Source organism: uncultured Eubacterium sp., from assembly GCF_934525195.1.
In the GTDB taxonomy this organism is placed as follows: Bacteria; Bacillota; Clostridia; order Oscillospirales; family Acutalibacteraceae; genus Eubacterium_R.
Map to the genome: position 1 here is coordinate 1 of NZ_CAKSZA010000006.1, position 57,671 is coordinate 57,671.

The window sequence follows — 57,671 nt, forward strand, 5'->3', positions numbered from 1 at the left end:
GGAATTAAAAACGGCTATAAAATTTCTTGGAAAAAGTCATCGGGTCAATTTGACGGATATAGAATTACAATTTATGACGGCAATTACAAAGACAAAAATTCGCCTTTGAACAGAACAAAAACCGTCAAAATCAAAAACAAAAAGCAAACTTCTGCAACTGTCAAAGGCTTGAAGCGTAATCACAAATATTATGTTTTTGTTGAGACCTACAAAAAAGCACCGCTTGATTACAGAAAGAGAAATAGTGATACATTTTCTTCGGGCGGATATGATTTGTTCAAAACATTACCTATCAAGCAGTATAAAACAAAATAATTCTATAATGACCGTAGGGGCGAACTGTGTTCGCCTTAGACTGTTGATAAAGCTCCTGAACCACGCCAAAAAATAATCAACCGAATTATGCCTCCCTTTGACGCAAGGGGTGCGGGTCTCCGGTGGAGACCTCTGCATTTCAATGCAGAAGCACCGACCGAACCGGTAGGTGAGACGGTGGCAACACGAAGTGATGGCGGAGGGGTTAAAAAAATGCTGTAAGTATCAAACTTACAGCATTTTTGACGTTTTTCGTTTTTGCTCGGTCGGAAAGAGGAAAAACATCTTCCTTCGCAAGAAAACGAAAATCAGAAACTTTTTGACAGTATAAAAGCCACAAAAGTAAAGTTTGTGGCTTTTGCTATGTGTTGTTTTTTATTTGATGATTGTGCCCATTGTGTTTGGCTTCATACCTGCAGCGTTTGCTTCGTCTGTGTCGATGTGCATAGCAAGTGCATAGCTGTCGCTTACTCTGACAACAACATCACCGAAAGTGAGGTTTCTGCCGTTTGCCGATGGAATTTCAACCGAAACGATTTCGCCGTTTGTAAGACCGAATTCCTCTGCGTCCTTTGTTGTTGCGTGGATGTGGCGCTTTGCTGCGATAACACCGCAAGCGATTTCAACTTCACCGCACGGACCAACGAGTTTGCAAGTGCCTGAACCCTCGATGTCGCCTGATTCTCTTACAGGAGCAACAACGCCGATTGAACGAGCGTCTGTGAGAGAAAGCTCAACCTGTGTTGCTTTTCTGCACGGACCGAGAATTGAAACTGCAGGGAACTCACCCTTTGTGCCGACAACTCTAACTCTTTCTTCACAAGCGAATTGACCAGGCTGTGAAAGCTCTTTCTTAACTGTGAGCTGATAGTCCTTGCCGAAAAGTGTTTCCAAATCTTCCTTTGATACATGAACATGACGAGCAGAAATTTCTACTACTACTTGATTAGCCATAATTAATCCTCCAAAATTAATTTCTTTTTTAACAGCTATATTTTATACCATTTCATATTGTTTTTCAACACTTAATTTGTTATTATTTAAGAAGTATAAATTTATTTGAAAGAACGGTTGGTTTTATGTATAAAAATTGGAGCAAAAAGACGGCAAAAAGATTTTTAGCAGGCACTTTGATAACCTTTTTTGCATTTTTCGGATTGACTTTGATTTTGGTTGTTGCGATTTCGAGCAGAGATGATATAAACATTGCAATGTCGTTTGGCGAAAAGGTGCTTTTGTCGATTATTTGTGCGCTTGTTCCTGTATCGTCGCTTACAGGTTTTTGCGTGGGATTTATCAGAATTGATGAACTGACAACAAAACAAATCGTGCTTATGGTTGTTTTTTGCATACCTATGGTTGTGCTGTCCGTACCGTTTGGTTTTGCAATGCTTGCTCCGACCGTTGCAAAATGCCTGAAAATGCAACAAAAGGCTTGACAAAAATAAATTATAATATATAATAGAGATAATCGAATGTAAATCAAAATGAGGTGAACCCAACGGGTTCGCTTCTTTTTATTGTAGGGAGGATTGTGAATTGGCAAAGCCTACGACAGTGCAAAGGGTTGAGGAAATAATCAAGCCTATTGCTGACGAAATGGGATATGACCTTTGGAACATTCAGTTTGCAAAGGAAGGCTCGGATTGGTATCTGCGTATCTTTCTTGACAAAGACGGCGGGGTGGATATGAATGATTGCGTTGATTTTACTCATGCTATATCAAAACCGCTTGACGAGGCAGACCCTATCAGCCAAAGCTATATGATGGAGGTCAGCTCACCGGGAGTTGAAAGAGAACTTGTCAAGGATGAGCATTTTGAAAAATATATCGGCTCACCTGTTATGATGAGAACTATCAGAGCGATTGACGGAGTTCGTGATTTTAACGGAAAACTTGCAAACTATGAAAACAAGGAAATCACCGTTGAACTTCAGGACGGTCAAACTGTTACGGTTAACAAAAAAGACACCTCTTATGTAAAACTTGATGATTTTGACATCAATGATTTTTCAAAAGGACTTTAATTAATTTTGAATTTTATACCGAAAGGATGAATAGGAAAAAATGATGAACAAAGAATTTTTTGAAGCAGTAAAAATGCTTACAGCTGAAAAAGGAATTCCGGAAGATTATCTTTACGAAAAGATTGCTGCCGCAATTATTGTTGCCGCAAAGCACGATTATAACGGCAAGGACATTGTACATTGCGACATTGACCCGGAAAAAATGAGCATTAAGGTTTATGTAACCAAGAATGTTGTTGAAGAAATCGAAGACCCTGATACAGACCTCACTCTTGAGCAGGCACAGCTTATCCGCAAGAGTGCAAAGGTCGGCAAGACAATCGATATTCCGCTTAAAACAAAGAACTTTGGCAGAATCGTTGCTCAAACCGCAAAGCATGTTATCCGTCAGGGTATCCGTGAAGCGGAAAGAGGAAAGATGCTTGAAGAGTTCCAAAGCAAGAATCAAGAGCTTCTCTCTGCAAAGGTTAACAAGGTTGACCCTGTAACAGGCAATGTTTATCTCGAAATCGGTCACAGTGAGGCTGTTCTTCCAAAGGCAGAGCAAGTTCCGGGCGAAACATTTGTTGAGGGTCAAATCACAAAGATTTTCGTTGTTGATGTTAAGGATATGGGCAAAGGTCCAAAGGTTATGATTTCAAGAACTCATCCGGGTCTTGTAAGACGTCTTTTTGAAACAGAAGTTCCTGAAATTTTTGACGGCACAATCGAGATTATGAGCGTTTCCCGTGAGGCAGGCTCTCGCACAAAGATTGCCGTATATTCAAAGGACGAAAACGTTGATGCTGTCGGTTCATGTATCGGACCAAAGGGTCAGAGAGTTTCAAATGTTGTTGACGCTCTCGGCGGTGAAAAGATTGATATTGTAAAATACAGCACCGACCCTGTTGAATTTGTTTCTGCCGCACTTGCACCGTCAGATGTAATTTCTGTTGAAATTCTTGACGAGGAAGCAAAGTCTTGCAGAGCAACAGTTCCCGATGACCAGCTTTCACTCGCAATCGGCAACAAGGGACAGAATGTTCGTCTTGCCGCAAAGCTCACTTCTTGGAAGATTGACATCAAACCTGAATCGGGCTTCTACGAGGGTGCAAGCGAGGACACGGTTGAAGAATAATTATTTTTTGCAAAGGTGATAGCTTATGAAAACAAAAAAAGTGCCTATGAGAATGTGCACAGGCTGTGGAGAAATGTTTGACAAACGAACTCTTGTGAGAGTTGTCAAAAGTCCAGAGGGAGAGGTCAGCCTTGACCTCACAGGCAAAAAAGCCGGCAGAGGTGCTTATGTTTGCAAAAGCGCAGACTGCTTGAAGCAAGCAAGAAAAAAGCGTGCCTTTGAAAGAGCGTTTTCTATGAAAATAGAGGACAGCGTATACGATAAAATGGAAGAAGAAATTTCAAATGCCGAATAAAAAATATCTCTCAATGCTGGGAATGGCAAGAAGAGCGGGCAAACTTTCTATGGGTCACGATATGGCACTCAAAGCCGTGATGGAACATAAAACCGAGCTTGTGATTTTTGCGTCGGATGTGTCACAGCGACTTGTTGGCGAATTTGATGTTGCCATAGAAAAGTCAAAGCACGATGTAACCGTGAGCATTATTCCCGAAACGATTAACGACATCCACAGGGCCTTGGGCTACAAGGCGGGGGTTATTACGGTTGATGACAAAAACTTTTCCGGCAGAATAAAAGAATTGATTAATCAGGAGGAAAACGAGTATGGTAATAAAGATTAAGGTTTCCGATGTTGCAAAGGACTTTGGAAAGCAAAACAAAGAAATTATCGAAGTACTTGACCAATACTGCGAAGGTCCTGCAAAAAAAGCTGCAACTGCACTCAGCGAGGATGAACTCAACATCCTTTTTGATAAGCTTACACAAGCAAACAGCGTAAGCAATTTTGATGATTACTTTGCACAGAAAAAGGCTGCCCCAAAGAAGAAGTCGGCTCCTAAAAAGGATGCAAAGAAAGACAGCACCGACCCTAAGGACGAGGCTAAGAACAAGAAGCGTCAGAGTCAGGCTGCTATTCTTCAAATGGCAGAGCAGGCTGCAAAGAGAGCAGAAGAAAAAGCAAAGAAAAAGGCAGAGCAAGCACCTCAGGCAAGAACCAAGGGCGAGGCTCGCCATATAGACACAAGAGTTAACAATGTTGACCTTGAAAAGTACAATCAGAAGTATGAGGATATTTCACCTGCAAATACAGTAGGCGATTATCAAAAGAAGCAGAAGCTTAACCAAAAGTCGAAGCAATACAGAAAGAAAAAACCTCAGGGTATGCACGCTCGCTCAAAGAAAGAAACAGAAGCACAGCGTCTTGCCCGTATTGCAGAGCAGAGAAAGAAGCAACAAATCAAGATTACAGTCGGTGACGAAATCACTGTCGGTGAACTTGCTTCCCGCCTTCGTCTTGCTGCAAATGAGGTTATCAAGGCACTTATGAAGCTTGGTATGATGGTATCTGTAAATGAAGTTATCGACTACGATACAGCAGAAATCGTTGCAACAGAGCTTGGCGCAAAGGTAGAAAAAGAAGTTGTTGTTACAATCGAGGAACAGATTATCGAGGCAGAGGTTGAAAACGATGAAAACGCCGTTACTCGTCCTCCTGTTGTATGTGTTATGGGTCACGTTGACCACGGTAAGACATCCATCCTTGACGCTATTCGTAACACATCCGTTACTTCAACCGAGGCAGGCGGTATCACACAGGCTATCGGTGCTTATCAGGTAGTAACTCCTGATAAACAGGTTATTACTTTCCTTGACACACCGGGTCACGCCGCATTTACCGCAATGCGTGCAAGAGGTGCAATGAGCACGGATATTGCCGTTCTTGTTGTTGCCGCAGATGACGGTATTATGCCGCAGACTATTGAGGCTATCAATCACGCAAAAGCAGCAGGTGTAGAAATTATTGTTGCCATCAACAAGATGGATAAAGAGGGTGCAAATCCTGACAGAGTTATGCAACAACTCACAGAGCACGAGCTTGTTCCGGAAGAATGGGGCGGCGATGTTATCTGCGTTCCTGTTTCTGCAAAGACAAAAATGGGCATCGACAAACTTCTTGAAACAATCAACCTTGTTGCAGAAATGTGCGAACTCAAGGCTAACCCTGACAGAAGTGCAAGCGGTGTTGTTATCGAAGCTAAGCTTGACAAGGGCAGAGGTCCTATTGCAACCCTCCTTGTACAAAACGGTACTCTCAACGCAGGCGATGTTATCGTTGCAGGCACAGCAGTCGGCAAGGTTAGAGCAATGGTTGACTGCCAGGGCAAGAAGATAAACAGCGCAGGTCCGTCGGTTCCTGTTGAAATTATGGGTCTTGACCAAGTTCCTATGAGCGGTGACCTATTTAATGCCGTTTCTGATGAAAAACTTGCTCGTCAGCTTGTTGAACAGCGTAAGGCAGAAGCTAAGGAAGAAGAATTCAAGGCATTCCAGAAAGTTACACTCGACACCTTGTTCGACACTCTCCACGAGGGCGAACTCAAGGACCTCAACATCATCGTTAAGGCTGATGTTCAAGGTTCTGTTGAGGCTGTTAAGCAGTCACTTCTCAAGATTGAAAATGACGAAGTCAGAGTTAAGATTATCCACGGCGGTGTCGGCACAATCAATGAAAGTGATGTTATGCTTGCAAACGCTTCAAACGCAATCATCGTCGGCTTTGCAGTCGGTGTTGACCCAATCGCACAGGAAAGTGCAAACCGTGACGGTATCGAAATTAAGACTTACGATATCATCTACGACGCTATTGAAGATATTGAAAATGCAATGCGTGGTATGAGAGCACCTAAGTATCGTAATGTTGACACAGGTGCTGCGGAAGTTCGTGAGGTTTACAAAATTTCATCTGCCGGCACAATCGCTGGCTGTGTTGTTACATCGGGCAACATCAAGCGTGACGGTAAGGTTAGAGTTATGCGAAACGGCAAGGAACTTGCAGATGTTGACATTGCTAACCTCAAGAGATTTAAGGATGAAGTTAAGGAAGTATCTTCGGGTTATGAATGTGGTATAAGCCTTGCAGGTTTTGACGACATTCAGGCAGGAGATGTTTTCGAGGCTTATATTGTTGAAGAATACAGAGATTAATCAGTAGACTGCCGATAAAGCAAATTCAAATGCTTTCTCAACAGTCTGTGTAGGAGATTTTATGGCAGGATACAGAATAGACAGAATTACAGAAGATATAAAAAGAGAGCTTATCGCAATTCTCCGTGAGGTCAAAGACCCAAGAGTAAGCGGTATGCTCACAGTTGTTAAGGTAGATGTCAGCAACGATTTGAGCTATGCAAAGGTGTACATCAGCGCTCTTGAGGGCGTTGACAAGGCAAAGGAAGCAGTAAAAGGCTTAAAGGCGGCACAGGGATTTATCCGTGGTCGCCTCGGCTCGTCGCTTCACCTTCGCAAAACACCGGAGCTTCGCTTTGTTGCGGATGACTCTATCGAAAAGGGAATGGAGCTTTTTGATAAGCTAAAGGGTATAGAAGCTAAAGATGAAGATTAATGTTGAAAAGTGTGCAGGTTTGCTCAAAAAAGAGGATTGTTTTTCAATTCTCTGCCACGCTCATCCCGATGGTGACACCTTGGGAAGCGGATACGCACTGCTTCGTGCTTTGCAAAAACTTGGCAAAAAGGCAAAACTTGTTTGTGATGATCCTATTCCGACAAAATATGAATATCTTTATGATGATATAGAAGTTCAGGAGTTTGACGAGAAGTATGTTATCGCCGTTGATGTTGCAACGGAAAATCTTCTCGGCGGACTTCAGGACACCTATTGCGGAAAAATTGATTTGTGTATTGACCACCACGGCACAAACACAAATTACGCAAAGTATTTGCTTCTTAATGCAGATGCTGCCGCAAACTGTGAAATTATACTTAAAGTTATCAAGGCGCTTGGCGTTGACATCGACAAAAAGATGGCTGACTGCCTTTACACAGGCATAACAACCGACACGGGTTGCTTTAAGTATTCGTCTGCAACATCAAATACATATCGTTCTGCTGCGGAGCTTATCGACCTCGGCGCAGACAACGGCTACATCAACCGTGTTATGTTTGAAACAAAGACGAAAAAGTTTGCCGCTTTGGAGCGTCTTGCCATTGAGGGTATGCAGTTTTTCCTTGATGACAGAGTGTGCATCCTCACTGTAACAAACGAAATGTACAGGAAAACAGGCACAACCGAGCTTGACACCGAGCCGTTGCCTCCGCTCACCCGCCAAATTGAGGGTGTGGAAATCGGACTTACTATCCGTGAAAAGGCAGACGGCACTTGCAAATGCTCAATCAGAACATTTGAGAGCGTAAATGCGGCTGATATTGCTGCGGCGTTCGGCGGCGGAGGTCACAAGCAGGCGGCGGCTTGCAGATTTGATTGTGATGTAAAAACCGCAACAAAAATGCTTGTTGAAAAATCAAAGGAATTATTGCACATATGACGGGAATAATCTGTGTAAATAAGGATAAGGACATAACCTCATTCGGCGTGGTTGCAAAGCTTCGAGGCATAACAAAGGAGCGAAAAGCCGGTCATACAGGCACTCTTGACCCGATGGCAACAGGTGTTTTGCCTGTTATGTTTGGCGGAGCAACAAGGTTTTTGAACTTTTTGCCCGACAGCGACAAGGGCTACCGTGCAACCTTTAAACTCGGAATGACAACGGACACCTTGGACATTACGGGCGAGGTGACTTCGCAAAGCGAGGTTGCGGTCACGGTTGATGATGTCAAAAGGGTGATGCGTGATTTTGTTGGGGTTATCGACCAAATTCCGCCTATGTACAGTGCGAAAAGTGTGGACGGAGTTCGTCTTTACGATTTGGCTCGTGAGGGCAAAACCGTGGAGCGTGAAGCGTGCAAGGTTGAAATCAAGGAGCTTGAATTGGTTGCTTTTGACGAAACCGAGCACACATATCAAATTGATGTTCTTTGCAGCAAGGGCACATATATCCGTTCGTTGATTGACGACATCGGCTCTGCACTCGGTTGCGGAGCGGTTATGACAGAACTTTGTCGCACAAAGGCGATGGGCTTTGATTTGTCGGATTGTGTCAGCCTTGCGGAACTTCAGGAAATGAAAGACAGCGGTAAGGGTTTTGACGGCGTGCTTATCGACATTGAAAGAATGTTTGATTGTTACAAAAAGGTGAGGGTTTCGCCTGCGCAGTCAACAAGATTTTTCAACGGCGGAGCACTTGATATGAGCCGTGTTCGTGCAAGCGTTGAGCAAAACGAGATTTGCACAGTGTACAGCGATAAAAACGAATTTTTAGGATTGGGACAAAGACAGGGGGACGAACTAAAGGTTCTTCGCATTTTGTCCATTAGAGAATAATGAATACAGACAATAACGAAAAGCAGAGAATTGCGGTTGCACTCGGCGATTTTGACGGTATGCACCGTGCACATCAAACCGTCACCACGGGTGCGCAAAAGGTTATTATTTTCTGCGTAAATAACAAATTTTCGCTTCTTCAAAAGAGTATTTTTGAAAAGCGATTTCCAAATGCCGTTTTTGCGTCTTTTGACGAAATAAAGAACTTGAGCGGTGAGGAATTTATTGACGACATCTTGATAGGCAGATTTCACGCAGGAATTGTTTTGTGCGGATTTAATTTTAAATTCGGCAAAAATGCTTCTTGGTCGGCTCTTGATATGAGAAAATATCTTGAACAAAAAGATGTTTGGGTGCGTATTTTGGAGCACCTTGACTTCAAGGATTTGCCGATTAGTTCGACGAGAATCAGAGAATGCGTCAAAAACGGAGAAATCAAAGACGCCAACGAGATGCTTGGCTATAATTTTACATTTGAAAATGAGGTTATCGGCGGTGACAGGCGAGGCAGAACAATCGGCTTCCCGACTATCAACCAGCATTTGCCTGAGGGACTTATTGTGCCGAAGTACGGCGTGTACGAAAGCAGGACTTTTGTTGACGGCAAGGAGTACAAGTCGTTTACAAATATTGGTATTCGCCCGACTTGGAGAGTTGATAAGCCACTTTGCGAAACTCATATTTTTGATTTTAACGGTGACCTTTACGGCAAAACCGTGAGGGTTGAGCTTATTGATTATAAACGAGAGGAAAAAATCTTCAAAAATGTTGAAGAACTCAAAGAGCAACTTGATTATGACAAAAGCAGTATTGTTTGATTTTGACGAAACTTTGCAGGACAGAACCAAGGCTTTTGAAAAATATGCCTATGCGTTTTTGGATGAATTTTTGCCTGATTTGACGGCGGAGGAACGGGAAAAACGCAAGAAAGATATGGAGGACACAGGCAACGGCGGTTATGTCAACCGTGTTGAATGGTGCACCGAACTTGTGAAAATGTGGGGATGGGAAAACGCTCCCGACTCAACTGTTCTTGCAAATCACTATGATGTCAATTTCGGTGATTACAATGTTATATTTGAAAATTCCGTTCCGCTCCTCAAGGAACTTCGTGCAAGGGGTTACCTTACGGGAGTGATTACAAACGGACCGTCAATCCTCCAAAATCACAAAATGGACAGAAGCGGACTTCGACCGCTCTGCGATATTGTGGTTGTCAGCGGTGACGAGGGTGTGCACAAGCCCAATCCGCGACTTTTTGAGATTACGGCTGAACGACTCGGCGTGAAACCGAGCGAATGTGTCTATGTCGGCGACCACCCGATAAACGATATTCAGGGTGCACTCTCGGCAGGTATGAGGGCAATCCGTATGAATTTCGGTTGGTTCAAGGATAAGGATTTGCGTCCCGATGTGCCTGTGATTACCGATATTATCGATGTTTTAAAATATGTATAAAACCGATTAAGGCTCCCCTTTTAATGTTATAAAGGGGAGCTGTCGTACTTTATGTGCGACTGAGGGGATAAAAGGAATATGCAGGCATAGTATTTGAAACTTCCTGTGATTTTATATATTTTTAAAATAAATAAGCTGTCACTTCGTAACAGTCAATTAATATTCTTTTTACAGTAGATTTAAAATTTGTTCTTTGCCAATTCGTATTTTGTGGGTATTATTAAGTCAAAGGTTAGGAACGAACCTTATAAAACAAGCAAAATGCAGAAAGGAAAATGAATATGTTAGATTACATTTCAGGACAAAAAGGAACAGGAAAAACAAGAATGTTGACCGAAACCGCAATTTACACAGCTCAGCAAAGTAAGGGCAATGTTGTGTTTGCCGAATACGGAAGCAAGATTTCAAGAATTCTTCCGGTGTCTGTCAGACATATTGATATGAAACAATATGGCATAACCTCCGCTTGGCAGTTGTACGGTTTCTTCGCAGGAATTTGTGCCGGAAATTATGACATAACAGATATTTTTGTGGATGCGACAAATTGTGAGAATTTTTGCGAAAACTCCGATATTGACGACTTCATTGAAATATTGAAAAACCTTTCGAACGACATCGGCGTTAATATTCATCTTGCGTTGAGCGATGAGTACAGCGTGGAAGTATCGTATACCGATGTTGCATAAATAATTTGAATTTTTCATTTTTCTCCATACAAATAAAAAGAACTGTCTTGCCGTAAAAGGTAAGACAGCTCTTTTTTTGTGGGAATGATTATTCAAGTATGCTCATTGCATATGCATTTTCAATCGTTGTGCCAAAGATGATGTTTTCAATATCCTGTGCGGTTTCGTAGTCGGCACTCATTTTGTGGGTTACAAAATGATATGGGATGTTGAGCGACTTTGCAAATTCCTTTGCGCTGTCGGGCACGGTTGCCGAGTGATACATTTCAATGAGCACTTCGTCAACATTTTCAAGGTTGTATGTGCCAAAGTCCATAGAGATGTACGGTCTGATAATCAGAACATTTCTGTTGCTGATTTTTTTCTTGTTTGTCGGTTCGGGGAAGTGAGAAATTGCTCTGAACTCGTCATTGATGTCGGCACTTGTGATGCAGTTTGCCTGTTTTATTCCGTTGTATGATGCGTAAACTCCGTTGTTGCCTGCAAGAATGTGTGCAACCGCCGTATCAAAATTCGTTTTTGCATTGCTCAACGGATTTTCAACAGGCTTGTCGGAGGCAACAAGAACAATGTTTTTGTCGGCAAACGTATTGGCAATAATCGCCGAAGTGAACGCAAGTGTGTCGCTTCCGTGGAGAATAATTACGCCTTTGTATTTTGAAAAATCAACTTCGTCAAGGCAGTCGATTAGTTTCTGCCAAAGTTCCTTTGTCATATTTTCGCTCAGCACCTTGAACGGAGAAACGGTGTCAAATTGCACATTGGTGTGCTCTGTGACATCCAGAATTTTCAGGCAGTTGTTGTCAAGCGAAATGCTTTCGCCCGCAACACTTCCGATTGTTCCGCCTAAGCCGATAACGAGAATTTTATTCATATATTTCTCCATTGTTGAATTTGATGTCAATTTCTGTGCCGTCCTTACGCTTGATGCCCTTTGCGTAGCCCGACCATTCCTTTGGAATTGCACCTCTCACAAGCATTTCCGCAATACCTGCCGAAACACCGAAGTTGCCGTCAATTTGGAACGGTGGGTGAGCGTCAAACATATTGGGATAGCTTCCGCCGCCCGGACGCTTCAAGCCTCTTGGATTGATTGGTCTAAGCTGATTTTTGATGAGTTTCAAAGCGTTTTCGGCTTCGTCAAGTCTTGCCCAAAGGCAAACTTTCCAGCCGAGTGCCCAGCCTGTGCCGTCAAAACCACGCTTCAAAAGTGACTTCTTTGCAGCCTCTCTGACTTCGTTTGGCTGTTCAACAGCCGATGGATAAACGCAGTAAAGGTGGCTCACATGGCGGTGAGTAACCTCGGTTTCTTCGTATTCCTTTGCCCATTCGTTGATTCTGCCGTCAGAACCGATAGGTATGCTTGGAATTTCAGGAGTGTCAAAGCCGAGTTCGTTGCAGTTTTGGAAAAATTCCTGAAGAATTCCGATGTCCATTGTCGGCATATAGGTGAGGCAACCACGCTGACCATTGTCGTTGAAAGTGTTTTCGGGTGAACTTGACGGACAGGTAACCAAATTGCCCTCGAATTCAAAGAGATAATCTTTGTAGAAATTGAGCACTTTTTCAAAATAAGGCTTCATTTCTTCAAACAAAAGTTCATCTTTTGTGTAGCGATAGTGCTCAAAAACTTCGTTGAGCATCCACGGAAGTGAACTTTGCCAATAAGCATAGCTTTCGGCGTCTGTTTTGCCAATTGGGTCGCCCGCAGGATAGCTTGCACCCCAGATGTCGCTGTTGTGGTGAGCAACCGAACCTGTGCAGTTATAGTAATCTTTTGCGGTAACTTCGCCGTTTATGCACATCTTTTTAACCTGTTCAAAGAACGGGTCAAAACATTCCGAAAGGTTGCAAATATCTGTGCACCAATAGTTCATTTCGGTGTTGATGTTGGTGGTGTAGCTTGATGACCACGGCGCACGCAAGTGAGGGTTGAATATGCCCTGAAGCGTCATTGCCTGTGTGCCTGAACGAGAACAGCAAATAGTGAGGTATCTGCCGTATTGGAAAAGGAGCGCAATGAGATTGTTGTCGTCTGCGCCTTTTTTGAATTGTTTTAATCTCTTGTCGGTCGGAACATCTGCTCTTTCGCTGCCAAAATCAACATCAACTCTGTTGAACAGCGCAGAAAAATCGTCTGTGTGCTCACGCAAAAGTTCATTGTACGGTCTGATGTTTACAAAATGTTCCTTTGCTTTTTCAAGTGCGTCACCCTCAGGCATTGACTTAAAATCAACAAAATTTGTTGCAAGCGACACCAAAAGAGTAAATTCGGTTTGGTTTGTAATCACGATGGTATCGTCGTCAAATGTTGCCGTGCCAAGCACCTTGACAGCACCCGCAAAACTCATTGCGCCTTCACCCAAAAGTGCAACAGATACGGCTGTTCCTGACTTGACACCGCCTGCAAAACTCATTCCGCCTTCACCGTAGTCAAACACATTGCCGGTGTTGTAGTAAGGCGGCATACAAATCTCCGGAGCTTTGCCCTCGATAACAAGCATATCCTCATCCGTATAACACTTATGGTGAAGCTTGCTGAAAAGCTGAACCCTTGCACTTATCGGTTCGTTTGCCTGAACATTAACCACCAAAAGCTGTGACGGACAACTTACAAAAACTGTTTGAGTGAGCAAGTCGCTTTTTGTGATTGACAATCCTTTTTCAAGGTCGAGTGTACGCTCGTATCCTTTTTTTGTTGATTTTGAATATTCGATGTTAAGGTCGCCGAACGGAAGATAAGCCTCGCTCCAGTGACCGTGAAAATTTCTGTTTGCAATTTCTTTTGCGGTTTTGTGGTCGCCCGATAAAATTGCTTTTCTCAACGGTTCAAGATATTTTCCGGCATCCTTTTTGTTCAAATCCTTTGGATAACCCGACCACAGGCTGTCCTCGTTGAGAGCGATTCTCTCTGTTTTTAGGTTGCCGAAAATCATTGCACCGATTCTGCCGTTGCCGACAGGAAGTGCCTCTTCCCAAGCCTTTGCTTTTTTCTTATAAAATAAAATATTTTTCATAGCGGTTACCTCATATATTATTAATATTATTTTATTATATATATCATTATATTTCAAGAGTTTATTGACAAATTGATAATTAGGTGTATAATCAAGTAGAAATGGCTTAATTCAAACGGAATCGGGTGAGAATCCCGAGCAACCGCCATTACCGTATTTGACGAAGATTTTGCAACGCCATCGGTAACACGAGAAGGCGCAAAATCAAGCTCTGCTATATCATAAGTCGGGAGACGAGTTTTAAGTTTTATTTTCGCTTTTGGGCAATGGGAAAGCAAGGAAATACAGTATAGTATGGGATTACTATACCCTTTTGCATTCTCTGTCTACAAACAGAGTTTTTTTATTTATAGGAGGTAAAAGTAATGAAAAAACTATTATCAGTTTTGCTGTCGGCAGTTATGATTTTTTCGGCAGTAGTTCCGTTTTCGGCTTTGGCTGAAACAAAACCGCTAAGCATCAAAGATGTTGTGACAGCACAGGTTGAAGCAAAGGCAGATATGGTCGGCGCAATGAAATATCTCAAGACTAAAACACCGCAGACGATTGCAAATTCATATGAGGTGCACAAGTTTGCACAGGCAGGCGGAGATGTGTCGGAATATCTCACCGCACTCGAAAGAAATCTTAAGGCAAACAATGGCAAGATTATGGCAAGACAGGCTAAAGAAACTGAAGATTCTGAAAATCTTGTTTACTATGCTGTTGCTATTGATGTTTTGACAATTCTCGGCAAGGATGTAACAAACTTTGGCGGTTACGACATCAAGCAGGCGTTTGAAATTTTTGCACAGAAAAACAAGACTGTTTCAAATCCGTATTTTTACAGATGTATTGTTGAGGCTTGCAAGGCAATCGGCAATGACGAATTGGCAAAGACTTTGATTGACCAAATGTCAAAGAAATATACAGTCGGTTCGGGACTTGATAATTGGGGCTATTCTTGTGACAACACTTCGGTATATGCAGCAACTGTTGCACCGTATAAGGCATATTATCAAACTAATTATAATGATGCTCTCAAATTGATTGCAAAGTATAAAAAAGATAAGGGCTATTATTCTGATGAGCAATGGGTTAAAAGCGAAAATGCAGACTCGACTGCAATGGCTCTTATGGCTTATTCCGCAGCAGGCGATTTCGACAAGGCTTACGAGGCTTATCAGCTTCTCAAAAATTTTGAAAGCAAGAACAACAACGGTGTATTTATGGCTGCCGATTGGAATACAGGCGCTATGACTGAAAATCAGCTTGCAACTGAAGATGCACTCCGTGCACTTTCATATTTTGACAATGCTTGCGAGCAAAAAATCAAGGATATTACTTATTCCGAGCCAACAAAACCGACAAAACCTGCACCGACCACAAAACCTGAAACCGCAAAGCCACAGTCGGCAACACCTGCAAAGACAAAGGTTCAAAAGATTTCGGCAGGTAAAAAGTCAATCACGGCACAGTGGAAAAAAGTTGCCGGCGTTTCTGCTTATCAGGTTCAAATCGCAACAAACAAGAAGTTCTCAAAGAACAAAAAGACCTTCAAGGTAAGCAAAAAATCAACAAAGGTTAAGATTAAAAAGCTCAAAGCTAAAAAGGTATACTATGTTCGTGTTCGTTCATACAAAACCGTAAACGGCAAAAAGACATACTCAAAGTGGTCAACCGTTAGAAAAGTAAAAACAAAATAATTAAATCCAATTAAGGCTCCTCTTGTTATGTAATCAAGGGGAGCTGTCGCACTTTATGTGCGACTGAGGGGTTAAAAGGACATAACATATGAATACTGCACGACTGAGGGGTTAATTCCAAATGCTCATTTTTTTGACCGAATGAATAAAATCGGTCAAAAGTGGGCATTTTTATTTTTGTATTAGTGTAATTTGAACAACAAAAAGAGCAGAATTGCGCAAATATGCCGAAAGTTATTGACTACTATTGACCGAATTTGATTGAATTGCTATAATTTAGGTAGAAAGTGAAACCTGGGGGTGATTGAAAATGCTTACACAGGAAAGACGACAAAGAATTTTAGATTTAGTGCTTCACAAAGGTTCGGCAAGCGTAACGGAGCTCAGCCGAGAATTTGACACCTCGGAAAGTACAATCAGGCGAGATTTGGTGGCGCTCTCAAATTTGGGAAAGCTAAACAAGGTGCACGGCGGTGCAACGGTTTTGTCACAGGAATTTGTAAACAACGAGGATAACAATGAAGAAAAGTTTTTGAAAAACATTGATGAAAAAACCTTGATTGCAAAATATGCGTCAGAGCAGATATCCGATGACGACTTCGTTTTTTTGGACGCAGGCACTACAACCTATCTTATGATAGATTATCTTGAGGGTTCAAAGGCGACCTTTGTCACAAACGGAATTTCGCATTGCAAAAAACTTGCACAGGTTGGTTGCAAAGCGTTCATTGTGGGTGGCGAGGTTAAGGCGACTACGGATGCAATCATAGGACTTGCGGCGGCAAAGAATTTGCAAAAGTACAACTTCTCAAAGGCGTTCATCGGCACAAACGGAGTCAGCGAAAAGCAAGGATGCACAACTCCCGACACCGATGAGGCGATGTTGAAAGCGGTGGCTGTTGAAAAAAGCTTTGTCACCTATGTTTTGGCAGACAGTTCAAAATTCGGCAAGGTTTCGGCGGTGACATTTGCGCCGATTGATGCGGTTTGTATTGTTTGCGACAAATGCGAGGACGATGCAATCAAGGAACGAACGGTTATCAAGGAGGTAGTGTGATATGGTTTATACGATTACATTGAATCCGGCACTTGATTATGTTATGAAGGTCGGGAAACTCAGGTATGACGACATAAATCGTTCTTCGAGTGAGGAAATTTATTACGGCGGAAAAGGCATAAATGTGTCGGTGATTTTGACGAGGCTCGGCGTTCACAACAGGGCGCTCGGATTTGTGGCAGGCTTTACGGGCAGAAAACTTGAACAGATGCTTGTCGAAGAAGGTATTGATTGTGATTTCAACAGGCTCAAAGAGGGTCAAACCCGAATCAATGTCAAGATAAAGGCAGACACGGAACTTGATGTCAACGCACAGGGTCCCGACATAAATGAGCTTGAAATCAACGAGCTTATGGAAAAACTTGACGACATCAAAGAGGGCGACTTTTTGGTGCTTGCAGGCTCAATTCCAAGCACTTTGCCGGATGATATTTATGAGAGAATTTTGGCAAGATTGCAAAAGCGAAAGGTCAATTTTGTGGTTGACGCAACAGGTGATTTGCTTAAAAATGTTTTGCCGTACAAACCGTTTTTGGTTAAACCCAATCACCACGAACTCGGCGATTTGTTCGGAGTTGAAACAAAGACCGAGGAAGATATAGTTAAGTATGCAAAAAAAGTTCAGGAAATGGGCGCAAGGAATGTGCTTGTTTCAAGGGCAAAGGACGGTGCAACGCTGATTGACGAAAACGGCAATGTAACAACAATCGGCAATGTTGACGGCAAGGTGGTCCATTCGGTTGGCTGCGGCGACAGTATGGTGGCAGGTTTTGTGGCAGGATACATCAACAAAAAAGATTATGCCTATGCCTTGAAACTCGGTGCTTCTTGCGGAAACGCAACTGCATTTTCAGAGGAACTTGCAACGATTGACGAAATAAAAAATGTGTTTGAGAGTATGTAACAAAAGCATTTGGGAAGATGCTTTGATATAAAATATAATCAGGAGGGAAAATTATGAGAATAATTGATTTGCTAAAATCCGGTGCAATCGAATTGAATACATCGGCAGCAACAAAAGAAGAAGCAATTGACAAACTTGTGGCACTTCACGACGCAGTCGGCAATTTGGCAGACCGTCAGGCGTACAAGCAGGCAATCTTGCTTCGTGAAGAACAGGGCACAACAGCCATCGGAGAGGGTATTGCCGTGCCTCACGCAAAGAGCAACAGCGTAAAAACACCCGGCTTGGCGGCTATAACGGTTAAGGGCGGTGTTGATTATGAAGCACCTGACGGAAAACCGTCCGACATCTTGTTTATGATTGCAGCACCTATAGACGGCGACTTGCACCTTGAAATTCTTTCAAGACTTATGGTTATGCTTATGGAACCTGAATTTTGCAACGCACTTCGCAACGCAAAGACAGCAGACGAGTTCTTGCAAATAATCGACAAGAAAGAAAGCGAAAAATATCCTGACGAGGTGAAAGAACCTGTTAAAAAAGACGGATACAGAATTCTTGCGGTAACAGCGTGCCCGACAGGCATTGCTCACACCTATATGGCAGCCGAGGCTTTGGAAAAGGCAGGCGAAAAGATGGGCTATCCGCTCAAGGCTGAAACAAACGGTTCGGGCGGCGCAAAAAATGTGCTCACAAAGGCAGAAATCGCAGATTGTGACGGTATTATTATTGCCGCAGACAAGAATGTTGAAATGGCAAGATTTGACGGCAAGCCTGTTGTAAAAACTTCTGTTTCAAACGGTATCAACAAGCCTGAAGAACTTATCCAAAGAATTGTTGACGGCAAAGCTCCCGTTTATCACGAAGAGGGCGGAGCAACCGCTTCTGCCGATGATGATTTGGAAAAGGAAAGCTTCGGTCACAAGATTTATAAGCACCTTATGAACGGCGTTTCACATATGCTTCCGTTCGTTGTCGGCGGCGGTGTTCTCATCGCACTCGGCTTCCTTATTGATACAATTATGGGCAATGCAACAATGCCTGACGGCTCGGCAAACGGTTCGTTCGGCTTCACAAGCTTTGCGGCTTCCGTTCCGTTTTGGATTGGTAAGGTTGCATTCGGCTTTATGCTTCCTGTTCTTGCAGGTTATATTTCACAGTCAATTGCAGACCGACCGGGTTTGCTTCCGGGTATGATCGGCGGAATGATTGCCGCACAGGGCTACACCTTTAATTCAATGTTCGAAAATCAAAATATGGTCGGCGATTCAACGGCTGTTTCGGGTTTCCTCGGTGCACTTTTTGCCGGCTTTGCAGCAGGTCTTATCGTAAATCTTCTTAAAAAAGTATTTGCTTGGCTTCCAAAAGCAATGGACGGTATCAAGCCTGTATTCCTTTATCCGTTGTTCGGCACTTTCCTTGTAGGTGCGTTGATGTGCCTCATCAATCCTGCTATCGGTTTTCTCAACACAGCGGTTTCAAACGGACTTTCATCACTCGGCGAAACAAGCCAAATTCTTCTTTCAATCGTTCTTGCCGCAATGATGGCAACCGATATGGGCGGTCCTTTCAACAAGGCAGCTTATGTATTCGGCACAGCAGCTATTGCAGACGGCAACACTTGGATTATGGCGGCTGTTATGATTGGCGGTATGGTTCCTCCTATCGCAATCGCTCTTTCAACAACATTTGCAAAGAAGCTCTGGACTGAAGAAGAAATCAAGAGCGGTCCTGTTAACTATCTTATGGGTCTTTGCTTCATCACAGAGGGTGCAATCCCTTACGCTGCGGCTGACCCACTCAGAGTTATCCCGTCTTGTATGATCGGCTCTGCTCTCGCAGGTGCACTTACTGCAGTGTTCCATGTAACCTGTCCTGCACCTCACGGCGGTATCTTCACATTCGCAGTTTGCGACCATCCGCTTCTTTATATCGTTGCTCTTGTAGCAGGTTCGCTTCTCGGCGGAGTCATTCTCACATTGCTCAAGGCACTCACAACAAAGAAAAAGGCATAAAAATCACAAAACAAAATATTAATCGGGAGGGTTTATCCCTCCCGTTATGGAGAAATAAGAGGTAACTATTATGGTATCAAAGAGTTTTACAATCAAGAATAAAATGGGATTTCATATGCGTCCGGCAAATGTTTTTGTAACAGAAATGACAAAGTTTGCGTCTGATGTTGAAATCGAGATGGACGGTAAAAAGATTAACGGCAAAAGCATTATGAACATTATGGCGGCTTGCATCAAGTGCGGAAGCGAAATCACCGTTGAATGTTCGGGCGCAGATGAAGAAGCGGCTCTTGCAGAGGCAACACAGCTTATTGAAAGCGGTTTTGGCGAAGAATAATTAATGATTAAAATCAACACAGAAAGAGGGGAAATGTTATGCTAAAGGGTATCGGTGCTTCCCGTGGATACGGAATAGGCAAGGCTGTTGTCATAAAGGACTGCAACCTTGATTACAAGCAGGTGAAATATGCAGGCGCAGAGGAGGAAAAGCAAAAACTTCACGCCGCAGTTGACACCTTTGTTGAAGAAACCAAGGCGCTTGCCGAAAATTTGAAGCAGAGTGCCGGCGAAAAGGAAGCGGAGATATTGGAAGGTCATTTGGTGATGCTTCAAGACCCGTTTATGCTTGCACAAATGGAAGAAAACATTGACGGCGGAATGACTGCCGAGGCAGGCGTTGACACGGTTTGCTCAATGTTTATCGATATGTTCTCCGGTGTTGATGACGAACTTACCCGTCAACGAGCTTCGGACATTAAGGACATCAAGGACAGCTTGCTGAGAATTTTGCTTGGCGAGGAGGCTGTTGATATTTCGGCGGTGCCGAAAAATTCGGTGCTTATCGCAAAGGATTTCACCCCGTCTATGACTTCGCAAATCAACAAGGACAATGTTTCTGCGATTGTTACGGAAGTCGGCGGTGTAACAAGCCACAGCGCAATTCTTGCAAGGGCAATGGGTATTCCGGCGGTGTTGTCGGTTGTAGGTGCTGTTGACAGCATTGCCGACGGTGAACAGCTTATAGTTGACGGATTTAAGGGCAAGGTATTTATTTCTCCAAGCGATGCGGAGCTTGAAGAATATTCCGCAAAGCAACAGACTTATCTTGAAGAAAGAGAAAGCCTCAACGAATATTTCGGCAAACCGACTGTGACAAAAAGCGGTATTGTCAAAAAGGTTTACGGAAATATCGGCAAAGCCGAGGATGCACAGAATGTTGTGCAAAACGGCGGTGAGGGAATCGGACTTTTCCGCACGGAATTTCTCTTTATGGACAGGGAGCATCAGCCAACCGAGGATGAGCAGTTTGAAGCTTATTCAACCGTGGCAAAGGCTATGGATAACAAAGAGGTCATCATCCGTACCCTTGACATCGGCGGTGACAAGGCTATTGATTATCTTTCTATCGAAAAAGAGGATAATCCGTTCTTGGGCTACCGTGCAATCAGATATTGCCTCGGCAACAAGGAGTTGTACAAAACACAGCTTCGTGCAATTTTGCGTGCGGCACAATTCGGCAATATCAAAATTATGCTTCCTTTGGTTACAACCGTTGACGAGGTGAAGCAGGCAAAGGCTTTGATTAAGGAATGTTGCGACGAACTCGAAAACGAGGGACTTCGCTACAGAGATGTGCCTGTCGGTGTTATGATTGAAACTCCGTCGGCAGCCTTGATTTCCGATTTGCTTGCCAAGGAGGCAGAGTTCTTCTCTATCGGAACAAACGATTTGACAGGTTACACAATGGCGGTTGACCGTGGCAATGCAAATGTCAGCTATCTTTATGATGTTTTTCAGCCTGCGGTGCTCCGTGCAATAGAAATGACAATTAAGAATGCCAAAGCGGCCGGCATTCAGGTTGGTATGTGTGGCGAAGCGGCGGCAGACGAACGCTTGATTCCTATGCTTATCGACTGGGGACTTGACGAATTCAGCGTCACACCGTCCTCAATCCTCCAAACAAGAAAAAGCATATGTTTGAATGATTAATCAAAAAGCAACGATTTTCCACGACGGAGAATCGTTGCTTTTTACTTGACAATACTATTTATAAAATATACAATATTGTTTGTATTAATATGAAAGGCAACTTTGCTATGAGTGAATTTAAAGTAATAGAAATTAAAAGGTCGGTTTTTGAAAATAACGACAGAGAGGCAGACAAAGTTCGTGAACAACTCAAAAAGGACAGAACCTTTTTGCTCAATCTTATGTCCTCACCGGGTTCGGGCAAAACAACAACCCTGAAAGCAACAATCAAGGCTCTCAAGGATGAATATAAAATGGGCGTTATGGAGGCAGATATTGACTCCGATGTTGACGCAAGAGCAATTGAAGAAGCAGGCGCAAAGTCGATTCAGCTCCACACAGGCGGAATGTGCCACCTCGATGCGGGTATGACAAAGCAAGGTCTTGACAGCTTTGACGCAAGTGATTTTGAATTTGTTGTGCTTGAAAATGTCGGCAACCTTGTTTGCCCGGCTGAATTTGACACAGGTGCAAGCAAAAACGCAATGATTTTGTCAGTTCCTGAGGGTGACGACAAGCCACTCAAATATCCGCTTATGTTCTCAATTTGCGACTGTGTTCTCATCAACAAAATTGACACAAAGAGCGTGTTTGATTTTGATGACGAAGCTGTTGTTGAGAGAATTAAGAAACTCAACCCAAAGGCAGAGATTTTCTTTGTCAGCGCAAAAACAGGCGAGGGAATGGACAAGTGGTTTGATTGGCTCAGAGGTCAAATCAACGCTTGGAACAACGACTGATGCACGAACTGGGACTTGTGTGTCAGGTGGTCAAAACCGTTGACGAAGTGATGGCGGAAAACAATTTGATTGAACTTGATGAGATTGTTTTGCAGGTGGGCGAAATGAGCGATGTTGTGCCGAAATTTCTTGAAGAAGCGTGGCAGGCAACAGCACCAACAACGGAGTATCCCGATGCAAAAATGACGGTAGAGGTTATGCCGGCTTTGGCAAAATGCCTCGATTGTGGCTACGAGGGGCATGTCAAAACCTTTGTGCCCGATTGCCCGATTTGTTCTTCAGACAATCTCAAAATCGTTTCAGGCAGGCAGTTTGACATAAAAGAAATAGTAGCAAAATAAAAAAATAGACTGTCGATAAAGCATCTGAAACACGCCAAAATATAATCAACCGAATTATGCCTCCCATTTAGGAAAGGGGAGGTGGCAACACGAAGTGTTGACGGTGGGGTTTTAAAAATGCCGTAGGTATCGAACCTACGGCATTTTTGGCGTTTTTCGTTTTTTGCTCGGGGGCGGTACCCATGTACAGCTCCCACTCCCAAGAAAACGAAATTCAGAAACTTTCTCAACAGTCTATGGTTTGTCGAAATTTTTTGTTTAGTATTCGTATTTGCCGTGTGGTGTTGATTTGAATTTGTCAATCACAACTTGGTATCTTTCGTATGCCTTGGCAATGCTTTCGTCCCAGCTGATGTAAATTTCATCACGAGCGTTCAAACCGACACGGTTGAGCAAATCTTTGTTGTCAATGATTTTGTCGATTGTTCTTGCAACGCTGTGTGCCGATTCAAGACAAATAAATCCTGTTTCGCAGTCTTTGATGCCCTCGCTTGCGCAGCTGTCGTGCACAACAATCGTCGGTGTGGCGCTTGCCGCAGCCTCACGCACAACAAGTCCGTTTGTGTCAAAAATAGACGGGAACACTTGCAAATCCGCTGTGCCGTAGTACATTTGAAGCTCGGTTCTGTCAAGAATTTGACCTGTGAAAATCACCTTGTCGTTGAGTCCGAGTTTTGCGCAATATCTTTTGATTTGGTTTTCTTCGGGTCCCATACCGACCATAATCATCCTGAAATCTCTGTCTTCGTCTTTGAGGAGCTTGCAGGCGTCAAGAGTGATTCGGATATTCTTGTACCACATCATTCTGCCGACAAAGAGCAAAATCGGCACATCATTTGGAATGTTGTGCTTGCGCCTCATCATAGCTTTCATATCGTCCGTGGTGTCAAATTTCGGCAAGTCACAGCCGTTTGGCATAACGACATAGTCGCCTTCATAGCCGATTTTTCGCAGGCTGTCAACTGTGCCGTGGCTTGTAACCCACACTTCGTCCGCCGATTTGATGTTGTTGAGCAAAAAGCCGTATGCTCTGTGGCGAATTGCCCAAATAGGAACTCTGTCCTCAATGTCGTATTCGTATTTTGTGTGATAAGTCAAAATCTGCGGAATACGGAAAATTCTGTTTATTCTCCTGTAAAAATAGCTTGTGGCTATCGGGCAATGAGAATGCAGAATGTCAACATTTTTTGCAATGATGTCGGTTGCAAATTTTTCCTTGAACGGCCAGCCGACAGGATAGCCCTCGCCAAAGGTGAAAAGACTTTGGTATCTGTAAATCTCATAAGGATATTTGTAGTCCTCTTGGTTCGGATTTTTAGGGGTAACTATGATGGCTTCGCCGTATTTTTCGTTGATTATATCCGCATAGCATTTGGCAACCGTGCTGATGCCGTCAATCGTCGGCGGAAAAGCCTCTGTGCCTATTGCGATTTTTAGTTTGTTCATAAGATATCTCCTTATTCTTCGCTCTCCAATTATAGCATAGTGTGGTTGTGGAGTCTACATCAAAATATTTAATTAATTTATTTTTAATCTTTTCTTGATTAATGCTAAAATATACTATATAATATAATTTGATTAAGCTTTTAATGAGGTGTGAAGCAATGGCTGAGCAGTATTATATTACCTTGAAAAAGATAATTGAAGATTTTGAGCTGGAAATAATCCATCTTTCAAAGCCTGCCGAGGATGTGCACATCGTCACAAACGAGGTCAACAGACCGGGCATTGTGTTGACAGGATACACGGATTATTTTGACCCGCTTCGTATTCAAATCTTGGGTTGGACAGAACTCGGGTTTTTGCAGAATATGTCTGACAAGGAGCAGGAGGAAGCACTCGGCAAATGGTTGTCGCTTCATCCGGCGGCTGCGGTTGTTACAAGAGGACTCGAAATTCCGCAGTGTATGATTGACGCTTGCAAAAAACATGATGTTCCGCTTCTCAAAACTCATCAGGAAACATCACCGTTTTTGGCAGCTCTTATTGCGGAGCTTAACCGTGAGCTTGCTCCGAGAATTACCCGTCACGGCGTTCTTGTTGAGGTTTACGGTGAGGGTGTTTTGATTGTGGGCGAAAGCGGTGCGGGCAAGAGCGAAACGGCTATCGAGCTTATCAAGCGTGGTCACCGACTTATTGCAGATGATGCGGTCGAAATCAGAAAGGTCAGCTATAATACCTTGGAGGGCTCTTCGCCAAGCAACATTCGTCACTTTATCGAACTTCGTGGTATCGGAATCATCAACGCACGCCGTATTTTCGGTATGGGTGCGGTTAAGCCGAAAGAAAAGATTGATATGGTTGTTCAGCTTGAGGAATGGGATGCAACAAAGGCATACGACCGTCTGGGACTTGACAACGAGTACACAAGACTTTTGGGTGTCAAAGTTCCTGTTATCACTGTTCCGATTACCCCTGGCAGAAACCTTGCGGTAATTGTTGAAACGGCAGCGATGAACAACCGTCAAAAGAAGATGGGCTACAACGGTGCAAAAGAACTTATGCACAATCTCGGCATTGATGACATCGAGCCTACCGATAAGGAACTCGAACTTTGGGCAAACTCATAAAAGCAAAGGAATTTTTTTGAAATATAAGGGGATAAGTTATGTACAGAATTGGTATTGATTTAGGTGGAACAAATATTGTTGCGGCAGTTGTTGATGATGATTACAAGATGGTCGCAAAGGCAAAAACTCCTACTGCAATTCCTCGCACACCGGATGAGATTTTTGATGATATTGCAAGGGTGTCAAAGGAAGCAATGGCAGAAGCGGGAATTACTATTGCCGACATCAAGTCGGTAGGTATCGGTACTCCGGGTACGGTTAATGCAGAGGGTATTATCGAATATGCAAACAACCTCGGATTTGACCATGTTCCTGCAAAGCAAATGCTTATTGACAGACTCGGTTGTCCGAATGTTTATGTTGAAAATGATGCAAACTGTGCCGCTCTCGGCGAGGCTGTTGCAGGTTGTGGACACGGTGCAAAGGATTTTGTTGCCGTAACTCTCGGCACAGGCGTTGGCTCGGGTATTATTATTGACGGCAAAATTGTTTCAGGCGCAAACAATGCAGGCGGTGAGTGCGGCCATACAGTTATCGTTGTTGACGGTGAACCTTGCACTTGTGGCAGAAAGGGTTGTTGGGAGGCTTATGCTTCAGCTACTGCTCTTATCAATCAAACAAAGAGAGCTATGGAAGAATATCCTGATTCTGTTATGCACGAGCTTGCAAAGGAAGAAGGCAAGGTTTCGGGCAGAACAGCGTTTGACGCAATGCGCAGAGGCGACATTGCAGGTATCAAGGTTGTTGACAAGTATTGCAAGTATGTGGCTTGCGGTCTTATCAATCTTGTAAATATCTTCCAGCCTGAAATTATTTGTATCGGCGGTGGTATCTGCAACGAGGGCGAAACACTTTTGCGTCCGATCCGCAGATATGTTGAAAGCGAAAGATACAGCGTTTATTCAAAGATTCAGTCAAAAATCTGCAAGGCAGAGCTTGGCAATGATGCAGGCATTATCGGTGCCGCAATCTTGGGCGACTGATAAAAATTAGGGTGAAGCTAATTGAATACAATTTTTGAAAATTTGAAAAGCAAGGGTATTTCCGTTGTTGAAAACGAGCCTATGGCTTTGCACACCACTTTTAAAATCGGCGGTCCTGCAAAACTTATGGCGTTACCAAAAAGCGAGGAAGAAATATCCGAGGTTATAAAGGAATGTAACGGACAGGGCGTAAGATATTTGACTGTCGGCAACGGCTCAAATCTGCTTGTGTCGGATGACGGCATAGACGCAGTTGTCATTCTTTTGGGCAAGGAATTCGGTGAGGTCAAGTTGATTGACGACACCACGATTTTTGCCGAGGCGGGTGCTCCGCTTTTGAAGGTGTGCAGATTTGCTCTTGAAAATGAGTTGACAGGTTTAGAATTTGCCTACGGTATTCCGGGTTCGTGCGGCGGCGGTGCGTTTATGAACGCAGGTGCGTACGGCGGAGAACTCGGAGATGTGATGTTCCGTTGTGACCATATTGACAAAGACGCCAATAAGGGCAGTTTGGAGGGCGATGACCTCAAACTTGCATATCGCCATTCCGCTTATTATGAAAACGGCTGTATCATTACAGGTGCGTATTTCAAAATGCAAAAGGCGGATAAGGAAGAAATTAAAGCCAAAATGGATGATTATATGAGTCGCCGCCGTGACAAGCAACCGCTTGAATATCCGTCGGCAGGCTCAACATTCAAACGACCGAAGGATAATTTTGCAGGCGCTCTCATTGAGCAGTGCGGACTTAAAGGCACAAGCGTAGGCGGTGCAGAGGTCAGCACAAAGCATGCAGGATTTGTCATCAACAAGGGTGGCGCAACTTGCAAGGATGTCCTTGATTTGTGCAAAAAAGTTGCCGACACGGTGAAAGCCGAAAAAGGCATTGACTTGGAAATGGAAGTCCGAGTTACAGAATAAATATATTTTAGATAGGAGAATTGAAAATGAAAGACTTAGTATTGCTTACAGGCGTATCCGGAGCAGGTAAATCAACCGCAATGGGATTTATGGAGGATATTGGATATTATTGTATAGATAATATGCCGGCAGAACTTGTCAGCACATTTATTTCTCTTATTGAAAAATCAGATTCATACAACAAAATTGCGATTGTAACCGATGTTCGTTCAAGAGGTGTGTACAATGAGTTCAGAAAAAATGTTCAAAGCCTTATGGACAGCAACGACTATACAGTAAGAACAATTTATCTTGATATCAAAAATCATGTTGCACTCCGCAGATATAAACTCACAAGAAGAAAGCATCCTTATGCCGATAAGTTCAACGGTTCTATCGAAGATGCGCTTAATTATGAAAAGGAAATCCTTGCACCTGTAAGGGAAACGGCAGGATATGTGATTGACACATCGGATTTGACAGCAAATCAGCTCCGTGAGCGTCTTGCCCAAATTCTTCTCGGTGACGACAAGGAAGTTATGAACCTCCATGTTATGTCATTCGGATTTAAGCACGGTATTCCTACCGATGCGGATTTTGTGCTTGATGTAAGATGCTTGCCGAATCCTTATTGGATTGAGTCTATGAGAGATAAGACAGGTCTTGACCAAGAGGTTAAGGACTATGTGTTCAGCTTTGAGGAGGCTCACGAGATTTTTGACCGACTCAAGAATTTGCTTGATTATCTCAACCCTCTTTATATCCGAGAGGGCAAGAGCCAGATTGTTATTGCAATCGGCTGTACGGGCGGTAATCACAGAAGTGTTGTTTTTGCAGAAGCACTCAAGGATTACTTCTCTCGCAAGTGGGACAATGTTACCGTCAACCACAGAGACATAAACAGAAAATAACAGAGGTACGGCAATAATGTCCTTTTCATCCGATGTAAAAAAAGAACTTGTAGAAATACAGGTTGAAAATAATTGTTGCAAAAAGAGTCTCCTTTACGGAATGGCTCTTTTTTCAAAGAGCTTTTCGTTCAGGGAAGTTGTTTTTCAGTCAAAAAGCAGGGCAACTGCGGAACTTTATTGTTCTTTGCTGAAAGAACTTTGCTCAATCAAGGCGGGGATAAAGGCTTCTCCGTCAGGCAAGATTTATACCGCTTCCGTGAAAAAGGCGGAAAATGTTGTAAGGATAATGTCGTATTTTGCACACGACAAGGCTGAAACTTCGCTTCGCATCAATTTTTCAAATTTTGATTGCGAGGAATGTCAGAGTGCGTTTTTAAGAGGCGCATTTTTGGCTTGCGGTGCGGTGTCCTCACCCGAAAAAGACTATCATCTTGAGTTTTCCGTGCCGTATATGAATTTGTCAAAAAGTCTTGTGACTTGCTTGCAGGAAAAAGAACTTGCACCAAAAGTCACTCACCGAAAAGGCTACAATATCATATATTTTAAGGACAGCGAGGAAATTGAGGATTGCCTTTATATTATGGGCGCAGGCAAGTCTATGTTTGATATGATGAATGTCAAAATAGTCAAGGAAATCCGCAACACTGCAAACAGGAAGGCAAATTGTGACGCTGCCAATATTGAAAAAACAGTTGCGGCGGCTTCTCCGCAAATTGCCGCAATTATGAAAATAGAAAAGGAGAAGGGGCTTGATTCGTTGTCAGAGCCACTTCGCCAAATGGCTGAAATAAGAATGGAAAACCCCGATTTATCCCTCAATGAGCTTGCCAAAATGTTTGACCCGCCGATTAGCAGAAGCGGAGTTAATCACAGGCTTTCAAGGCTTGTTAAGATAGCGGAGGAAATATAATAACGAGGTAATTGTATGTTCACTCATCTTCATTTGCACACGCAGTTCAGCTTGCTTGACGGCGCTTGCCGTTTGGGCGAGCTTGTCAGTCGTGCAAAGGAGCTGGGGATGAATTCTCTTGCCATAACCGACCACGGCAATATGTACGGTGCCGTGGATTTTTATCGTGAGTGCAAAAAGCAGGGTATCAAGCCGATTATCGGCTGTGAAGTTTATGTTGCGCCACGAAGCAGATACGATAAGGATAAAAATTTTGACAGCAAATATAACCACCTCATTTTGCTTGTAAAAAACGAGGTCGGCTACAAAAATCTTATAAAAATGGTGTCGCTGTCGTACACCGAGGGCTTTTATTTTAAGCCGAGGATTGACCGTGATTTGCTTGAAAAATACAGCGACGGTCTTGTGTGCCTGTCTGCCTGTGTTGCAGGCGAAATCCCACAGCTTTTGTTGGTGAGGGATTATGACGGTGCAAAGCGAACTGCCGAATGGTTCAATTCGGTTTTCGGTGACGGCAATTTTTATCTTGAAATGCAAAATCACGGACTTGACGAGGAACGGATTGTTGTTGACGGTGTGAAAAGATTGTCGGCAGACACGGGCATTCCGCTTGTTGCAACAAACGATGTTCACTATGTCAGACAACAGGATGCGGAAATTCAGCAGGTGCTTATTTGTATTGCCACCAACCATATTTTGGGCGAGGACACGGGACTTGAATTCCATTCCGATGATTTTTATCTGAAGAGCGAAAGCGAGATGTCGGAGCTGTTCCACGACACTCCGAGCGCGATAGAAAACACTCAAAAAATTGCCGATGCGTGCAATTTTGATTTTGAATTCGGCAACACGAAACTTCCGTATTTTGAAACGCCGAACAATATGAACCACTTTGAATTTTTTAGGCAAAAGTGCTATGACGGTTTGTACGAACGCTACGGAAAAAATGTTCCGCAATCGTATATCGACCGCCTTGAATACGAACTTGAAACCGTGGATAAAATGGGCTACACGGACTATTATTTGATAGTTCAGGACTTTGTTCGATTTGCAAAGAGCAGGGATATTCCCGTCGGTCCGGGCAGAGGTTCGGGCGCAGGTTCGATTGCCGCTTATTGCATTGGAATAACCGACCTTGACCCTATGAAATACGACCTCATTTTTGAGCGATTTCTCAATCCCGAGCGTGTGTCGATGCCCGATTTTGATATAGATTTTTGCTACGAACGCAGGGGCGAGGTTATAGATTATGTAACCCAAAAATACGGCGCAGACCATGTTGCACAGATTGTGACCTTTGGTACACTTCAAACAAAGGCGGCTTTGCGTGATGTCGGCAGAGTTATGGGTATGCCGTATGCAAGGGTCGATTCTGTTGTCAAAATGATTCCAAAATCGTTCCACATCAGCATTGATGAGGCGGTGCAAAAAAGCAAGGAACTCCGCAACGCAATGGAGGAGGACTCTCAAATCAAGCGACTTGTTGAGATTGCACGCAAGGTTGAGGGTATGCCGAGGAACACATCAACTCACGCAGCAGGCGTGGTTATCACCCACGACCCTGTGTCGTCTTATGTTCCGCTTGCAATGAATGACGACTTGGTTGTCACGCAGTATATTATGACCACCCTTGAGGAACTCGGACTGCTGAAAATGGACTTTTTGGGGCTTCGCACACTCACCGTGATTGACGATGCCTCAAAGGCAAGCGGAGTTGACATAAACACAATTCCTATTGATGACGCCGAGGTGTATAAGTTGTTTTCACGAGGTCAAACGGAGGGAATATTCCAGTTTGAATCATCGGGAATGAAGCAGATGCTCACCAATCTGAAGCCGACAGGCTTGGAAGATTTGATTGCCGCAACTTCGCTTTACAGACCGGGTCCGGCAAGCCAGATAGACACCTTTGTGCACAATTCAAATAATCCGCAGGACATTACCTATGACACGCCAATGCTTGAGCCGATTTTGAAAAATACCTACGGCTGTATGGTGTATCAGGAGCAGGTTATGCAGATATTCCGTGAACTTGCGGGTTATAGTTTCGGCAGGGCAGATGTTGTTCGCCGTGCAATGAGCAAAAAGAAGCACGATGTTATGGAAAAGGAGCGAGCTTCCTTTGTTGACGGCTGTGCAAAAAACGGAATTTCAAGCGATGTTGCAAACGGAATTTTTGACAAAATGAGCGACTTTGCATCATACGCTTTCAACAAATCTCACGCAGCGTGCTATGCACTTGTGGCTTATCGTTGCGCTTATCTCAAAAAATATCATCCGTCAAGGTTTATGGCGGCGCTTCTCACTTCTGTTTTGGAGGATTCCAACAAGGTGGCACGCTATATCGCAGAGTGCAAAAGGCTCGGTATTCGCCTTGCTCCGCCAGATATAAACAGCTCTATGAAAGGCTTTACGGCAGGCAGCGACAGGGTGATTAATTACGGTCTTTTGGGTATAAAAAATCTTGGCAACGATTTTATTGAGGATATAATCAAAGAACGAAAAAACGGCAAATTCAATGATATTTTTGATTTTTGCACAAGGCTTCAAGGCGGAAAATTTAACCGCCGTGCAGTTGAAGCGCTTATTCAGTGCGGTGCGTTTGACGGTTTGGGCGCAAATCGCAGACAAATGCTCAGCGCACTTCCTGTGATTTTGACGAATATCGAAGCGAAATATCGTCGAACTATGTACGGTCAGGTCGGATTGTTCGATATAAGCGATGATTTCAGCGATAATTTTGAACTTCCGAGAGTTGACGAGTTCCCAAAATCGGAACTTTTGCAAATGGAAAAGGAAATGACGGGACTTTATTTGTCGGGTCATCCGATGGATAGGTATGACGGCTATGTCAAAAGGGCAGGCTGTGTTCGCACTTATGATGTGCTTGAGGCAGGCAATGAAATGTCACAGATTAAAGACGGTTCAAGCGTCAAACTTTGTGGCACGATTACCCGGATTTCCGTAAAGCAAACACGCACAAGCAATATGAGTATGGCTTTTGTGACGCTTGAGGATTTGTACGGCACAGTTGAAATTGTGCTGTTCCCAAAGATTTTTGCAAAATACGGCGAAATGATTACACCTAACAATGTTGTTTCGGCGTCGGGAACTGTGTCAATCGAGGAAGAAAAAGAACCTAAAATTCTTGTCAATGCAGTTGTCAAACCGACTGTTGATACGGCTGTCGGCGCTGAACAAAAACAAAAACGCAATGGCTTGTTCTTGCGGTTTAAGTCGAAAAATGACGACCGAATCGCAGAAGTGAAAACCGTTTTGGCAGGGTACAAGGGCGATTTCCCGATGTATTATTATCTTGAGGACGAGCAGAGATATATCAAGGCTCAACCGCAGAATTTTGTCAGGTACGATGACGGACTTGTCAGGGTGCTGAAAGGAATATTGGGAGAAGAAAATGTTGCAGTAAAATTTTAACGATTTTTGCACTTATTATTTAACTCTTGACAATATATGTAATATTAAGTAAAATATATAAGTGATAATTTATTCACAGACTTAACAACTATAAATAATTGTAATTCAATTAACATATTTGTATTTTGGACGGAGGAAAATATTATGAAAACTATCGCAGTTTTAACAAGCGGCGGCGACGCACCTGGTATGAATGCTGCCATTCGTGCAGTTGTAAGAACAGCGTGTGAAAACGGAATTAAGGTATATGGCGTTGTAAGAGGCTATAACGGTCTTATCAACGGTGATTTTATAGAGATGGACTTGCGTTCGGTATCCGACATTATCAATCGTGGCGGTACAATTCTTTATTCTGCAAGAAGTGCAGAATTCTCAACAGAAGAGGGTATGCGCAAGGCTGTACGCACCTGCCGTGAAAAGGGCATTGAGGGCGTTGTTGTTATCGGCGGTGACGGTTCATTCCGTGGCGCTCGTGACCTCAGCGAAAGAGGAATCCCTTGCGTAGGCGTTCCGGGCACTATCGACAATGATATTGCTTGCTGTGACTACACAATCGGTTACGACACTTGCCTTAACACTATCATGGATATGGTAGACAGAATTCGTGACACCTCAGAATCTCACGACAGATGTGCCGTTATTGAAGTTATGGGCAGACGTGCAGGCTATCTTGCACTCAATGCAGGTATCGCTTGCGGTGCAACATCAATCCTTATTCCTGAGGTTGAGGTTGACATCGAAAAGCATGTTATCGAGAGAATGAGAAAAACTCAAAGAACAGACAAAAAGCACTTCATCATCATTGTTGCAGAGGGTTGCGGAGTTGATGTCCACGAACTTGCAAAGCACATTCAGGATGAAACAGGCGTTGAATCAAGAGCAACTGTTCTCGGCCACACACAGCGTGGCGGTTATCCTACCGTTAAGGACAGAGTTATGGCTACCCGTATGGGCAACTATGCAGTAAAACTTCTTATGAACAATATCGGCAACAGAGTTGTTGCGGCTCAAAAGGAAGATGTTGTTGATTATGATATCTTTGAAGCACTCAATATGACAAAGACTATTGATATGAACCTTTACAATATTGCTCACGAGGTATCAATCTAACATAAAATGTAAAAAGCTCTGCCGTAAGCATTTTTGTTTGCGGCAGTTTTTGTCTTAATTTTCCTGTGGAAAATTGTTCTTTGCTATGATATAATTTCCACAAAGGAGCATATATGCCAGCAACAAAAAAGAAAAAACGAACAAAAACCCGCATTTCCAAAAAGCAAAAGGAAAAGCGAAAAAAGCTGATTGTGTCGGTCACAGCGGTTTTGCTTGCCGTGATTGTGGCGTTGGTGTCAATTTCCGTGTCGCACACGGGCAGAAAGTTGCCAAATCCACTTTTGGGGATAGACAAGGAAGCTGCCTATGGAGTGGATGTTTCGCACCACAACGGCAAAATCAATTGGAAAAAACTGAAAAACGAGGTCGATTTTGTAATTATAAGAGTCGGCTATCGTGGATATGAAAAAGGCAATGTCTGTATCGACAAAAATGCCGAAAAAAACCTAAAAGGCGCAAACAAGGTCGGTATACCTGTCGGAGTGTATTTTTACACCCAGGCGGTCAATGAGGACGAAGCAAGGGAAGAAGCGCAAGCCACCCTTGATGTCATAAAAAAATACGACATTTCTTTGCCTGTTTTTTATGATTTTGAATATCCGTCTTCATCGGGCAAACACACAGGCAGACTCTATTCTGCACAACTTGACAAAAAACAAAATGTAAAGCTCATAAACACTTTTTGCAAAGAAATTGAGGACGCAGGCTATCAAAGCGGACTTTATGCCTCGTCTTTTATGTTCAAAAGCAATTTCAAAATGAGCGAACTTTCAAATTCCGTTTACATATGGGTTGCCGATTATAACGACACCGTGTCTTACAGCGGTGATTACGATTTGTGGCAGTTCAGCGACAAGGGCAAAGTCAGCGGAATTAACAAAAAAACAGACGAAAACTATTGGTACATTAAAAAATAAATCACACTGCGGACAATGTCCGTAAAAAAGGGAGATTAAATGAAAAAATCTATAAAGAAAATTATGTCATTGCTTCTTGCAGGCACAATGCTTGTCACACCGATTACTGCATCGGCGTTTACAGGCGGAAGCATTTTTATGGAAGAAACTTTGAAAAAGGGGAAGTATGTTTATAAAACTTACACCCATCAGGATAGATTTGCAAATATGAAAATTCAGCACGGCATTGATGTTTCGTATCACAACGGCAATCTTGATTGGTCGGCGATTAAAAACGCAGGAGTTGAATTTGCGATTTTGCGTGCGGCTTATCGTGGCTACGGTGACGAGGGTACACTTGTGAGAGACAGCAAATTTGCCAAATATATCAGAAATGCACAGGCTTACGGAATCCCTGTCGGAGCATATATTTATTCGCAGGCGATTACAACCGCAGAAGCTGTGCAGGAGGCTAATTATATTCTTAATATTGTAAGAGGCTACAGCCTTGATATGCCTATTGTTTTTGACTACGAATTTGCAGGAGTAAAGACAGGCAGACTTGATTCCGCTTGGAGAAACGGTGAACTCAATAAAACAAAAATGACCGACATCACACTTGCATTTTGCAACACAATCAAAAGTGCGGGCTATGATGCTATGGTCTATGCAAACAAAACATTCCTCTCAAAAAATATTGACCACGAGGTTATAGAAAATGCAGGCTATGATGTTTGGCTTGCTCATTATGTAAACCAACCATATATAAACAAAGAGCATCCTGAAAAAAGCAAAGAATTTAACTATCAGGGTACAAATTACACAGGCGATTTCAAAATTTGGCAGTACACCTCAACAGGCAGAATTCCGGGAATTGAAGGCAAAAGGTTCGATTGCAACTTTATGTATGGCGGTGATATTTCGTCATCGGTCAGAATTGCGGATATTCCGAATCAAATTTATTCGGGATATAGCTGTACTCCTGAATTGACTGTCAGATATGGCGACAATATTCTCACCGAGGGTCTTGAATACACCGTTTCGTATCAAAACAATTCATCGGTCGGCAAGGCTACCGTAAATGTGCTCGGTGCAGGCATTTATGAGGGTATGCTCAATCTCACAAAGAGCTTTAACATCGTTCCCGACACCGTTAAAAACATTGAACTTTCCGATGTCAAAAACACAAGTGCGGAATTGTCTTGGTCTGCTGTTGACGGTGCAAGCGGATATATTGCTCAAATTCAAAAGAACGGCAAGTGGACAAATCTCGGCACTTATTCCGATTCAAGAACAGTTCTTAACGGTCTTATGCCGGGTTCTGTAAACAATGTTCGCATTGCCGCTTACACAAATGTAAACGGTGTGAACTTTATGGGCGCTTACAGCGAAACGGTTAAGGTTGAAACCGCTGTCGGCGCAGTAAATCTCAAGGTTTCGGCTTATTCAAACAATTCCGTCACCCTCACTTGGAACAAGCAAACTGCCGCAAACGGCTATGAGATTTACAAGTACGATGCTTCGTCAAAGAAGTATGTGCTTTGCAAAAATATCACAAATTCAAATACCAACACTTGCACGGTGACAGGTCTTGCAACAAACAAAAAGTACAGCTTCAAGGCTCGTGCATACCAAATTGATGACAGCGAAAAGACATATTCTCCGTTTGGTGCGGTTGTTTCACAAAGCACTTCAATCGCAAAGCCAAAGTTGAATTCCGCAAAGTCAACTTCAAAGAAAAAGATTAAGGCTTCTTGGACAAAGGTAAGCGGAGCTTCGGGCTATCAGGTTATGTGGTCTACATATAAGAATTTCTCAAAGAATTATAAGACAAAGTCTGTTAAGGCAAAGTATAGCTCAAAAACTGTAACCACCGCTCAGTCAAAGAAAACTTATTATGTTCGTGTCAGAGCATACAAAACCATTTCGGGCAAAAAAGTATATTCTCAATGGAGCAATACCAAAAAGGTAAAAACAAAGTAAGAAATAAAGCGAGCAGGTTAATCCTGTTCGCCTCTTTTCTTTTTGCGTATATTGTGCTATAATTACTATATATGTGATTAGCGAGGAAATGTATGAAAAAAGTAATTTCTGTTTTATTATCGATAATATTTGTTTTTGCGTTTTCGAGTCCTGTTTTTGCAAAGGCGAATTCAACTCTCAATATTTCAAAGGGCGACATCGGTGCGGAGATTTCGCCCACCTTGTACGGCGTCAGCATTGATGACGCTTCATTTGGTGTTGACGGCGGATTGTCGTCAAATATGGTCAACAACAATTCGTTTGAATACAAGGACAATCCCGAATATGCGTGGGAATTCAACGGTGTTTCGCCTGTTGTGTCGAACCAAAACCCTATCAATCAAAACAACCCGACCTATGAAACAATCACGGTTGAATCATCGGGAAAAATGCTCAACAAAGGCTATACAAAACTGTTTGACAAAAAGGGAAATTACAGCTCAAAGGTTGCTGAAAAATCAGGGATGAGCTTCAAAAAAAACACAACATATTATTTTTCGTGCTATCTGCTCAATGTTGATTTTCAGGGCAAAATCGGTGTGTTTCTTGATTCAAAATCAAATAATGCCGACCCTGTTCAGCTTGATATAAACAGCACGAACAAGAATTCGTGGACAAAGGTCAGCGTAAAGGTTAAGTCAACGGCAACCGAAAATGGCGGACTCGGAATCAGCTTCAACGGCACAGGCTCGATTTGTATCGATTATGTCACCCTTGTTCCGGATGACAGCTTCGGTCTTGGAGACGGTGAGTGGAAATATGCTTCTCTCCGTGCGGATATGTTTGAGGCACTCAAAAATTTGAAGCCGTCATTCCTCAAGTTCCCGGGTAATTGTACAGCCGAAAACAATGACGGTTATAATTGGAAAGACACTATCGGCGAGCCGGCGCTTCGCAGGCAGTCGGTCAGCGTGTACAACAACAGTTCAAAGGGCTATTTTGCGAACAATTCAAATATGCTTGGCTATCACGAATATTTTCAGCTTGCAAGGGACTTGAATGCCGTTCCCGTTGCTGTGGTGGGTGCAGGCATTGCGTGTCAGACTAATGGCGAATACGAGGCTTATTCGCAGGCTCTTGACAAAACTTATATGACCGATGAGCAGTGGGAGGCTTACCTCATAAATGAGTGTGGCTTCAAAAAAAGCGAAGTCAAGGCGAGAACGGAGTACATAAATTCTCTCGGAGTGAAAAGCGTTGATGATTTCAACAAGTATGTCAACAGCATTGCGCTCACACCGGGCACTGATGATTTCATCAATTACGCACAGGATGTTCTGGACTTGATTGAATATGCAAACGCCGACAGCACGGCGGGTTATTGGGCTTCTCTTCGAAGTGCAAACGGAAGTGAACAGCCGTTTAATCTCAAATATTTGCAAATCGGCGGTGACAATTACGGCGAAACCTATTGGCGAAATTTTGATGCGTTGAAGAAGATTATCAACGAAAAATATCCCGACATTGTTGTGATTGCTTCAACAGGCTATTCGTCTGACGGAGAGGATTTTGACACCGCTTGGAACAAAATTAATTCGTCATATTCAAGCGGACTTGCAAACGAAAAATATATTGATTCAAAGGCTTATCCGATGTCGCAATATGTTTCGAGATACGACAGCTACAATCAAAGCGGGGCAGGGGTAATCCTTGACGAATACCGCAGTTCGGCATACACCAAGGGCAACGATTTGAAGAACAATAATATGTTCAACGCTTCGCAGGAGGCTTCATTCATCACGGGACTTGAAAAAAACAGCTCGGTTGTCAAAATGGCAAGCTATTCGCCGACTTTTTCAAAAATCGGTGCAAACACCAAAAATCAAAGCCTTGTTTGGTTTGACGGCAATGATTTGGCGTACACGCCAAGCTATTACACACAGCTTATTTTTGCAAACAATGTGGGCAAAAATTATGTCAATTCAACGCTGAACAGCGACAGCGACGGAGTTTTTCAGAGCGTAACCGTTGACGAAACTTCACGCACGCTTTATATAAAACTTGTGAACACTTCAGGCAATCACGAAAAAATCAGCGTCAATTTGAGCGGATTTGATGAGGTTTCTGCGGTGTCACAGCAAAGTGTCGGCAGCGATTTCAAGTCGGCATTCAACAGCACAAAAAAGCAGACCGTAGCACCTCGACAGACAGAACTTGAATTTGAGGACGGCACATTTGAGGCGGAACTTGCACCGTACAGCGCAACCGTCATCAGAGTCGGCTACGAGCAAAACAACGGCAACGGCTTCTATGCCTTGCCAGATAATTTGAACACGGAGGTTAAAGCATTCGTTCCTATGAGTATTCCTGTATTTATCATTATGATTATTGCCCTTTTTGTTGTGGGCAGCGCAGCGGGATATTTTGTGTATTCCAAGTTTGTGCTTAAAGGCAAAAAACCGAATAAGCCGAATAAAAAGAAAAAAGACGACCCAACCGATGAAGAATAATTGAGCCGTTAAGAATACCCCGAAGCATCAGCTTCGGGGTTATATTTTTCTGTGATGATTTTAAGGTTTGTCCGTTATTCCAAGAAGATAATCTGTGCTTACATTATAATATTCTGCAAGTGTCAGAAGATGATGTATAGGCAATTCATTTGCACCACGCTCATATCGAGCATACATTGTTTGTGATGTGTTCAAAATTTCTGCAATTTCCTGTTGCGTTTTGTCGTTGTCCTCTCGCAAATCTCTCATTCGCTTAATATAGTCCATAATATCACCTCGTACTTTTATTATATGTAGTACAAAAGTTTACTATTGACTTTAGTAAATATTTTTACTATAATTTAACTGTAAGAATAAAAATTACTTATAAAAAGAGAGGTAAATGTATGAAAAAGTTAATAAGTGTTTTACTTTCAACAGTGATTATGTTAAGTGCTGTAATGGGTTTGAATTTCACCGTATATGCGGCAGGAATAACTGCGAACGATGCTCAATCAATTAGTTTAAACATTGAATACAGCGGAACTTTACAATCCGGTGAATTAAATGAACAGTTTGATTTTTATTCTTTTGAAATGCCGGAAACCGGAAATGCAACGATAAAAGTAGATTTATTTGATAGTAAATATAATTCATTTTGCTACATTTTTGATTCAAATGGTAATGAAATAGAAAGACTTCATAGTTCCTATAACAAGGCTTTTGATTGTTATAAGATTGATAAAACAGTAGCATTAAAAAGAGGAATGTACTATATTTCAATTTCAAATTACAGCATTGACGGACACCGCTATAATCTTGGTGGTACATATTATTTTTCTGTGAATTACACAGAAAAATTAGGTAAAATACTCAATCTAAAATTAAAGGCACTGAAAAACGCAAAAATAAAGGCAAGATGGGATAGTGTTAATGGTGCAAGTGGATATCAAATTTATTATTCAAAGAATAAGAACTTTAAAAAAGTAATAGCAAAAAAAGTTATAAATAACGGTCGAACCACATCATATATTGGTAAGAAATTTACAAAAGGCAAAACTTACTATGTGAAAATTCGTGCATATAAGAACATAAACGGTCAAAAGGTTTATGGTAAATGGTCAAATATAAAGAGTGTTAAGTGTAAATAAATTTTTGCACAAAAAGCCCCGAAGCTACTGCTTCGGGGTTGTGTAGTTTAATGCTATAATAAACTGTAGGGGCGAACTGTGTTCGCCTGTTTTACCATTCTAAATTATGCAGTTTGCCTTTTTGGACTAATTCGGGGTAATCCCATTGGCGGAGCACCTCATATGTGCCGATTGCCACGGCGTTTGAGAGGTTAAGGCTTCTGATGATGCCCCTCATCGGCATACGCACGCACCAATCGTGGTTTGCTTTGAGCAATTCCTCGGGCAAGCCTTTTGTTTCCTTGCCGAAAACGAGGTAGCAGTTGTTTGGATATTCAACATCCGAGTGTGCTTGCTCGGCTTTGGTGGAAAAATAATAAAATGTTCCGCCCTTGTTTTTCTCAAAAAACTCCTCGGTGCTGTCGTAAAATGTGATGTCGAGCTTGTCCCAATAGTCAAGACCTGCTCTTTTCACCTGCTTGTCGGTGATGTGGAAACCCATAGGCCCTACAAGATGAAGCCTTGCTCCTGTTGCGGCGCAGGTTCTTGCAATGTTGCCTGTGTTCTGCGGAATTTCAGGCTCTATGAGCACGATGTTAAGCGAGTGTTCCATTGATGTAAACCTCTTTTATACTGAAATTTTCATCGGTGACAATCAAATCGGCGCATTTGCCGACTGCGATTGAACCGATATTTTTATCCTCTTTGATAACCTTTGCCGGGTTGATTGTGCAGGATTTGAGCGCTGTTTTGAAATCAATTCCGAATTCAAGCAAATTTTTGAACTCGTCAAAAACATTGGTGATTGAAGCGGCAATTGTGCCGTCCTCAAGTTTTGCCACCTTGTAGCCGTCCTTGACATAGGTCATCTGACCGCCAAGCTCATATTCGCCGATTCCGAGACCCGCACCACGCATTGAATCGCTGATTACGCAGGCTCTGTCCTCGCCCAAAATTTTAAATGTGTTTCGCAAAACGGCAGGGCAGATGTGCTCGCCGTCACAGATGAGCTCCGCCGTGATGTCGCTGTCAAGCACCGTGCCGACAATTCCTGCTTCACGGTGCGTCATAGGGGTCATTGCGTTGTAAAGATGCGTTGCGTGTGCAACACCGCTTGCAATAGCCTCCTTTGTTTGCTGTGCGTTTGCCGAACTGTGACCGACAGAAATCGTCAAATTTTCCTTTTCCTTTGTGATAAAATCCTGCGTGTCGCTTGCTTCGGGAGCAATGGTAATCAGCTTGATTTTGTCGTTGATTGAAAGCAACTCGTCAACCTCTTTTGTGCTTGCCGGACGGATGAATTCTCTGTTTTGTGCGCCTGCCTTTGCTTCGGCAATGTACGGACCTTCAAGGTTTATGCCCGCAAGTTTCGATTTCGGTGCGGTGTATCCGCTTGCCGATTTAACTATTTCTTTCAGCTTTTCGTGCGAAAGAGTCATTGTTGTTCCGCAAAATGAGGTTACACCGTGTTTTGCAAGATATGTGCTGATTGCGTCAATGCTGTCGGTTGTGCCGTCAGAAAAGTCTGCGCCTGCACCGCCGTGAATGTGGATGTCGATAAATCCCGGAAAAATGATGCAGTCGGTCATATCACGAACTTCGTCATTTTCTGCGTCAAAAAATCCGATTTCGGCAATTTTGCCGTTTTCAATTTTTATGTCGCCGAATTCCTTTTCAAATTCTTCGTTGATGAATGTGCAGTTTTTGAGAATCATAATTCTGCCTCCTTGATTATGCGATATGACAACTCCTGGAGCTGTTCAAAATGCTCGTATTTGCTGATTTCGGCACGGAGCTTTGCACCGCCTCGCATACCTTTTGTGTAGTACGCTGCGTGGTGTCGAGCCTCTCGCATAGCTGTGTATTCGCCTTTGTATTCGATTATTTTTTGAATATGCTTTAGCATAACATTCATTTTTTCAATCGTTGACGGCTCCGGAAGAACTCTGCATTCCGAAAGATAAGCGTTGATTCGGGAGAATACCCACGGATTGCCGAGCGCACCTCTGCCAATCATTATTGCATCGGCATTCGTCTTTTCAAGCATAATCGCCGCCGACTGCTCATCTGTTATGTCGCCGTTTGCAATAACGGGGATGTCAAGTGAGTTTTTCACCTCTGCAATGATGTCGTAGTCAACCGTTCCGCTGTACATCTGCTGTCGTGTTCTGCCGTGCACCGCAACAGCGCTTGCCCCTGCTTTTTGTGCAAGAAGTGCCATTTCAACAGCGTTGATGTTGTCGTCATCCCAACCTTTGCGGATTTTGACCGTGACGGGAATGTCCACCGCTTCAACGACCGCCTTTGTGATTTCGTATGCAAGCTGTGGATTTTTCATCAGGCTTGCACCTCCGCCGTTCATGGCAACTTTCGGAGCAGGACAGCCCATATTTATGTCAATTATATTTGGCTTGTATTCAAGGCATTTGACTGCCGCATGAGCCATAATTTCAGGGTCGTCACCAAAAATCTGTGCTCCGCACGGACGCTCATTGCCGATTGTCAACAGCTCTCCGCTTTTTTTGTCGCCCATTGTCAAACCTTTTGACGACACCATTTCCGTCACCGTGTATGCCGCTCCGAATTGTGTGCACAGTTCTCTGAACGCCCTGTCCGCAATTCCTGCCATCGGTGCCAAAAATGCAATATTTGTAAATTCTAAATCGCCGATTTTCATAAATTTTCCAATCCGAATTAATCTCTTAATTCACACTTATTACCTTGATTAATACGCTCATAATATATCATATTAATAATGTAAAATCAAATGAAATCAAAACATTAAATGCGAATTTAAAAATATTTAGCAGTTTTTTACAATTAATAATAAATCTTGCAAAAGGCATTGACATATTTGTAATAATGTGTTACTCTTTTGTTACCTATGAAGATACAAAATGTAGCAAATTGTGTATCCAAAAAAGGAACTACACCATATATTGTGTATTTGTTACGAAAAAGCAATATATTTAGAAGCCTAACAGATTACAAAACGGTAAAAATCGGTGACTTTTTATTCACATTACGTTGGTAATTTGTTATAATTCAATATGTACGATATTATGCATATTGCATAATTGCGACTACATAAATTTGATTTCTACTTTTATTTATATATATTACCTTATGAACGGAGGGAAAATCGTGGATAATTTTGTTATTAACGGCGGACACGAATTGTTCGGAGAAGTTAATATCAGCGGTGCAAAAAATGCCGCAGTTGCTATTATCCCGGCGGCTCTTTTGGCAGAAGATACTGTCAGAATTGAGAACATCCCGCAAATCAGCGATGTTCAGCTGATTATCGAAATTCTCAGCAGAATGGGCGCTGAGATTAAGGTTGTCAACAAAAACACCTTGGATATTAACACTACAAATATTAATTATCAAAGTATACCGTATGAACTTACATCTCATTTCAGAGCAAGCTACTATTTGATTGGTGCAATGCTTGGCAGGTTCAGCAAGGCAGATGTTGCGCTTCCGGGTGGCTGTGATTTTGGTGTAAGACCTATTGACCAGCATGTAAAGGGCTTCAAAATGCTCGGCGCACAGGTTGATATTATTGACGGCGTTGTGTGTGCAAAGGCAGAAAAACTTGTCGGCACACCTATCTATATGGATGTTGTGTCTGTCGGCGCAACCATCAACATTATGCTTGCGGCGGTTAAGGCAAGAGGCCTCACCGTTATTGAAAATGCGGCAAAAGAGCCACATATCGTTGACCTTGCAAACTTCCTCAACTCAATGGGTGCGGATGTAAGGGGCGCAGGCACCGATGTCATCAAAATCCGTGGCGTAGAAAAAATGCACGGTTGCACATATTCAATCATTCCCGACCAAATCGAAGCAGGCACATATATGGTTGCCGCTGCGGCTTGTGGCGGTGATGTGCTTGTTAAGAATGTAATTCCGAAGCACCTTGAATCAATCACAGCGAAGCTTGAAGAAGCAGGCGCAGAAGTTATTGAATATGACGATGCGGTTCGTGTAACAAGATTTAAGTCACTTTCAAAATGCAATGTAAAGACTATGCCTCATCCGGGCTTTCCAACCGATATGCAACCTCAAATGGCGGTGCTTTTGTCTATTGCAAACGGCACAAGCATTTTGTCCGAGAGCGTGTGGGACAATCGTTTTCAGTATGTTCAACAGCTTCTTCGTATGGGTGCGGATATTCAGGTTGACGGCAAGGTGGCTGTTATTGTCGGAGTTCCGAGACTTGACGGCACAACAGTCAGAGCAACCGACCTCCGTGCAGGTGCGGCAATGATTATTGCAGGTTTGGTTGCAGAAGGCGTAACAACCGTTGAGGACACGATTTATGTTGAGCGTGGATACGAGGATGTTGTTGAAAAGTTTTCGGCACTCGGCGCAGACATCAAGCGTGTTGCGGTTAAGGAAGAAAACGCTGTTTCTTCCGCAGGTTAAAACAATATAATCCTCGTCGTTGACGGGGATTTTTTTGAAGTAATGGGGTGCAAAATGGCAAAAGCGTGTCAGCTGTTTTCGGGCAGTAAGGGCAATTCAATATACATATCCTCGGCTTGCGGCAAGTTTCTTGTTGATGCCGGAGTGAGTGCAAAGCGACTTGATGAAAAGCTCCGTTCAATCGGTGTTGAACCTGATGAACTTGACGGAATTTTTGTCACTCACGAGCACACCGACCATATCGGAGGCTTGCGTGTTTTTTCGGCAAAGCATAATTTGCCGGTGTTTGCTCACAAGGATGTGGCAGAAAAAATCAAGGCGAGCGGTTCAATTAAGGATGGCGTGCCGCTTTATAAAATTGATGAAAATATGGAAATCGGCGGAGCGGAAATCGTGCCGTTTGTCAACAGTCACGACAGCGTTGCGTGCGTTGGCTATCGCTTCAATATGAATGGCAGGTCAATCGCCGTGTGTACCGATACGGGATATGTGACCGATGACGCAAGGGAAAAACTCAAGGGCACGGATATGGTGTATCTTGAGTCGAACCACGAGGTTACAATGCTTGAAAACGGTTTTTATCCTTATCAGCTCAAGCAGAGAATTCTGTCGGCAAAAGGGCATCTTTCAAATTTTGCGTGTGGCGAATTTGCAAAGGAACTTATGCAAAACGGCACAACAAGGCTTGTGCTGGCACATTTGAGCAAGGAGAACAACAATCCCGATGTCGCACGCCAAGCAACTCTTTGTGCGTTGAGCGAAGCGGGATTTGAGCAAAATAAGGATTTTCGTCTCGGTGTTTCGGCTGAGGAATGCTTTGAAAGGCCAATAGTTTTATGATTAAAGTGACGGTTATCGCAGTCGGACGACTGAAAGAAAAATATCTCCGTGACGCTTGCGAGGAGTATCTCAAAAGGCTCGGCACATATTCAAAGGTGAGTGTTGTCGAGGTCAATGAGGAGCGTTGCTCCGACAATCCGAGCGAGTCGGAAATAGAAAATGTTAAGCAAAAAGAGGGTCAGCGTATTATCGCAAAAATTCCGAAAGGCTCGTTTGTTGTGCCGATGTGCATTGAGGGCACACAGTTTTCAAGCGAGGATTTTGCAAAGAAAATCGAGGCAACTGCGGTTGCGGGGAACAGCGATATAACCTTTATTATCGGCGGGTCGTTCGGTCTGTCGGATGAGGTCAAGTCGCTTGGCAAATTGAAACTGTCGTTTGGCAAACTTACGCTTCCGCACCAGCTTATGCGTGTTGTTCTTTTGGAGCAAATCTATCGTGCATTTTCGATACTCAACAACAGCAAATATCATAAATAAAACACATATTTCTATAATATAAATTTATGCCTCGGTAAAACTACTACCGAGGTGTTTTTATGAAGAAAATCGGAAAAACATATATTTTTGAATCAGAACCGTTGATTATCGGCTCGGCGGGAGTTGCCGGCAAAAAAGAGGGCGAAGGTCCTCTCGGCGATGATTTCGATATGGTTTTTGAGGACACAACGATGGGACAGGACAGCTTTGAACTTGCTGAAAGTGCAATGCTCCACGATGCGATAATCAGGGCTTTGGCAAGTGCAAATGTTTCGCCAAAGGATGTTGATTTTGTTATGACGGGTGATTTGCTCGACCAATGCACAGGCTCGTGCTTTGCGCTCAAAGATTTGGAAATGCCGTTCATCGGAATGTACGGTGCATGCTCAACGATGGCGCTCACTTTGTGCAATTCGGCAATGCTCGTGTCAGCAGGTACAAACATCTGCGTTGCGGGTGCTTCGAGCCATTTTGCGTCAAGCGAAAGGCAGTTTCGCTATCCGCTTGAATACGGCGGCCAACGACCTCCGACAGCACAATGGACGGTCACGGGCGCAGGTTGTGCGGTTGTGCAAAATCAAAGAAATATCGAACCCGAAAAGTTGCAAAATGCCGTAAAAATTTCTGCTGTTCACATCGGAACGATTACAGATTTGGGCATCAAAGACGCAAACAATATGGGTGCGGCAATGGCACCCGCGGCGGCGAGAACGATAGCGGATTTTTTACACGACACACAGACAAAGCCTGAGGATTACGACCTGATTTTGACGGGTGATTTGGGGCTTACGGGTTCAAAGTTGTTGTTTGAACTTTTGCAAGAGGACAGCGAGCTCGACATCAAAACACAGCACAAAGATTGCGGAACGATGATTTTTGATTTGGCGGAGCAGGATGTCAATTCGGGCGGTTCGGGCTGTGGCTGTTCGGCAAGCGTTGTTTGTTCACACATTATGAAAAATATCAAAAACGGCACGCTCAAAAAAGTGCTGTTTGTCGCAACGGGAGCACTGATGTCGCCGACCTCAACAAAGCAGGGTCAGTCAATTCCGGGTATTGCCCACGCCGTTTTGCTCGAAAAATAAGCAGTTGTCGTTTTTTGAGCAAAAAATTAACGCATCTGCATAATATTTCCGACACGGTTTCGGTTGCTTTTGTTCATTATTTGATAAAAATAACAAATGATATTGTAATTTTATCTTATATAGTGTATAATTTTGTGGAGAAGAGAGATTATGTATATTGCACAAATATTTTTTGGAATTTTGTGCAATATGTTTTGGAGGATATTATGGCTAATGAAAAAATTTGGCTTTCTTCGCCGACCATGCACGGCGAGGAATTAAAATACGTAACCGAAGCTTACGAAACAAATTGGATGTCAACCATCGGTGAAAACATCAACGAGGTTGAGCGTCAAATTTGCGACAAGGTCGGTTGCAAATATGCGATTGCCTTGTCTGCCGGAACAGCGGCTTTGCACCTTGCGGTGAAATTAGCGGGTGTGAAGCACGGTGACAGGGCTTTTTGTTCTGATATGACCTTTGACGCAACGGTAAACCCTGTTGTTTATGAGGGCGGTGTACCTGTGTTCATTGACACAGAATACGACACTTGGAATATGGACCCTGTTGCCCTTGAAAAGGCGTTTGAACTTTATCCTGATGTAAAGGTTGTTGTTGTGGCGCATCTTTACGGCACTCCGGGTAAGATTGATGAAATCAAGGCAATTTGCGACAAGCATGGTGCGGTTATCGTTGAAGATGCCGCCGAGTCGCTTGGTGCTACATACAAAGGACAGCAGACCGGCACATTTGGTTCGTTCAACTGCATAAGTTTTAACGGAAACAAAATCATCACAGGTTCAAGCGGAGGAATGTTGTTGACAGACAGCAAAGAGGCTGCCAACAAGGTTCGCAAGTGGTCAACGCAATCAAGAGAAAATGCACCGTGGTATCAGCACGAGGAACTTGGATATAATTACAGAATGTCGAATGTAATTGCAGGTGTTGTTCGTGGCCAAATTCCGTATCTTGAAGAGCATATTGCACAGAAAAAGGCAATATATATGCGATATAAGGAAGCGTTCAAGGACTTGCCTGTTAAGATGAATCCTTATGACGAGAAAAACAGCGAACCGAATTTTTGGCTGTCTTGTATGATTATTGACGAGGACGCAATGTGCAAGCAAGTTCGCAGCGAGCGAGATTATTGCTATGTCAGCGAGAGCGGCAAAACTTGCCCTCACGAAATTCTTGACGAACTTGCAAAGATTAATGCAGAGGGCAGACCGATTTGGAAGCCGATGCATATGCAACCGATTTACAGAATGAACGGTTTTGTCACAAAAGACGGCAACGGCAGAGCGAGAACAAATGCGTATATTGCAGGCGAAGCAAATGATGTGGGAATGGACATTTTCAGCAGAGGTCTTTGCTTGCCGAGCGATAACAAAATGACTCCCGAACAGCAGGATAGAATTATTGAAGTGATTAAGAAATGTTTTGAGTAAGCGGACGGTGAACTATGATTTATAAGTACATAAAGCGAATTCTTGATATAATTTCGTCGTTGCTTGCAATCATTGTTTTGTCACCATTGCTTGCGGTCACAGCTGTTCTTGTAAAAACAAAACTCGGAAGTCCTGTTTTGTTCAGGCAGGAAAGACCGGGCAAGGATGAAAAAATATTCACTTTGATGAAGTTCCGCACTATGACCGATGAGCGTGACGAAAACGGCGAATTGTTGCCTGATGAAGTTCGTTTGACCAAGTTTGGTAAGTTCCTGCGTTCAACAAGCATAGACGAATTGCCGGAACTGTTCAACATACTAAAAGGCGATATGTCGGTTATCGGACCGAGACCGCTTCTTGTGGAGTACATACCGAGATACAACGAGCATCAGCACAGACGGCACGAGGTTAGACCGGGTTTGAGCGGTTGGGCTCAAGTAAACGGCAGAAATACTGTTTCTTGGGAAGATAAGTTCGATATGGATGTTCACTATGTTGACAATTATAGTTTTGCAATGGATGTCAAAATTCTCTTTATGACGGTTTTAAATGTCCTCAAAAAAGAGGGCATTAGTTCGGAAACAAGTGCAACAATGGAAGTGTTTATGGGAACACCGGGAAGGGAAATTTCTAATTCTTAATTTATAGAAATATCAAATCAAGAAGGGCAATTTTATGAAAATATTATTTACTAGTATCGGAAGAAGAGTAGAATTAATACAAGCCTTTAAATTAGCTTCAGAAAATTTGGATATTGATTTAGAAATTCACGGTTCAGATATATCACAAAGTGCACCTGCTCTTATGTTTTGTGATAAAACAGTAATAACACCAAGAATTAAAGATAATAAATATATTCCGTTTTTACAAGAATATTGCTCTAAAAATGATATTGATGCTCTCATTCCTACTATTGATACTGATTTAATGTTGTTATCTCAAAACAAAAAGAATTTTGGCAAAACAAAAGTGATAATAAGTGCAGAAGATAAAGTGATGTTGTGCAGAGACAAAAGATATACTGCTGATTATTTTAATTCACTAGGTTTAGAAAGTCCTTATCCGATAGATGAATGGACCAAGTATAATGGAGGTTATCCTGCATTTATAAAGCCTAAAGACGGAAGTTCGAGTATATCCGCTTTCAAAGTTGAAAATGAAAAAGAATTAGAGTTATTTGCAGAGCAGGTTCCGGATTATATTATTCAGCCCTATATTTCTGGAACAGAGTATACAGTAGACATATTTTGTGATTTTGATGGAAATCCGATATTTATCACTCCGAGAATACGTCTTGCTGTGAGAGCTGGTGAAGTGCTGAAAACTGAAATCGTTCAGGATCACATTATAATTGAAGAAATAAAGAGATTGATTGCCGATTATAAGCCGTGTGGTCAAATAACAGTGCAATTAATAAGACAAAATATAACAAAAAAGGATTATTATATTGAAATAAATCCACGATTTGGTGGAGGTGCGCCTCTTTCGATTAAAGCCGGTGCAGATAGTGCAAAAGCTTTATTAGAATTGTTAAATGGAAAAAAACTAGAATATGTGAGTCTTGCAGCAGAGGACGGTGCTGTTTTTAGTAGATTTGACCAAAGTATAAAGGTGAATTAATGATAGAAATAGCAAACATTCTTGAAGTTGAAAAAAATATTGCAGATGTTGAAGCAGTAATATTTGACTTGGATGACACTTTATATAGCGAAAAAGATTATGTACGAAGTGGATATAAAAAAATAAGTGAGTATTTACAAAATCCACAAATTGAACTTGACTTATGGGACTCTTTTGTTAAAGGAGAAAAAGCAATAGATGTTGTCTTTAATAAATATGGAATTATAGAAAAAAAAGAAATTGCACTTTCTATATATAGAAACCAGAAACCGGAAATTAAACTGTATGATGGTGTATGTGAAATGATTAGCCGAATACGAAAAAAGAAAAAAATTGGAATTATTACAGATGGAAGACCAGTTAGCCAGTATGCCAAAATTGCAGCTTTAGGAATAGAAGCTGATAAAATTGTGGTTACGGATGAGTTAGGCGGAATAGAATTTAGAAAGCCAAACAAAAAGGCTTTTGTAATAATGCAAGAGTGTTTTGAAGTTCCGTTTGAAAAAATGGTATACATAGGTGATAACATTTTAAAAGATTTTGTTGCACCAACAAATTTGGGAATGAAGTCGATATATTTTAGAAATGTAAATGGTTTATATTATTTTAGTTAGGAGTTATTTATGAATATAATGATTGCTGTTACTAATATGACTGCAGCTAACGGGGGGTTACAACACACATTATTGATTTATGCAGGAAATTATTAAACAGAGGTATTTATTATCTGATAAAAAGACTGTGATTATCAAAATAAGATTGGTGAGTTATAACAAAACCCAAATTTTAAGTTTGAAACAGTGGCTTTGTCAGGAATAGTTAAAGTAGGAAAATCAACACATATCGGAGCAGGTTCTTGCACAAAACAGGTGCTGAATATTGCATCGGATTGTGTGTTTGGAGCCGGTTCGGTGATAGTGAAAGATATAACTGAAAGCGGTACATATGCAGGCGTGCCTGTAAGGAAGATTAAATGATAATTTTAGTAATTGCAAATAACGACATTGGTCTTTATAAGTTTAGAAAAGAATTACTACAAAAGCTAATTGATGATGGTAACGAAGTTTATATTTCATTACCAAATGGCAATTTGGTACAACCTATGGTAGATATGGGATGTAAATTTATTGATACGGCTGTTGATAGACGAGGTATCAATCCTGTTACAGATTTAAAACTTTTCTTAAATTATTGGAAAATGATTGGTAAAGTTAAACCGGATTTTATCATTACATATACTATTAAGCCAAATGTATATGCAGGCATTGTTTCTGCAATCAAGCATAAAAAATATGCAATTAACATTACAGGGCTTGGAACAGCTTTCCAAAAGCAAGGCTTGTTTTTGAAATTGATTGTTATGTTGTACAAGTTTGCTTGTAAGAAAGCACACACAGTCATTTTTGAAAATTGTGAGAATATGAAATTGTTTCTTGATTATGGAATTGTGAAAGAGGAGCAATGCTTACTCAATGCAGGTGCCGGTGTTAATTTAGAGGAATATCCATTTGAAGAATATCCACCGACAGATAAAACAAGATTTCTTTTTATTGGCAGAATAATGCAAGAAAAAGGAATTGACGAGCTGTTTGATGTGGCAAAGAGAATTAAGCATGAATACAATAATGTTGAGTTTGATGTTGTTGGTATGTATGAAGATAACTATGAAGAAATAGTAAATAGGCTTGTTGATGATGGAATTATTAATTTCTATGGGTATCAACAGGATGTTAAGCCGTTCGTCAAACAATCGCATTGCTTTGTTCTTCCGTCATGGCATGAGGGGATGGCAAATACAAATCTTGAATGTGGGGCAATGGGCAGACCTATTATCACAAGCAATATTCATGGTTGTTTGGAGGCTGTTGTTGATGGCAAAACCGGTTATCTTGTTGAAAAGAAAAATGTAAATGATTTGTATGAAAAAATAAAGCGTTTCATTGAATTGCCATATGATGAAAAGGTCAAAATGGGACAAGCCTCGCGTGATCATATTGCCGAGGTGTTTGATAAGAAAAAAGTTGTAGAGAATACTGTTGAAAGATTGTTTTAGAATTATGGATAATAAATTAGTTAGCATTATAATGGGTGCGTATAATGAAGAAAAAACAATAGCTAAGTGTATAGAGTCAATTCTTGCACAGACATATAAAAATTGGGAATTTATAATTTGTGATGATTGCTCAACCGATAAAACAAATGAAATTGTTGGTGAGTATGCAGAAAAAGATTCACGAATTAAATTAATAAAGAACAAAACAAACTCAAAGTTAGCGGTATCGCTTAATAATTGCTTAGCAGTTGCAAAAGGCGAGTATGTTGCACGTATTGATGCTGATGATATTGCTTTACCGGAAAGATTAGAAATACAAGTTAATTTTTTAAACCAACATTATGAATTTGCAGTTGTAGGTAGTGCAGTGAAAGTCTTTGATGGAGAAAAAGTATTGTTTGAGCGTTTTAGTAAAACCGAACCGACCAAAGAAGATGTCTTGCACGGTCCGACTTTTATGCATCCTACTATTATGATGCGTAAGAGAGTATATGATGATTTGGGAGGTTATACTGTATCTCAAAGAACTATGAGGGGGCAAGATTGGGATTTGTGGTTTAGATTTTATGCAAAAGGGTATACAGGTTATAATCTTAGCGAGGCTTTACTCCTTTATCATGAAAGTCCGGAAGATTATAAAAAAAGAACTTTAAAAACCGCAAAGGGATATACAAAAACTGCTTTAAATGGATATAAACTCTTGGGTGTTTCCAAGATAAAGTATATATTTGCATTTAAACCTATGATTTCGGCTTTGACACCTGAATATTTAAAAAGAAGATTAAGAAAAGAAATTTAATTGAGTTAGGATTAATTGATGAGTAGCCTTTTGATTTACATATCTGTTTTCACGGTTTCTTCAATGATGATATCAATATATAGTGAAAAACGGAGAATGTTTGATTTATTTAGTTTAATAGGGTTAAGTGCACTTGTATTATTTGCGGCAGGGCGATATTTTGTAGGAACAGATTTTGTGACATATTGTGCAATATTTGAACGATATGCTAAAACACAATGGAGTAAACTTTTTGATTCTGTTTCAAGTGAATATCTTTTTGCCTTTATTGCGAAAATCACATATGCAAAAGGAGGACATGCACTAACATATGGCACTTTTGCATTTCTTTTTCTCGTACCGGTTTACTGTACATTAAAAAAGCAATATAATGATATTTCATTGGTTACGGCAATGATTATATTTTGCTTTTCTGCTTATGCTTCGGCATTCAATGTTACTCGTGAATATATTGCTGTAGCTATTGTTTTTTATTCTTTAAAATATGTATTTAACAATCGTTTTATAAGTTTTGTGTTATGTATACTTGTTGCAACACTTTTTCATAAATCGGCATTTATAGCTTTAATTTTGTGGATATTATGGAATCATAAGTATAATATTACCATTAAAGGATTTGGAAAAGCCGTAGTTATTTTGGTAACGGTTATATTTGTGTTTTATTATCAAGATTTAATTAAACTAATGTTTGGTGCTTCAGAAGTCTTCTCTGATTATTTAGGTTATGCAGATGAAGGAAAAGCAGGACTAAACAGGGACTTTTATTTGTTGTTATTTGAAACGGCGTTTATTTTGCTGTTTTATAAGATTTTGGCAAAGGACAGATATTATGATGAGAGAATAGATTATATGATCCTGCTTTCAGTTATCGCTTTGCTTATAAGCATAACAGGTTTCTTTCATCCGCAAGTTAAGCGAATAGCATATTTCTTTTCTATGCCTGCAAATTTGGTTTTGTTTGGATATATTCCAAAATATTCAAATAAAAAGTATGCATGGCTAATTCAATTGCTAATAATTGTTTATTTTGTATTAAAATTTATTTTAACATCTTATATTTTGGATCAAGGCGATTTGATTCCTTATGAATTTGATTTGACAAGCAATTATGCCGATGATCCGAGAAATTATTATGTTTTTGGGTAATGGTAATTTAAATGAAGAAAATTTTATTTTTTATAAATTCGCTTGATGGCGGAGGAGCGGAAAAGGTTCTTGTAAATCTTGTAAATAATCTTGACAAGGTAAAATATGATGTTACGGTGCAAACAATGTTTGATGTCGGAATAAATAAACGTTTTCTCGCTGATGATATACAGTATAAATATGTGTTTAAAAAGCCGTTTAGAGGAAATACTCAGCTTTTTAAATTATTCAGTTCAAAGCATTTATATAAAAAGATGATTAAAGAACAATATGATGTTGTTGTGTCTTTCTTTCAATCTCCCGTTACAAGAATTGTTGCAGGTTGTCCTAATAAAGATACAAAGATAGTGCAATGGATTCATAATGAATTCCATTCAAAGAATAAAATTGCGCATTGTTATAGAAACATAAATGAATGTATAGAACTGCAAAAAAAATATAATGCAACTGTTTATGTTTCTGAAACAGTAAAAGATATTTATTTGTCTACTTTCCCTGAAATTAAAAAAAATGATTATGTTTTGTATAATGTTATTGAGTCTGAAAAAATAGACAAGCTGTCTAAAGAATTAATAGATGAAAAAAATCTTTATAATGCTGAAATAACATTGATTAGTGTCGGCCGTTTAGTTCAACAAAAATCATTTGATAGATTATTATCAATAATTAAAAAATTGAAAGACAATGGTAAAGATGTTCATTTGTTGTTATTAGGAACAGGTTATCTTGAAGATAAACTAAAAAAGCAAGCAACTGAATTAAGTTTAAACGATAATGTTACTTTTTTAGGTTATAAAGAGAATCCCTATAAATATGTAAAAAATGCAGATTTGTTTGTTTGTTCTTCGCTTCATGAAGGATTTAGTACGGCTGTGACAGAATCTTTGATTGTTGGAACGCCGGTTATTACAACTTTGTGTTCTGGCATGAAGGAATTATTAGGTGACAATGAGTATGGAGTTATAACAGAGAATGATGAAGACGCTTTGTTTGAGGGATTATTGGATTTGATTGAAAAAAAAGAAAAAATAAATTTTTATAGAAAAAAAGCTTTGGAAAGAGCTAAAAAATTTAATAAGTTAGAAACAATAAATAAAGTTGAAAATTTTTTTGATAATTTATAAATAAGGAGACGATTATGAACATTGTTGTTGCAAGTGATGATAATTATGCACCTCATTTGGAAACATTGATTGTCTCCATTGGAGAAAATAATAAAACGATTGATTCCATTATTGTTTATATTCTTGATGGAGGCTTGTCTGAACATTCAAAATTATCAATTTTGAGACTCAAAGATAAATATGCAAATCTTATATTTAAGTTTTATCTTATGACGGAAGAAATAATTCAAAGAAAACTTGGGGGTTCGGTATTAAAAGACAGAAGTCTTTCTGCCTATGCAAGAATTTTTATTCCTGAAATTATTAATGATAATAGAGCTATATATATGGATGTGGATGCTATTGTAATGGGTGATTTAACGGAATTATATGATATTGATATTATTGATTACGCAATCGCAGGTGTAATAGATACTAATCCTATTCAAAGACATAGAAATGTTGGATTAGACGATGAACAAATATATATTAATACCGGTATGATATTATGGAATTTAGATAAATGCAGAGAAATTGATGCAGTAAAGCAGTGTGTGGACTTCGTGCGTAGTCGTAACGGGGATGTTGATGCAATGGATCAAGGAACAATAAATGGTGTTTTGGGAAAACAGAATTTGATAAAATCGATTCATCCAAAATATAATACGTTTACAAGTTTGTTTCAATTTGATCATAATGAAATTTTATCTTTTTATGGCTTAAATCGTTATTATTTAGATAGTGAAATTATTGAAGCAAGAAAAAATCCTGTTTTTGTACATTTTACACCAAATATGATAACCAGACCGTGGGTTAAACATTGTAAGCATCCTTTGAAAAATGAGTATTGGAAATACCGCAGGATGACAAGTTATAGTAATGAAATTTTAGAACCTGATGTGCGAAAAATGAAATTAAAGTTACTTTCATGGGGATATTTTCATTTACCTTTTTTCTTTTTTAAAAAATTATTAGGATTGTTAAAATAATGAATATTTGTTTTTTAGGTCATTATACAGCCGGAGGAACAGAGCGAGCAACATTTTTAGTCGCTAATGAATTGAATAAAAAGCATAAGGTTTTTGTGATTAATACTTGTGACAGAAAACCATATTTTAAACTCGATGGTATTACTATGGATTATCTGCAAGGAGGTTCAATGTTTAATCGAGTTGTTTTTCTTACTAAGTATTTAAAGCAAAATGAGATAGATGTACTTATAACTGTTGAATCCTTGACAGGAGTTATTTCTATACTTGCAACTAAATTTGCTCATTGCAAGCATATTGTATGGGAACATGCAAATTATTATCAAAATCAAGGAAGTAAGTATATTCAGAAAATTCGGCAATTAGAATTAAAAAATGCCGATGCATATGTTGTTTTAACTGAACGAGATAAAGAAAATTTTGAAAATCACTTTAAAATTAAAACTAAACTAACTCATATTTATAATATTACAGATGAAAGAAAATCAAATGAATATAATATAAATTCAAAAATAATTATAAGTGCCGGACATATAAGAAAAATTAAAAATTTTATTATAATTCCTGATATAGCAAAATTTGTTTTTGAAAAGCATCCTGATTGGTGCTGGAAGATATACGGTGGAGAAAACGGAGAACAATATCTGGAGTTAAAGCAAAAAATAAAGAATTATGGTTTAGAAAAAAATGTACTTTTATGTGGTCGATGCAACAATATGGATAAAGCCTATCAAGAAGCTTCAATGTATGTAATGACTTCTTTGCAAGAAGGATTGCCAATGGTTTTGCTTGAAGCTAAATCAAATGGTTTACCGTTAATTAGTTTTGATATTGAAACGGGACCATCAGAAATTATAAAAGATGGAATAAACGGATATTTGGTACAATCATATGATATTGAAATTATGGCAGCGAAAATAAACGAATTGATCGAAAACGATGAATTAAGAGTTTCAATGTCTGACAAATCAAAATTAGGATTGGGAAAATTTAGCAAGGATGCAATAATTGATAGTTGGATAAATCTTTTGGAGGAAATATGAATAATCTAATTAGTATAATTGTACCGGTATATAATGCGGAAGCGTATTTAGAAAAGTGCGTTGAATCTTTAATTAATCAAACTTATAGAAATATAGAGATTATTCTTATTAATGATGGTTCAAATGATAGTAGTGAAAGAATATGTTTAAAATTTGCAAATAAAGATAAAAGAGTAAAATATTTTAAGCAAATTAATTCCGGAGCTGCTGCGGCTAGAAACAAAGGCCTCGATAATGCAAGCGGTAATTATATTGGTTTTGTTGATAGTGACGATTTTGTAGATGAAGATATGTTTGAAGTTTTATTAAAGTTTGCTTTGGATAATGATGCAGATGCTTCTCAAATTTTATCAAGAAGAGTTACTGACGAGGGAAACATCATTAATCAGCAGTTAATTAATGTTACTGAAAATACAGAATTAGTTTGCTATAATTCAAATCAAGCAATAGAGCATTATTTGCTTGGGAATCATTCATTGTGGTCTCATTTGTATAGGGCAACTTTATTTAATGATTTAAGAATTCCAGAAGGAATGTCTGGAGAAGATTTAGCAATAATTATTCCGTTATATAGTAAAGTTAACAAGGTTGTTAAAATTAATCAGTATAAATATAATTATAGATATAATACAAAAAGCGTGACAAATTCAAAATTAAATCAGAGATCAATAAATTTATATTATGAGTATAAAAATCAAATAACGCGCTATTACAATAATCAATATTATGT

At 41.1% G+C, this 57,671-nt stretch carries 56 protein-coding genes and 1 riboswitch (1 of these 57 running past the window's edge); of the genes, 48 read left to right on the forward strand and 8 right to left on the reverse strand.

Going from position 1 to position 57,671, the window contains the following annotated elements; all coding sequences use genetic code 11:
• The coding region (locus Q0E03_RS06770) for a fibronectin type III domain-containing protein (RefSeq protein ID WP_297130798.1) at positions 1–315 on the forward strand (315 nt) is incomplete at its 5' end.
• Positions 316–690: 375 nt separating this feature from the next.
• Here Q0E03_RS06770 and pduL read toward each other — a convergent pair.
• Positions 691–1,269 carry a phosphate propanoyltransferase gene (gene pduL, locus Q0E03_RS06775; protein ID WP_297130801.1) on the reverse strand — a complete coding sequence of 193 codons (579 nt, stop codon included), beginning with the start codon at positions 1,267–1,269 and terminating at the stop codon, positions 691–693.
• Positions 1,270–1,394: 125 nt separating this feature from the next.
• On the opposite strand from pduL, the gene Q0E03_RS06780 reads away from it, so the two are divergent.
• From Q0E03_RS06780 to Q0E03_RS06835, 12 genes are all read left to right on the forward strand, one after another.
• On the forward strand, positions 1,395–1,754 hold the full coding sequence (locus Q0E03_RS06780) for a hypothetical protein (protein WP_297130804.1): 360 nt from the start codon (positions 1,395–1,397) through the stop codon (positions 1,752–1,754).
• A gap of 100 nt (positions 1,755–1,854) precedes the next feature.
• Positions 1,855–2,343 carry a ribosome maturation factor RimP gene (gene rimP / locus Q0E03_RS06785; protein WP_297130807.1) on the forward strand — a complete coding sequence of 163 codons (489 nt, stop codon included), beginning with the start codon at positions 1,855–1,857 and terminating at the stop codon, positions 2,341–2,343.
• A gap of 40 nt (positions 2,344–2,383) precedes the next feature.
• Positions 2,384–3,460, forward strand: a complete 1,077-nt coding sequence (nusA, locus tag Q0E03_RS06790) for a transcription termination factor NusA (RefSeq protein WP_367270246.1) — start codon at positions 2,384–2,386, stop codon at positions 3,458–3,460.
• A gap of 25 nt (positions 3,461–3,485) precedes the next feature.
• Positions 3,486–3,755 (forward strand): RNase P modulator RnpM, encoded by a 270-nt coding sequence (locus tag Q0E03_RS06795; protein WP_078769057.1) that lies wholly within the window; start codon positions 3,486–3,488, stop codon positions 3,753–3,755.
• On the forward strand, positions 3,745–4,083 hold the full coding sequence (locus Q0E03_RS06800) for a ribosomal L7Ae/L30e/S12e/Gadd45 family protein (protein WP_294836492.1): 339 nt from the start codon (positions 3,745–3,747) through the stop codon (positions 4,081–4,083). Before Q0E03_RS06795 ends, Q0E03_RS06800 begins: the two co-directional genes overlap by 11 nt.
• Positions 4,067–6,448 carry a translation initiation factor IF-2 gene (gene infB, locus Q0E03_RS06805; RefSeq protein ID WP_297130811.1) on the forward strand — a complete coding sequence of 794 codons (2,382 nt, stop codon included), beginning with the start codon at positions 4,067–4,069 and terminating at the stop codon, positions 6,446–6,448. Before Q0E03_RS06800 ends, infB begins: the two co-directional genes overlap by 17 nt.
• Before the next feature lie 61 nt (positions 6,449–6,509).
• Positions 6,510–6,863, forward strand: coding sequence for a 30S ribosome-binding factor RbfA (rbfA, locus tag Q0E03_RS06810; RefSeq protein ID WP_297130814.1), 354 nt, complete (start codon positions 6,510–6,512; stop codon positions 6,861–6,863).
• The gene (locus Q0E03_RS06815) at positions 6,853–7,803 is read left to right on the forward strand and encodes a bifunctional oligoribonuclease/PAP phosphatase NrnA (RefSeq protein ID WP_297130817.1); all 951 of its coding nucleotides are present in this window, start codon (positions 6,853–6,855) and stop codon (positions 7,801–7,803) included. Before rbfA ends, Q0E03_RS06815 begins: the two co-directional genes overlap by 11 nt.
• Positions 7,800–8,699, forward strand: a complete 900-nt coding sequence (gene truB, locus Q0E03_RS06820; RefSeq protein ID WP_297130820.1) for a tRNA pseudouridine(55) synthase TruB — start codon at positions 7,800–7,802, stop codon at positions 8,697–8,699. Before Q0E03_RS06815 ends, truB begins: the two co-directional genes overlap by 4 nt.
• The gene (locus Q0E03_RS06825; protein ID WP_294836487.1) at positions 8,699–9,517 is read left to right on the forward strand and encodes a riboflavin kinase; all 819 of its coding nucleotides are present in this window, start codon (positions 8,699–8,701) and stop codon (positions 9,515–9,517) included. The genes truB and Q0E03_RS06825 overlap by 1 nt, the downstream gene beginning before the upstream one ends.
• Positions 9,495–10,157, forward strand: a complete 663-nt coding sequence (locus Q0E03_RS06830) for an HAD family hydrolase (RefSeq protein ID WP_297130823.1) — start codon at positions 9,495–9,497, stop codon at positions 10,155–10,157. Before Q0E03_RS06825 ends, Q0E03_RS06830 begins: the two co-directional genes overlap by 23 nt.
• A gap of 281 nt (positions 10,158–10,438) precedes the next feature.
• On the forward strand, positions 10,439–10,843 hold the full coding sequence (locus Q0E03_RS06835; protein WP_294836484.1) for a hypothetical protein: 405 nt from the start codon (positions 10,439–10,441) through the stop codon (positions 10,841–10,843).
• 88 nt (positions 10,844–10,931) lie between these two features.
• On the opposite strand, the gene Q0E03_RS06840 is transcribed toward Q0E03_RS06835, so the two are convergent.
• Together Q0E03_RS06840 and Q0E03_RS06845 are read right to left on the reverse strand one after the other, a co-directional pair.
• A complete protein-coding gene (locus tag Q0E03_RS06840) occupies positions 10,932–11,717 on the reverse strand; it encodes an asparaginase domain-containing protein (RefSeq protein ID WP_297130828.1) in 786 nt (261 codons plus the stop codon).
• Entirely contained in the window at positions 11,710–13,860 is a 2,151-nt protein-coding gene (locus Q0E03_RS06845) for a glycosyl hydrolase family 95 catalytic domain-containing protein (protein ID WP_297130832.1), read from the reverse strand. Before Q0E03_RS06845 ends, Q0E03_RS06840 begins: the two co-directional genes overlap by 8 nt.
• 71 nt (positions 13,861–13,931) lie before the next feature.
• Positions 13,932–14,118: riboswitch (cobalamin riboswitch) on the forward strand.
• Between the two features lie 107 nt (positions 14,119–14,225).
• Between Q0E03_RS06845 and Q0E03_RS06850 the strand changes: the two genes are divergently transcribed.
• From Q0E03_RS06850 to Q0E03_RS06885, 8 genes are all read left to right on the forward strand, one after another.
• On the forward strand, positions 14,226–15,545 hold the full coding sequence (locus tag Q0E03_RS06850; RefSeq protein ID WP_297130836.1) for a fibronectin type III domain-containing protein: 1,320 nt from the start codon (positions 14,226–14,228) through the stop codon (positions 15,543–15,545).
• Between the two features lie 310 nt (positions 15,546–15,855).
• Complete coding sequence (locus tag Q0E03_RS06855) at positions 15,856–16,602, forward strand: DeoR/GlpR family DNA-binding transcription regulator (protein ID WP_297130839.1); 747 nt, start codon at positions 15,856–15,858, stop codon at positions 16,600–16,602.
• Between the two features lies 1 nt (position 16,603).
• On the forward strand, positions 16,604–17,506 hold the full coding sequence (pfkB, locus tag Q0E03_RS06860) for a 1-phosphofructokinase (RefSeq protein ID WP_297130841.1): 903 nt from the start codon (positions 16,604–16,606) through the stop codon (positions 17,504–17,506).
• A 53-nt stretch (positions 17,507–17,559) separates the two neighbouring features.
• Positions 17,560–19,521: a fructose-specific PTS transporter subunit EIIC gene (locus Q0E03_RS06865; RefSeq protein ID WP_297130844.1), complete on the forward strand. Its 1,962-nt coding sequence runs from the start codon at positions 17,560–17,562 to the stop codon at positions 19,519–19,521.
• Between the two features lie 70 nt (positions 19,522–19,591).
• Complete coding sequence (locus Q0E03_RS06870) at positions 19,592–19,858, forward strand: HPr family phosphocarrier protein (RefSeq protein ID WP_297130847.1); 267 nt, start codon at positions 19,592–19,594, stop codon at positions 19,856–19,858.
• Between the two features lie 38 nt (positions 19,859–19,896).
• A complete protein-coding gene (gene ptsP / locus Q0E03_RS06875; RefSeq protein ID WP_297130850.1) occupies positions 19,897–21,510 on the forward strand; it encodes a phosphoenolpyruvate--protein phosphotransferase in 1,614 nt (537 codons plus the stop codon).
• A gap of 107 nt (positions 21,511–21,617) precedes the next feature.
• Positions 21,618–22,289, forward strand: coding sequence for a hydrogenase nickel incorporation protein HypB (hypB, locus tag Q0E03_RS06880; protein ID WP_078769041.1), 672 nt, complete (start codon positions 21,618–21,620; stop codon positions 22,287–22,289).
• Positions 22,289–22,630, forward strand: coding sequence for a hydrogenase maturation nickel metallochaperone HypA (locus Q0E03_RS06885; protein WP_297130855.1), 342 nt, complete (start codon positions 22,289–22,291; stop codon positions 22,628–22,630). Before hypB ends, Q0E03_RS06885 begins: the two co-directional genes overlap by 1 nt.
• Positions 22,631–22,888: 258 nt before the next feature.
• Here Q0E03_RS06885 and Q0E03_RS06890 read toward each other — a convergent pair whose 3' ends face one another.
• On the reverse strand, positions 22,889–24,076 hold the full coding sequence (locus tag Q0E03_RS06890) for a glycosyltransferase (protein ID WP_297130857.1): 1,188 nt from the start codon (positions 24,074–24,076) through the stop codon (positions 22,889–22,891).
• A gap of 158 nt (positions 24,077–24,234) precedes the next feature.
• On the opposite strand from Q0E03_RS06890, the gene hprK reads away from it, so the two are divergent.
• From hprK to Q0E03_RS06940, 10 genes are all read left to right on the forward strand, one after another.
• Positions 24,235–25,200 (forward strand): HPr(Ser) kinase/phosphatase, encoded by a 966-nt coding sequence (gene hprK, locus Q0E03_RS06895; protein WP_294836507.1) that lies wholly within the window; start codon positions 24,235–24,237, stop codon positions 25,198–25,200.
• 38 nt (positions 25,201–25,238) lie between these two features.
• Positions 25,239–26,183, forward strand: a complete 945-nt coding sequence (locus Q0E03_RS06900; protein ID WP_297130860.1) for an ROK family protein — start codon at positions 25,239–25,241, stop codon at positions 26,181–26,183.
• Positions 26,184–26,204: 21 nt separating this feature from the next.
• Entirely contained in the window at positions 26,205–27,104 is a 900-nt protein-coding gene (gene murB / locus Q0E03_RS06905) for a UDP-N-acetylmuramate dehydrogenase (protein ID WP_297130865.1), read from the forward strand.
• Between the two features lie 26 nt (positions 27,105–27,130).
• Positions 27,131–27,994, forward strand: coding sequence for an RNase adapter RapZ (gene rapZ / locus Q0E03_RS06910; protein WP_297130867.1), 864 nt, complete (start codon positions 27,131–27,133; stop codon positions 27,992–27,994).
• Between the two features lie 16 nt (positions 27,995–28,010).
• Positions 28,011–28,904, forward strand: a complete 894-nt coding sequence (whiA, locus tag Q0E03_RS06915; protein WP_297130870.1) for a DNA-binding protein WhiA — start codon at positions 28,011–28,013, stop codon at positions 28,902–28,904.
• A gap of 15 nt (positions 28,905–28,919) precedes the next feature.
• Positions 28,920–32,339 (forward strand): DNA polymerase III subunit alpha, encoded by a 3,420-nt coding sequence (locus Q0E03_RS06920; protein WP_297130873.1) that lies wholly within the window; start codon positions 28,920–28,922, stop codon positions 32,337–32,339.
• Positions 32,340–32,483: 144 nt separating this feature from the next.
• Complete coding sequence (pfkA, locus tag Q0E03_RS06925; protein ID WP_297130876.1) at positions 32,484–33,449, forward strand: 6-phosphofructokinase; 966 nt, start codon at positions 32,484–32,486, stop codon at positions 33,447–33,449.
• 113 nt (positions 33,450–33,562) lie between these two features.
• The gene (locus Q0E03_RS06930; RefSeq protein WP_297130880.1) at positions 33,563–34,366 is read left to right on the forward strand and encodes a glycoside hydrolase family 25 protein; all 804 of its coding nucleotides are present in this window, start codon (positions 33,563–33,565) and stop codon (positions 34,364–34,366) included.
• A gap of 39 nt (positions 34,367–34,405) precedes the next feature.
• On the forward strand, positions 34,406–36,328 hold the full coding sequence (locus Q0E03_RS06935) for a GH25 family lysozyme (RefSeq protein ID WP_297130883.1): 1,923 nt from the start codon (positions 34,406–34,408) through the stop codon (positions 36,326–36,328).
• A 92-nt stretch (positions 36,329–36,420) separates the two neighbouring features.
• On the forward strand, positions 36,421–38,817 hold the full coding sequence (locus Q0E03_RS06940; protein ID WP_297130886.1) for an alpha-L-arabinofuranosidase C-terminal domain-containing protein: 2,397 nt from the start codon (positions 36,421–36,423) through the stop codon (positions 38,815–38,817).
• Positions 38,818–38,877: 60 nt separating this feature from the next.
• Here Q0E03_RS06940 and Q0E03_RS06945 read toward each other — a convergent pair whose 3' ends face one another.
• Positions 38,878–39,084 (reverse strand): helix-turn-helix domain-containing protein, encoded by a 207-nt coding sequence (locus tag Q0E03_RS06945; protein WP_297130889.1) that lies wholly within the window; start codon positions 39,082–39,084, stop codon positions 38,878–38,880.
• Positions 39,085–39,203: 119 nt separating this feature from the next.
• Between Q0E03_RS06945 and Q0E03_RS06950 the strand changes: the two genes are divergently transcribed.
• Entirely contained in the window at positions 39,204–39,947 is a 744-nt protein-coding gene (locus tag Q0E03_RS06950) for a fibronectin type III domain-containing protein (RefSeq protein ID WP_297130891.1), read from the forward strand.
• A gap of 91 nt (positions 39,948–40,038) precedes the next feature.
• Here Q0E03_RS06950 and trmL read toward each other — a convergent pair whose 3' ends face one another.
• From trmL to dusB, 3 genes are read right to left on the reverse strand one after another with little or no spacing between them, the layout of a single operon-like run.
• Entirely contained in the window at positions 40,039–40,539 is a 501-nt protein-coding gene (trmL, locus tag Q0E03_RS06955; RefSeq protein WP_078767947.1) for a tRNA (uridine(34)/cytosine(34)/5-carboxymethylaminomethyluridine(34)-2'-O)-methyltransferase TrmL, read from the reverse strand.
• Entirely contained in the window at positions 40,523–41,641 is a 1,119-nt protein-coding gene (gene nagA, locus Q0E03_RS06960) for an N-acetylglucosamine-6-phosphate deacetylase (RefSeq protein ID WP_297130894.1), read from the reverse strand. Before nagA ends, trmL begins: the two co-directional genes overlap by 17 nt.
• Positions 41,638–42,603 (reverse strand): tRNA dihydrouridine synthase DusB, encoded by a 966-nt coding sequence (gene dusB / locus Q0E03_RS06965; protein WP_297130897.1) that lies wholly within the window; start codon positions 42,601–42,603, stop codon positions 41,638–41,640. The genes nagA and dusB overlap by 4 nt, the downstream gene beginning before the upstream one ends.
• 467 nt (positions 42,604–43,070) lie before the next feature.
• Here dusB and Q0E03_RS06970 point away from each other — a divergent pair, with 467 nt between their 5' ends.
• The 16 genes from Q0E03_RS06970 to Q0E03_RS07045 all read left to right on the forward strand — a co-directional run.
• Positions 43,071–44,357, forward strand: coding sequence for a UDP-N-acetylglucosamine 1-carboxyvinyltransferase (locus Q0E03_RS06970; protein ID WP_297130900.1), 1,287 nt, complete (start codon positions 43,071–43,073; stop codon positions 44,355–44,357).
• A gap of 54 nt (positions 44,358–44,411) precedes the next feature.
• On the forward strand, positions 44,412–45,197 hold the full coding sequence (locus Q0E03_RS06975) for an MBL fold metallo-hydrolase (RefSeq protein WP_297130904.1): 786 nt from the start codon (positions 44,412–44,414) through the stop codon (positions 45,195–45,197).
• Entirely contained in the window at positions 45,197–45,676 is a 480-nt protein-coding gene (gene rlmH / locus Q0E03_RS06980; RefSeq protein WP_294836505.1) for a 23S rRNA (pseudouridine(1915)-N(3))-methyltransferase RlmH, read from the forward strand. Before Q0E03_RS06975 ends, rlmH begins: the two co-directional genes overlap by 1 nt.
• A gap of 59 nt (positions 45,677–45,735) precedes the next feature.
• Complete coding sequence (spoVAD, locus tag Q0E03_RS06985; protein ID WP_297130907.1) at positions 45,736–46,761, forward strand: stage V sporulation protein AD; 1,026 nt, start codon at positions 45,736–45,738, stop codon at positions 46,759–46,761.
• A 206-nt stretch (positions 46,762–46,967) separates the two neighbouring features.
• Complete coding sequence (locus Q0E03_RS06990; protein ID WP_297130910.1) at positions 46,968–48,188, forward strand: DegT/DnrJ/EryC1/StrS aminotransferase family protein; 1,221 nt, start codon at positions 46,968–46,970, stop codon at positions 48,186–48,188.
• A gap of 14 nt (positions 48,189–48,202) precedes the next feature.
• Positions 48,203–48,829: a sugar transferase gene (locus tag Q0E03_RS06995; RefSeq protein WP_297130912.1), complete on the forward strand. Its 627-nt coding sequence runs from the start codon at positions 48,203–48,205 to the stop codon at positions 48,827–48,829.
• A gap of 34 nt (positions 48,830–48,863) precedes the next feature.
• The gene (locus Q0E03_RS07000; protein ID WP_297130914.1) at positions 48,864–49,808 is read left to right on the forward strand and encodes an ATP-grasp domain-containing protein; all 945 of its coding nucleotides are present in this window, start codon (positions 48,864–48,866) and stop codon (positions 49,806–49,808) included.
• Entirely contained in the window at positions 49,808–50,422 is a 615-nt protein-coding gene (locus Q0E03_RS07005; protein ID WP_297130917.1) for an HAD family hydrolase, read from the forward strand. The genes Q0E03_RS07000 and Q0E03_RS07005 overlap by 1 nt, the downstream gene beginning before the upstream one ends.
• 192 nt (positions 50,423–50,614) lie before the next feature.
• The gene (locus Q0E03_RS07010; RefSeq protein ID WP_297130919.1) at positions 50,615–50,785 is read left to right on the forward strand and encodes a hypothetical protein; all 171 of its coding nucleotides are present in this window, start codon (positions 50,615–50,617) and stop codon (positions 50,783–50,785) included.
• Positions 50,782–51,861: a glycosyltransferase family 4 protein gene (locus Q0E03_RS07015; RefSeq protein ID WP_297130922.1), complete on the forward strand. Its 1,080-nt coding sequence runs from the start codon at positions 50,782–50,784 to the stop codon at positions 51,859–51,861. The genes Q0E03_RS07010 and Q0E03_RS07015 overlap by 4 nt, the downstream gene beginning before the upstream one ends.
• A 4-nt stretch (positions 51,862–51,865) precedes the next feature.
• Positions 51,866–52,660, forward strand: a complete 795-nt coding sequence (locus tag Q0E03_RS07020; RefSeq protein ID WP_297130926.1) for a glycosyltransferase family 2 protein — start codon at positions 51,866–51,868, stop codon at positions 52,658–52,660.
• 96 nt (positions 52,661–52,756) lie between these two features.
• Positions 52,757–53,806: an EpsG family protein gene (locus tag Q0E03_RS07025; protein WP_297130928.1), complete on the forward strand. Its 1,050-nt coding sequence runs from the start codon at positions 52,757–52,759 to the stop codon at positions 53,804–53,806.
• A gap of 11 nt (positions 53,807–53,817) precedes the next feature.
• Positions 53,818–54,930 (forward strand): glycosyltransferase, encoded by a 1,113-nt coding sequence (locus tag Q0E03_RS07030; protein ID WP_297130931.1) that lies wholly within the window; start codon positions 53,818–53,820, stop codon positions 54,928–54,930.
• Between the two features lie 14 nt (positions 54,931–54,944).
• The gene (locus tag Q0E03_RS07035; RefSeq protein ID WP_297130933.1) at positions 54,945–55,898 is read left to right on the forward strand and encodes a glycosyltransferase family 8 protein; all 954 of its coding nucleotides are present in this window, start codon (positions 54,945–54,947) and stop codon (positions 55,896–55,898) included.
• The gene (locus tag Q0E03_RS07040; RefSeq protein WP_297130935.1) at positions 55,898–56,941 is read left to right on the forward strand and encodes a glycosyltransferase family 4 protein; all 1,044 of its coding nucleotides are present in this window, start codon (positions 55,898–55,900) and stop codon (positions 56,939–56,941) included. The genes Q0E03_RS07035 and Q0E03_RS07040 overlap by 1 nt, the downstream gene beginning before the upstream one ends.
• Positions 56,938–57,671, forward strand: partial view of a glycosyltransferase family 2 protein gene (locus tag Q0E03_RS07045; RefSeq protein WP_297130938.1) — the 5' portion only. 265 nt of this gene lie beyond the right edge of the window; only the first 734 of its 999 coding nucleotides appear in the window; it begins with the start codon at positions 56,938–56,940; the stop codon falls past the right edge of the window. The genes Q0E03_RS07040 and Q0E03_RS07045 overlap by 4 nt, the downstream gene beginning before the upstream one ends.

Excerpts from the sequence above, each read along its gene's own strand:
- pduL (WP_297130801.1), bottom strand. The coding sequence starts at position 1,269 with ATGGCTAATCAAGTAGTAGTAGAAATTTCTGCTCGTCATGTTCATGTA.
- Q0E03_RS06780 (WP_297130804.1), top strand. The coding sequence starts at position 1,395 with ATGTATAAAAATTGGAGCAAAAAGACGGCAAAAAGATTTTTAGCAGGC.
- nusA (WP_367270246.1), top strand. The coding sequence starts at position 2,384 with ATGATGAACAAAGAATTTTTTGAAGCAGTAAAAATGCTTACAGCTGAA.
- Q0E03_RS06795 (WP_078769057.1), top strand. The coding sequence starts at position 3,486 with ATGAAAACAAAAAAAGTGCCTATGAGAATGTGCACAGGCTGTGGAGAA.
- Q0E03_RS06800 (WP_294836492.1), top strand. The coding sequence starts at position 3,745 with ATGCCGAATAAAAAATATCTCTCAATGCTGGGAATGGCAAGAAGAGCG.
- infB (WP_297130811.1), top strand. The coding sequence starts at position 4,067 with ATGGTAATAAAGATTAAGGTTTCCGATGTTGCAAAGGACTTTGGAAAG.
- rbfA (WP_297130814.1), top strand. The coding sequence starts at position 6,510 with ATGGCAGGATACAGAATAGACAGAATTACAGAAGATATAAAAAGAGAG.
- Q0E03_RS06815 (WP_297130817.1), top strand. The coding sequence starts at position 6,853 with ATGAAGATTAATGTTGAAAAGTGTGCAGGTTTGCTCAAAAAAGAGGAT.
- truB (WP_297130820.1), top strand. The coding sequence starts at position 7,800 with ATGACGGGAATAATCTGTGTAAATAAGGATAAGGACATAACCTCATTC.
- Q0E03_RS06825 (WP_294836487.1), top strand. The coding sequence starts at position 8,699 with ATGAATACAGACAATAACGAAAAGCAGAGAATTGCGGTTGCACTCGGC.
- Q0E03_RS06830 (WP_297130823.1), top strand. The coding sequence starts at position 9,495 with ATGACAAAAGCAGTATTGTTTGATTTTGACGAAACTTTGCAGGACAGA.
- Q0E03_RS06835 (WP_294836484.1), top strand. The coding sequence starts at position 10,439 with ATGTTAGATTACATTTCAGGACAAAAAGGAACAGGAAAAACAAGAATG.
- Q0E03_RS06840 (WP_297130828.1), bottom strand. The coding sequence starts at position 11,717 with ATGAATAAAATTCTCGTTATCGGCTTAGGCGGAACAATCGGAAGTGTT.
- Q0E03_RS06845 (WP_297130832.1), bottom strand. The coding sequence starts at position 13,860 with ATGAAAAATATTTTATTTTATAAGAAAAAAGCAAAGGCTTGGGAAGAG.
- Q0E03_RS06850 (WP_297130836.1), top strand. The coding sequence starts at position 14,226 with ATGAAAAAACTATTATCAGTTTTGCTGTCGGCAGTTATGATTTTTTCG.
- Q0E03_RS06855 (WP_297130839.1), top strand. The coding sequence starts at position 15,856 with ATGCTTACACAGGAAAGACGACAAAGAATTTTAGATTTAGTGCTTCAC.
- pfkB (WP_297130841.1), top strand. The coding sequence starts at position 16,604 with ATGGTTTATACGATTACATTGAATCCGGCACTTGATTATGTTATGAAG.
- Q0E03_RS06865 (WP_297130844.1), top strand. The coding sequence starts at position 17,560 with ATGAGAATAATTGATTTGCTAAAATCCGGTGCAATCGAATTGAATACA.
- Q0E03_RS06870 (WP_297130847.1), top strand. The coding sequence starts at position 19,592 with ATGGTATCAAAGAGTTTTACAATCAAGAATAAAATGGGATTTCATATG.
- ptsP (WP_297130850.1), top strand. The coding sequence starts at position 19,897 with ATGCTAAAGGGTATCGGTGCTTCCCGTGGATACGGAATAGGCAAGGCT.
- hypB (WP_078769041.1), top strand. The coding sequence starts at position 21,618 with ATGAGTGAATTTAAAGTAATAGAAATTAAAAGGTCGGTTTTTGAAAAT.
- Q0E03_RS06885 (WP_297130855.1), top strand. The coding sequence starts at position 22,289 with ATGCACGAACTGGGACTTGTGTGTCAGGTGGTCAAAACCGTTGACGAA.
- Q0E03_RS06890 (WP_297130857.1), bottom strand. The coding sequence starts at position 24,076 with ATGAACAAACTAAAAATCGCAATAGGCACAGAGGCTTTTCCGCCGACG.
- hprK (WP_294836507.1), top strand. The coding sequence starts at position 24,235 with ATGGCTGAGCAGTATTATATTACCTTGAAAAAGATAATTGAAGATTTT.
- Q0E03_RS06900 (WP_297130860.1), top strand. The coding sequence starts at position 25,239 with ATGTACAGAATTGGTATTGATTTAGGTGGAACAAATATTGTTGCGGCA.
- rapZ (WP_297130867.1), top strand. The coding sequence starts at position 27,131 with ATGAAAGACTTAGTATTGCTTACAGGCGTATCCGGAGCAGGTAAATCA.
- whiA (WP_297130870.1), top strand. The coding sequence starts at position 28,011 with ATGTCCTTTTCATCCGATGTAAAAAAAGAACTTGTAGAAATACAGGTT.
- Q0E03_RS06920 (WP_297130873.1), top strand. The coding sequence starts at position 28,920 with ATGTTCACTCATCTTCATTTGCACACGCAGTTCAGCTTGCTTGACGGC.
- pfkA (WP_297130876.1), top strand. The coding sequence starts at position 32,484 with ATGAAAACTATCGCAGTTTTAACAAGCGGCGGCGACGCACCTGGTATG.
- Q0E03_RS06930 (WP_297130880.1), top strand. The coding sequence starts at position 33,563 with ATGCCAGCAACAAAAAAGAAAAAACGAACAAAAACCCGCATTTCCAAA.
- Q0E03_RS06935 (WP_297130883.1), top strand. The coding sequence starts at position 34,406 with ATGAAAAAATCTATAAAGAAAATTATGTCATTGCTTCTTGCAGGCACA.
- Q0E03_RS06940 (WP_297130886.1), top strand. The coding sequence starts at position 36,421 with ATGAAAAAAGTAATTTCTGTTTTATTATCGATAATATTTGTTTTTGCG.
- Q0E03_RS06945 (WP_297130889.1), bottom strand. The coding sequence starts at position 39,084 with ATGGACTATATTAAGCGAATGAGAGATTTGCGAGAGGACAACGACAAA.
- Q0E03_RS06950 (WP_297130891.1), top strand. The coding sequence starts at position 39,204 with ATGAAAAAGTTAATAAGTGTTTTACTTTCAACAGTGATTATGTTAAGT.
- trmL (WP_078767947.1), bottom strand. The coding sequence starts at position 40,539 with ATGGAACACTCGCTTAACATCGTGCTCATAGAGCCTGAAATTCCGCAG.
- nagA (WP_297130894.1), bottom strand. The coding sequence starts at position 41,641 with ATGATTCTCAAAAACTGCACATTCATCAACGAAGAATTTGAAAAGGAA.
- dusB (WP_297130897.1), bottom strand. The coding sequence starts at position 42,603 with ATGAAAATCGGCGATTTAGAATTTACAAATATTGCATTTTTGGCACCG.
- Q0E03_RS06975 (WP_297130904.1), top strand. The coding sequence starts at position 44,412 with ATGGCAAAAGCGTGTCAGCTGTTTTCGGGCAGTAAGGGCAATTCAATA.
- spoVAD (WP_297130907.1), top strand. The coding sequence starts at position 45,736 with ATGAAGAAAATCGGAAAAACATATATTTTTGAATCAGAACCGTTGATT.
- Q0E03_RS06990 (WP_297130910.1), top strand. The coding sequence starts at position 46,968 with ATGGCTAATGAAAAAATTTGGCTTTCTTCGCCGACCATGCACGGCGAG.
- Q0E03_RS06995 (WP_297130912.1), top strand. The coding sequence starts at position 48,203 with ATGATTTATAAGTACATAAAGCGAATTCTTGATATAATTTCGTCGTTG.
- Q0E03_RS07000 (WP_297130914.1), top strand. The coding sequence starts at position 48,864 with ATGAAAATATTATTTACTAGTATCGGAAGAAGAGTAGAATTAATACAA.
- Q0E03_RS07005 (WP_297130917.1), top strand. The coding sequence starts at position 49,808 with ATGATAGAAATAGCAAACATTCTTGAAGTTGAAAAAAATATTGCAGAT.
- Q0E03_RS07015 (WP_297130922.1), top strand. The coding sequence starts at position 50,782 with ATGATAATTTTAGTAATTGCAAATAACGACATTGGTCTTTATAAGTTT.
- Q0E03_RS07020 (WP_297130926.1), top strand. The coding sequence starts at position 51,866 with ATGGATAATAAATTAGTTAGCATTATAATGGGTGCGTATAATGAAGAA.
- Q0E03_RS07025 (WP_297130928.1), top strand. The coding sequence starts at position 52,757 with ATGTTTGATTTATTTAGTTTAATAGGGTTAAGTGCACTTGTATTATTT.
- Q0E03_RS07030 (WP_297130931.1), top strand. The coding sequence starts at position 53,818 with ATGAAGAAAATTTTATTTTTTATAAATTCGCTTGATGGCGGAGGAGCG.
- Q0E03_RS07035 (WP_297130933.1), top strand. The coding sequence starts at position 54,945 with ATGAACATTGTTGTTGCAAGTGATGATAATTATGCACCTCATTTGGAA.
- Q0E03_RS07040 (WP_297130935.1), top strand. The coding sequence starts at position 55,898 with ATGAATATTTGTTTTTTAGGTCATTATACAGCCGGAGGAACAGAGCGA.